This is a genomic window from Saccharopolyspora sp. NPDC000359 (assembly GCF_040300525.1).
Taxonomy (GTDB): domain Bacteria; phylum Actinomycetota; class Actinomycetes; order Mycobacteriales; family Pseudonocardiaceae; genus Saccharopolyspora.
This window is the reverse complement of record NZ_JBEPDU010000010.1, coordinates 1-41,138: the sequence shown is the minus strand read 5'-3', so window position 1 is coordinate 41,138 and position 41,138 is coordinate 1. Positions and strand designations below refer to the sequence as shown.

Here is a 41,138-nt window from a genome sequence, read left to right as displayed (position 1 = left end):
CGGTGTGCGGCGCGAGGGTTTCGTAGGTCGGTTCCTGCGTTGCGGTGTCGTCCCAGGTGCCGTCCGCCAAGGGCGTGTACTCGCCGATGTCGGCGGTCGCAGCGGGCTCGGCCCCGTCCTCCACCGCGTAGTCGGTGGTCTCCGCAGCCGCATCCACCGCACCGGTCGGGTAGACGTCAGGATCGGTGTAGGCGATGTCGGTCGATTCCTCCCCGGTGTAGTCGGTGTCGACCGGACTCTCGATGGTCCCCGCGTCGTCCGCTTCGGTGGCGTAGTCGTCCCCGGCTGAGAGGTCGTCGACGCCGTAGTCGCTTTCGGTCGAGAGGTCCGCTTCAGCGGAGTAGTCGGTCTCAGTCGCGAGATCGGCTTCGGCGGAGTAGTCCTGCTCTGCTGAGAAATCCGTCTCGGCGGAGTAGTCCTGCTCGGCTGAGATGTCGGTCTCGTCGGAGTAGTCGGTCTCGGTCGAGAAGTCTGCTTCGCTGGAGTAGTCCGCCTCGGTCGACACATCATCTTCGGCGGAGTAGTCCGTCATCTCTTCGCTGGCACCCGTGTCAGCGACCATCTCCTCGTCCATGTCTTCCTGCCTCGTGTCGTGGATGGGCGTCCGCGGGCGCCATCACTGGTTGTGGGTGCCCTTGTTCGTGCCGCCGGTTCCGCTGTCGCCGGTCTGCGGAGGGTTCTGGCCGGTGCTGGGCAGCGGTTGGTCGTCGGTCACGGTGCCGCCACCGCTCCCGCCTCCGTAGCCGCCACCGGTCCCTCCAGTGCCACCGGTTCCCCCGGTTCCCCCGGTCCCCCCGGTGCCACCGGTGCCACCGCCGGATCCGCCGGTCCCACCTTCGGTGCCGCCGCCCGTGCCCTGCTCCGTGCCGCCGGTCCCGCCTTCGGTGCCCCCACCGGTCCCGTCCGTGCCGCCGTACCCACCGCTGCCCCCGGGGTCGCCGCCGCCCTGCTCCTCCGGGGCGGGGTGTGGCGCCGGAGCCGACGGGACCACCACGGGTGGCGGAGGTGCACCGGGCGAGCCCGACAGCAGCGTCCAGCCGCCCCACCCCGCACCTGCCAGCAGCAGGACCACCAGGGTGACGAGCGTGACCAGCCGGGCACGCGGCGCCTTCAGCCCCGCGGGAACGTGCAAGGACATCGAGGGTGTCCGCATCGCTGGCAGCGAGGGTTTCTTGATCGCTGGGAGCGGTGGCACCTTGATCGACGGCAGCGACGGCTTCTTGAACGGCTGGCTCGGTGGCGGGCCCGGAGCGGCTTCGGGCACGTAGTCGGACTGTTCCCCGGATGCTTCCGCGACCGGGGCGGGCTCGGGCTCCTCGACCGGTGCCGGTACCTCCTGCGGGACGTCGACCGCTGGACCTGCCGAGGCGGCAGGCGTGCTGGGGCCCGGCGGCGCTGGCGCTGCGTCTGCCGGTGCCGCCTCGGCGGCGGCCACCGAGCTCGCGGTGGCGGTGGGTTCGCTCCGCTCGGCTCGCTCCGGTCGCCCCACCTCGGGAGGTGGAGCCGGGGTGAGCTGGCGTGCAGCCCGGTCGCGCGCGGCGATGGCAGCGCCGGAAGCGATGGCGTACTTGGGGGAGGCGTCGACGGCCACCGGCCTGCGCAGCTCGGCGGAGATCATCTGGGAGACCAGCGGGATGCGCGAGGACCCGCCGACCAGCAGCACCTTCTGCAGCTCCGCGGGGTCGACCTGGGCCGAGCGCAGCGCGCGCCGCAGGTCCCGGATGGTCTCGGCGATGCTCGGCCGGATCATCTCCTCAAATTCCGGCCGGGTCAGCCGCACCTGGGTCTGGACCTGCGGGAGCAGCACCGGCACAACCGTCCAGGTGTCCGCCGACAGGGCTTCCTTGGCGGCTGTGCACTCCGCCCGCAGGCGCAGGATGATCTGCCGGTTGTGCACGTCACGCGGATCAAGCCCCTGCAACGACTTCCCGGTGCTGCGCACGACGTGGACCAGCACCGCCTCGTCGAAGTCGACGCCGCCGAGGTGCTCGATGCCCTGCGAGGTGCCAACCAGGTCGAACCCGTGCTCGCGCTTGGCGAGCACCGCCGCGTCGAACGTGCCGCCACCGAGGTCGTAGACGGCGATGGTGTCACCGGCGTCGACGCGTTCCGCCGAGGCGTAGGCGATGGCCGCGGCCTCCGGTTCGGTCACCGTGGTGGCCTCGGGGAGGTCGGCCAGCTGGAAGCTCTGGGCGAGCCGTTCCTGCTTGTACGGCCCCCAGTTCGCCGGGTGGCACACCGTCACGTGCTCGGGTGGCTCGCCCCGCTCCCGGGAAACGGTGTCGACCGTCCAGCGCAGCAGCCGGGCCATCAGCGCCTCGGCGGAGAACGGTTTCCCACCCAGGATGATCGGGGCCGGGTCGCCGAACCGGCGCTTGAACTCCCGGACCACGCGGCCGGGATCGGTGGCGGCCCTGCGGTGCGCTGCTTCACCGACGAGGAAGTCGTCGGCGTCGGTGAGGAAGAGCACCGAAGGCACCTTCGGCGCGTGTTCGTCCAGTGTGGCGACCTCGACCCGGTCCGCCACGGCGGTGGCCGCCGCGGTGAAGGTCGTGCCGAGATCCACCCCGAGCTGATATCCCATCGAGGCCCGTCTCCTGCTCCAGCCCCCTTGCTACCGCCCTTGCGGTGTTCTGCGGTGCGCCAGGCGCCCGCTGCCCGCCACTGCGGCGTTCCGGTCGAACGTGGATCGGAGTCTCCTCGCGGTGGCGCACCCGAGTGGCGATCGCTGCGAAGTGGTTGCGCACATCTGCGTTCCAGACCTGTCGCGGTCGCGATGCAGTCATGCAAGCACGCCGGGTTCGGCGTCAACAGCGCCAAAAGTCCTGGCTGGCCAAGGGGATCTGCGCACTGCGCCGCACGGGTGCCGGTTCGTGCGGTGGTGCGGAGGCAGGCCCCGGCCGCACCTGGCCGAGCGTGGTGATTACCTTAGTGGTGTTATTCTTAGTCGTCCTTCTTCGATGAGATTCGGGTGGTGAGTGCGGGTGGTTCGGCGCAGCCGGTCCCGGCCGGACGCGGTCGACTTCATGCTGGCGGAGTGGCGGCGCGAGGTGCCCGACGTCGACGCCTCGGGGATGGCGGTGTTCGGGCGGCTGCACCGCGCCTTCTACCGGTACCAGGACCAGCTGAACCGGCTGTTCCACTCCTATGACCTGACCATGGCCGGGTTCAGCATCCTCGCCGCGCTGCGCCGGGCGGGCAGCCCGTACCGGCGTACGGCCGGTGAGCTCGCCGACGCCGCGCTGGTGACCACCGGGGGCATCACCCAGCGCGTCGACAAGCTCGAAGCCGCCGGCCTGGTGCGGCGGGAACGCGACGCCGGGGACCGCCGGGCGGTCCACGTGCAGCTGACCGAGAAGGGCATCGCCTTCGCCGACGAGGTCGCCGCGGCGCACTTCGCCAACGAGCGCGACATGCTCAGCGGGCTGTCCGCAACGGAGCAGGAGCGCCTCGCCGACCTGCTCAGCCGCCTCGAAGCATCGCTCGACCACGCCGACGCCAAGCGCGTGGGGGAGTGAACCTCCCCGGCCTCGAACCGGGGAGGCGCACCCACCCGAGGGTCACCGGGCCCAGGGGAGCGGGGCCTCGTCGAGGCCCCAGTAGAGGCTCTTCTGCCGGGTGTGGCGCAGGATCGCGTCGCGGCCCTTGTCGGTGCCGACACCGCTGGCCTTCATCCCGCTGAACGGCGTGGCGATGCTGAACTGCTTGTAGGTGTTGATCCACACGGTGCCCGCGTCGATGCGGCGGGCCACCCGCCAAGCCCGGCGGTAGTCCCGGGTCCAGATGCCGCAGGCGAGGCCGTAGACCGTGTCGTTGGCCTGGGCGATCAGCTCGTCCTCGTCGCGGTAGGGCAGCACCACGCCCACCGGGCCGAAGATCTCCTCCTGGCAGGTGCGCGCGTCGTTGCCCAGCCCGTCCAGCAGGGTCGGCAGGTAGTACGCGCCCCCGGCCAGCTCCGGGTCGTCGGGGATCCGGCCGCCGCACAGGACGTTCGCGCCCTCCTCCCGCGCCCGGTCCACCATCGCTGCCACCCGGTCCCGGTGCGCGAAGGTGACCAGCGGACCGACCTGGCTGGCCGGGTCGGTGCCCGGGCCGACCCGGAGCCGCTGGGCCCCGGCGACCAGGCGCTCGACGAACTCGCCGTAGATCGCCTCGGGCACGAAGATCCGGGACCCGGCGATGCAGCTCTGCCCGCTGGAGGAGAAGATCCCGAACAGGATCCCGGCGGCGGCCTGCTCCAGGTCGGCGTCGTCGCAGACGATCGTCGGTGACTTCCCACCGAGTTCGCTGGTCAGCGGCATGAACTTGTCCGCGGCTAGGCGTCCGACGGTGCGGCCGGTGCTGGTGCCGCCGGTGAAGGACACCTTGCCGACCGCCGGGTGCCGGACGATCGCGTCCCCGACCACCGACCCCTTGCCGGGCAGGACCGACAGCAGCGCGGGCGGCAGTCCCGCCTCGCCCACCAGCCGGGCGAGGGCGAGGGACACCAGCGGGGTGGCCTCGGCGGGCTTGAGCAGCACCGCGTTCCCGGCGGCGAGCGCGGGCGCGATCTTCTGCGCGTCGCTGGCGATGGGGGAGTTCCACGGGGTGATCGCGCCGACCACGCCGATCGGTTCGGCCACGCTCATCGTCAGGTACGGGCCGCGCTGCGGAGTCAGCGGGGTCTCGGTGGTCTCCAGCGCGGCGGCGTAGAACCGGAAGGTCCCGGCTGCGCTGCGCACCAGCGCGCGGGTCTCGGCCAAGGTCTTGCCGGTGTTGCGGGTCTGCAGCCCGGCCAGCTCGTCGGCGTGCTGGTCGACCAGGTCTCCGATCCGGGTGAGGTACCGGGCGCGTTCGTGCGGCAGCAGGTCCCGCCAGGAGGGCTCCGCCGCGGCGATCGCCCCGGCGCGGGCCGCTTCGTCGACGTCCTCCGGGGAGGCGGCGGTGAGCTTCGCGACCACCTCGCCGCTGGCCGGGTCGATGCTCTCCAGCGGTGCGCCGCGACCGCGTCGCCAGCGTCCCGCGACGGGGATCTCGTCCGGGATCGGAAGGGTTTTCACAATGCACCTCCGGCATCGGGTGGGGGTGGCTGAATACCTTACTGCTAAGTCAACCCCTGTGGGTCGCGCGGCGCTGCGCAGTCGCGGATGCGGCGCCATGACCAGGTAGTTCGAAACTCGGTTCAGGAAAACTTGCCGTCGGGGGTTGCGCCGGTCACAGCCTTGTGTCGATACTGCTCACCACTTAATCGCTTACTGCTAAAAGGAAATCTGGAGGTTGCGCGATGTCCGCCGCACATGCTGAGACCCGCACCGACCTGGACGCCCTCATCGACTCCTGCATCGCCTCGCGGGAGAGCCGCCACGAGGACTGGGACACCCTCGCGTTCCAGACCAAGGCCGGGGACCAGTTCCGCCGGGCGCAGATCCGCTACATCGGTTCCGGCGCCACCGGCAACCACGAGGGCGACAGCCGGGCGCTGCCCTCGGAGCACTTCACCTTCTCCAACATGCGGCTGCCCGCGGACGCGATCGGCCCGGAGCACACCCACCACGACGTGGAGGAGGTGTTCTTCGTGCTGGAGGGTCAGCTGGAGGTCAGCGTCCACGACGTCGAGGACGGCACCAGGACCGCGACCCGCGTGCTCGGCTACCGCGACCTGATCCGGGTGCCCGCCGGGGTGCCCCGCAGCCTGAAGGCGATCGGGGACACCGACGCGCTGTTCTGCGTGGTCATTGGGGCGCAGAAACCGCAGCTGCCGACCTACCCGGCGACCTCGCCGGTGCACGGCGTCACGCGAGACTGAACCGCTTCGACGAAGACCCGGGGTGAGGAGCATGGCGCACGCGGTCCGAGTGCACAGCACGACGTGGCTCGCGTCGGGAGTGGTGCAGGTGGAGCTGCGGGACCCGGCGGGAGCCGACCTCCCGGCGTGGGAACCGGGAGCGCACCTGGCACTGCGGCTGGGCAACGGGATGACGCGGGAGTACTCGTTGTGCGGCGACCCGGCCGACCGGCGCAGCTGGACGGTCGCGGTGCTGCGCGAGCCGAACTCGCGCGGCGGCAGCAGTTGGGTGCACGAGCGGTTGACCGCCGGGACCCAGCTGGCGGTCGAGGGGCCGCGCAACAACTTCCCGCTGGAACCGGCCGAGCGCCACCTCCTCATCGCGGGCGGCATCGGCGTGACCCCGGTCCTGGCGATGGCCCGGCAGCTCGCCGAGCGCGGCGCGGACTGGCGGATGCTCTACTGCGGGCGCTCGCGGGAGGGCATGGCGTTCCTGCCGCAGCTGCAGGAGCTGGGTGACCGCGTCCGGGTGCACGCCGACGACGAGCACGGCGGCCCGCCCGACCTGCGCGCCGTGCTGGGCGCGGTGGCGCCCGGCGAGCTGGTGTACTGCTGCGGTCCGGAACCGCTGATCGACGCGGTGGAATCGGCGTTGCCCGACCCGTCCGCGCTGCGCGTCGAGCGGTTCCGCGCGCCGGAACCCGCGGCATCCACTTCGGACGGTGCGTTCGAGGTGGTGTGCGAGGCCTCCGGCGTCCGCGTCCCGGTCGGTCCCGGGACGTCGGTGCTGGACGCGTTGTTCGAGGCCGGGATCGAGGTGCCGAACTCCTGCCAGGAGGGCGTGTGCGGGACCTGCGAGACCAAGGTGCTCGGTGGTGAGCCGGAGCACCGCGACCACGTGCTCAGCCCGGCCGAGCGCGCGACCGGCGACACCATGATGATCTGCGTTTCCCGTTGCCGCTCGGGCGAACTCGTGCTGGACCTGTGATCGCCGCACCGAGTTGGCGCCCCGGCGCGGGAGCAGTGGAGGAGAGACTGACATGCCGTTGAAACTGGAGCCGGTGCAGAGCCGGTCCCGGCCCACCACGAGCTACGAGGAGGCCTTCGCCGACGAGCTCGAATCGATCTACGGCCGAGGCGTGCACGACCTGGCCGGTGTCGTCGCGGCGCTGAACGAGACCGGGGTCCGGCCCGCCAACGGCGCGGACTGGACCGAGGAGTCGTTCACCCGCGAGATCGCCCGGCTCGGCGCGAAGGAGGACTGACGCGATGACCAACCCGCTGCACACCGAAGACGGTCTGCTCGCCCTGGGCGTGCGCGACCGGTGGTACGCGCTGTGCCCGTCGCGGCAGGTCCGCCCGGGCGAGCTGACACGCATCGACCGCGCCGGTGAGGAACTGCTGCTGTGGAGGGACTCCTCCGGGGTGGTGCACGTGCAGGAGGACCGCTGCCCGCACCGCGCGGCGCGGTTGTCGCTGGGCGTGCACATGGGTGACCGGATCGCCTGCAACTACCACGGGTTGCAGCTGGACGGCGATGGTGTGGTCGCGTCCGTGCCGGGCAGTCCGGGGTGCGCGCTGGAGGGGCGCAAGGCGTTGCGGACCTTCCCCGCCCAGGAGCGCGCGGGCGCCGTCTTCGCGTGGTTCGGGTCCGATGAGGACGCCGCGCCCACCCCGCTCCAGGTGCCGGAGCCGATCGCCGGTGGCGACTGGGACAGCTTCCTCTGCTACGTCGAGTGGGACTGCTCCCACCTGCTGTCGGTGGACAACCTGATGGACCCGATGCACGGGGCCTTCCTGCACCGCAACAGCCACACCATGTTCAGCGGCAAGCGGGAGGCGGTGTTCCAGATCCGCGACACCGACACCGGCTTCGCCTTCGAGAAGACCGACCAGCGGGGCGTGAACTTCGACTGGTCGGAGTGGGTGGACTCCGGCGGCCTGCAGTCGGTCACGCTGGACATCCCGTACCCGGCGACCGCCGGTCCGGGCGGGCCGTTCACCATCGTCGCCTGCGTGACCGCGATCAACGAGCACCAGCACGCCGGGTTCTTCTGGCGTTGCCGGCAGGTCCAGGGCTGGGAGCGGGACAGCTGGCGGTTCCTCTACAAGAACCGGCTGGAGGCCCGGCACTGGCAGGTCCTGGAGCAGGACCGGGCGATGGCCGAGGCGATGCCCGACGACGCCTGGAGCCGGGAGAACCTCTACCAGCACGACATCGCGCTGGTCCGACTGCGCCGGATGCTGCGCGCCGAGGCCAAGCGGCAGGCGGCGTCCCGCGCCGAGCGCCGCCCCGCCCGCGCCGCGGCCCGCTGAAGGGGAGCTGGAACGATGCGATTGCCGGACAACGGGCCAGTGGTGCGGCTCCGGTCGCTGCGGGCGGTCAGCCTGCGCACCGAGCGCTTCACCGAGGCCGCCGAGTTCTACCACGAGGTCTGGGGCCTGACCCCGGTGGAGACCGATCGGGACGCCGCGTGGTTGCGCGGAACCGGGCCCGAGCACCACATCGTCGAGCTGCGGCAGGCCGAGCGCAACGGGCTGGGCAAGATCGCCTTCGCGGTCGGCACGCCCGCCGAGGTCGACGCGGCCGGGAAGCGGTTGGCCGAGCTGGGGGTCCCGGTGCTCGCCGAGCCCGGGCCGCTGGACCAGGTCGGCGGCGGCTACGGGGTGCGGTTCGTCGACCCGGAGGGGCGGTTGGTCGAGCTGTCCTGCGACGTGGAAGCCGTGGTGGCCAAGGACCCCGACGGGCTGCCCGCGGTGCCGCGCAAGGTGGCCCACGTGGTGCTCAACACCGTCGACATCGATGCCGCCTGCGAGTTCTACACCCGGGTGCTCGGGATGCGGATCTCGGACTGGTCCGAGCACCAGATGGCGTTCCTGCGCTGCAACTCCGACCACCACGTGATCGCCTTCAACCAGGCGCAGTGGACCTCGGTCAACCACGTGGCCTACGAGATGCCGTCGATGGACCACTTCATGCGCGGCATCGGGCGGCTCAAGCACAACGGCATCACGCCGCTGTGGGGGCCGGGGCGGCACGGGCCCGGCTCGAACACCTTCTCCTACTTCGCCGACCCGGCCGGGCTGGTCTGCGAGTACACCTCCGACGTCGCGCAGGTGGAGGAGGACGCGTGGCTGTGCCGGGTGTGGCGGCGCACCGCGGAGCTGTCCGACCAGTGGGGGACCGCCGGTCCGCCGTCGAAGGACGCCCGCGCGCACATGGCGGGCATCCCCGACCCCGGCTACCGGGAGCTGGTGCGGCCGTGAAGGTGGTGATCCTCGGGTGCGGCGCGATCGGCGGCGTCGTGGCCCGCGCGGTGCGCGACGGCGAGGTGCCGGGCGCGGAGCTCGTCGGTGTCGTGCACGCCGGGCCGACCGATCCGCCGGACCTGCCGGTGCTGGACTTCGAGGTGGCAGCCGAGCAGGCCGACCTGGTCGTCGAGTGCGCTGGTCAGCGCGCGCTCGCCGAGCTCGGACCGCCGGTCGTCGCCTCCGGCGCGGACCTGCTGGTGGTGTCCGTGGGCGCGCTGGCAGACGAGGCGCTGCTGGCGAAGCTGCGCGACACCGGCCCTGGGGCGCTGCACCTGTGCAGCGGCGCTGTCGGCGGGCTGGACGTGCTGACAGCGGCGGCCCGGTCGGGTGGGTTGTCCTCGGTTCGGATCGCCACCACCAAGAAGGCGCCGACGCTGGTGCAGGGGTGGATGGACGCCGAGCAGCAGGAGCGGATCCGCACCACCACCGAGCCGGTGGAGCTGATGCGCGGCCCGGCGCGCGCGGTCACCGCGGCGTTCCCGGCCTCGGCGAACGTCGCGGCCTCGGTGGCGCTGGCGGTGGGCGACTGGGACCTGGTGGAGGCCACCGTCGTCGCCGACCCGAATGCACCGCTGACCAGCCACGTCATCACCGCCGAAGGTGCTTCGGGCGACTACCGGTTCGAGATCGGCAACCACCCCTCGCCGGGCAACCCGGCCACCAGCGGCGTGGTCCCGCACGCCGTGCTGGCCGCCGTTGCCAGGCTGGCCCGGCCCACCGGGGCGTTCGCGTGATCCGCCACCGGTTGTCCGATGTGGACGTACTGGAAGCGGGGGAGGGCACGCCGCTGGTCCTGTTGCACGGAATCGGCGGGGCGGCCGAGGCGTTCCGCGCGCAGCTGACCGGACTGGCCGACGCGCACCGGGTCATCGCCTGGGACGCCCCGGGCTACGGCGGCTCACCCGACCTGTCGGAGCCGGGGCTGGACGTTTACGCCGATGCGGTGGTGTCCGCCCTGCGCGGGCTGGACGCGGAACCGGCGCACCTGCTCGGCGTGTCGTGGGGCGGGGTGATCGCCACCCGCGTGGCGCTGAAGGCACCCGAGTCGTTGCGGTCGCTGGTCCTGGCCGACTCCTCGCGCGGATCCGGCCGGACCGACCGGGGACGGGCCGCGATGGGCGCGCGGGTCGACGAGCTCCGCGAGCGCGGGCCCGCCGAGTTCGCCGCGCTGCGCGGTCCACGCCTGGTGGCGCCGGGCGCGGACCCGGCGGTCGTCGAGCAGGTGGTGGCACTGATGTCGCGGGTGCGGATGCCCGGCTACGGCCACGCCGCGCGGGCGATGGCCGCGACCGACCACTCCGCCCAGCTGGCGCTGATCACCACCCCGACCCTGGTGGTCGTCGGGGAGCAGGACCAGGTCACCGGGGTGGCCGAGAGCCGCGCGCTGTCCGACGGCATCCCGGGCGCCCGGCTGGTCGAGATCAGCGGGGCCGGGCACGCCGCGAACCAGGAGCGACCGGCCGAGTTCAACGCCGCGGTGCGGGAGTTCCTGACCGAGATCGACACCCGTGGAGGTGTGCTGTGACGCTGACCGGCCGACTGGTGGTGGTCACCGGTGCCGGGCGCGGCCTGGGCCTGGCCATCGCGCACGACCTCGCCACCGCTGGCGCCCACGTCGTGCTGGCCGAGCGCAACCCGGACCTCGCCGCCAACGCCGCCGCCGAACTCGGCGAGCACGGTGTTGCGGTCCACCGGGTGGACACCGACGTGTCCTGCCCGGATTCGGTGCAGCGGCTCGCCGACCGGGTCGCCGAGCTCGGCGGGGCCTACGGCGTGGTCAACAACGCCGCGCTGGCCGACGGGGTCGGCGGCAAGTACTTCTACGACATCGAACCCGACGAGTTCGACCGGATCATGTCGGTCAACCTGCGCGGCACCTGGCTGGTGTCCAGGGCGCTGTACCCGCAGCTGCGCGCCGGGGGAGCTGGTCGCATCCTCAACGTCGCCTCCGACGTCGCGTTCTACGGCCCGCCCCGGCTGATGCACTACGTGGCGTCCAAGGGCGCGATCGTGGCCATGACCAGGGCGATGGCGCGCGATGCCGGGCGCGACGGCATCACCGTCAACGCCGTGGCGCCCGGCATCACCGAGTGCGAGGCGACCCAGGCGGTGCCCGAAGAGCGGCACGAGCTCTACCGGATCAACCGCGCACTGGAACGCGCGCAGCAGCCCGAGGACCTGGTTGGCGCGGTGCGCTTCCTGCTCTCGGACGCCGCGGCCTACATCACCGGCCAGACCTTGCTCGTCGACGGTGGATTCGTGTGCAGATAGGAGGACGAAGACATGGACCTCGGTCTGACCGGTCGCACCGTCGTGGTGACCGGTGCGAGTTCCGGAGTGGGGCTGGAGACGGCGCGGATGCTGCTCGCCGAGGGCGCCAACGTCGCGGCCTGCGCCCGCGACGGCGACCGGCTCGCCCGTGCCCTGGAGGGGCTTCCCGGCCGCCTGTTCACCGGCGCCTGCGACGTGCTCGACGAGGGCGCGGTGCGGCAGTTCGTGGAGCAGGCCGCCGAGGAGTTCGGCGGGGTGGACGGTGTGGTCAACAACGCTGGCCGCTCGCTGATGGCGCGGTTGGACGAGACCGAACCCCAGCAGTGGCGCGACGAGCTCGACCTGAAGATCTTCAGCGTGCTGCACGTGGTTCGCGCCGCGCTGCCGTGGCTGCGGCGCTCGGACGCGGGCGCGGTGGTCAACGTCAACGCGATCCTGGCGCGCCAGCCGGAGGCGCGGCTGGCCGCCACCTCGGCGGCCCGCGCCGCCCTGCTCAACCTCACCAAGACCCTCGCCGGGGAGCTCGCCGCCGACGCGATCCGCGTCAACTCGGTGTGCCTCGGCCTGATCGACACCGGCCAGTGGCGCCGCCGCCACGGAGGATCGGGGTCCACTGCGGACTTCGACCGGTGGAGCGCCGAGCTGGCCGCGGACCGCGGCATCCCGCTGGGGCGGCTGGGCAGCGCGGACGAGGTGGCCTACGCCATCGTCGCCCTGCTGTCCCCACGCGCCTCCTACATCACCGGTTCCGCCCTCGACGTGGGCGGCGGCATCGCCCGCTACGCCTGAGCACCCACCGACCTCGACAAGGACTGCCATGGATCAAGGAACTGGCGGAGACCTGCTCGTGCAGGTCATGCGCGACAACGGCGTGGACACCGCGTTCGGTGTGGTCAGCGTGCACAACCTGCCGCTGGTGGAGGCGGTGAGCCGCGAGCTGCGGTTCGTGCCGGTTCGCCACGAGGCCGCCGCGGTCAACGCCGCCGACGGCTACGCCCGCGCCACCGGCGGCCTCGGCGTCGCGATCACCAGCACCGGCACCGGCGCGGGCAACGCGGCCGGAGCGCTGGTCGAAGCGCTGACCGCGGGCAGCCGGGTGCTGCACGTGACCGGCCAGATCGACTCGTGCTACCTGGGGCAGGGGCGTGGCGTCATCCACGAGACCCGCGACCAGCTCGGCATGCTCACCGCGGTGTCCAAGCACGCCGCGGCGATCACCTCGGTCGACGCAGCGGAGGTGGAACTGCGGCGGGCGGTGCGCAGCGCGCTGAGCCTCCCCAGTGGACCGTCCAGCGTGGAGTGGCCGATCGACTTCCAGCACGCACGGCACCGGTTCGCCCCGGCCGCCGCGGAGCAGGCCGAGGCAGTGCCCCCGGTGGACCAGGACGCGATCCGGCGTGCAGCTGAGCTGATCCGCTCCGCGCGGCGGCCACTGCTGTGGGTCGGGGGCGGCGGCACGCAGGCCGGCGCGGAGCTGCGCGGGCTCGCCGAGCGCCTGCAGGCCGGGGTGCTGACCAGCAACTCCGGACGCGGCAGCCTGCCGGAGGACCACGAGCTCGTCATCGGCAACTTCGCCGCGAACCCGAAGGCGGTACCGGTGCTGGCGGAGGCCGACCTGCTGATCTCCGTCGGAACCCACTTCCGCTCGAACGAGACCAAGCACTACGGGCTGGAACTGCCCGGCGCGCACGTGCAGGTCGACGTCGACCCGGCCGCGATCGGGCGCGTCCACCCCGCCACCGTCGGGCTCGTCGGCGCGGCCGACGAGGTGCTCCGGCAGCTCAACGCCGAGCTCGGCGGTGTCCAGACCGACCGCTGCTGGCGATCCCGGGTGGAGCACGCCCGGGTCGAGGTGCGCAACCACCTGCGGGACGCGATCGGGCCCTACGCGCAGATCTGCGACGCGCTGCGCCGGGCGCTCCCGGCGGACTCCGTGATCGCGCGGGACGTGACGATCCCGTCCAGCCAGTGGGGCAACCGGCTGCTGGAGATCCACCACCCGCACACCAACATCTTCCCGGTCGGCGGCGGCATCGGCCAGGGGCTGGCGCACGGCATCGGCGCCTCGATCGGCACCGCCGACGCGCCTACCGCGGTGCTCGTCGGCGACGGCGGGCTGGCGGTCCACCTGGGCGAACTGGCGACCCTGGCGCAGGAGCGGCCCTGGCTGGTGCTGGTCGTGTTCAACGACGGCGGCTACGGCGTGCTGCGCAACATGCAGGACAAGCACGTCGGGAGGCGCAGCGGGGTCGACCTGCACACCCCCGACTTCGGGCGGCTCGCCGATGCCCTGGACCTGCCGCACGCGCTGGTCAACAAGGCCCAGGCGTTCGCCGAGGTGTTCACCGAAGCGGTCGACCACCACGGGCCCTGCGTGGTGGAGGTCGACGTCACCGCGCTGGAACCCGCCCCGGAACCGTTCGTGCCCCCGGTGCACGTGCCGAGCTGAGGAGCCGCCGCGATGTCCACCGAACTGATCACCGAACACCACCACGCGCACGGACCGGCCAACCGCGGCCGCCGCGTGCTGCGCACGTCAGCGCCGCTGTTCGTGTGCTTCCCGGACACCGCGCCCCGCGCGGCCGCGGTCGTGCTGCACGACATCTACGGGCTGACCGAGCCGGTCGAGGACCTGTGCCGGAAGCTGGCGCGCTGCGGGTACGTCGCCGTCGCGCCGTTGCTGTACTACGAGAACGGCGGTCGCGAGTTCCGACCAGAGAACACCGGGACCGCGGAGGCGGCGATGGCGCTGCTGCGGGCCGAGGACCTCGCCGCCGACGTCGCCGGGGCCCTGTCCCACCTGCGCGACCGGGTCGGCGTGCCGGCGCGGTCCACCGGAGTGCTCGGCATCGGGATGGGTGGCCACCTGGCCACGTGGGCCGCCGCCGAGCACGAGTTCGCCGCCGCCGTCGCCTTCGAACCGAGGGGACTGGCCGAAGCGCCGTGGGGAGGTGCGCCCGCCGTGGGCCAGGCGCTGGAACGCCTGCGCACCCCCTGGTTGGGCTTCGCCGGACCCGAGGACCCGCTGTTCGGCCTCCGCGACCGGGCGGGGGAGTTCGGTGACGTGGTCGCACCACCGCGCGGCGGCGAGCTCGGGTGGTGGGACGAAGCTGTGCGGTTCGTCGACGCGCGCGTCGGCTGAGCCGACCGCGACGGGGATCTCCGCAGTTCCTCCCCCGAACCCAGGGGGAACGAGCCGGTAGGGGCGACACCTCGACCGGAACCACCCGGCAATTGTCCTCCCATGCCACCGCGCGACGTGGCATGACCGTCCCAGAAGGAGGGACGCATGACGACGGCGGCCCCATCCGACCACGCCGTGCAGCAGCAGATCGCCGCACGGCTCGAACGCCTCCCGATGTCCCGGTGGCACGTCATGGTGCGCCTGGTCATCGGGGTGGTGACCTTCTTCGAAGCGTTCGACCAACTGCTCATCGCCTTCTCGATGCCCCAGATCACCAAGGAGTGGGGCCTGTCCGCGGCCGGGGTGACCGCCACGCTGACCGTCGGGTCGATCGGCATGCTGCTCGGGGCGCTGGCCTCCGGGTGGCTCGCCGACCGGATCGGCCGGGTGCGGGTGATCGCGCTGTGCGTGGCGGTCACCGCGCTGGGCAGTCTCGGCATGGCGCTGTGCACCTCGCTCCTGCCGTTCCTCGTCCTGCGGTTCGTCCAGGGCTTCGCCATCGGCGGCGAGGTGCCCACGGCGGCCTCCTACATCAGCGAGCTCAGCCGGGCCAAGCGGCGCGGCCGGTTCGTGCTGATGTACGAGATCGTCTTCCCGGCCGGGCTGGCCATCGGCGCCCTGGCCTCGGCCTGGATCATCCCGCACTGGGGCTGGCGCACGCTGTTCGTGATCGCCGCGGTCCCCGGGATCGCCGCGGTGGCCGTGCAGCGCCGGGTGCCGGAGTCCCCGCGCTGGCTCGCCGCGCGAGGCCGCACCGCGGAGGCGGTGCGGACGATGGAGGAGATCGAGCGCCAGGTCGAGAAGGCCACCGGGCAGCCGCTGCCCGCACCGGCCCCGGTGCGGGCAGCGGTGCAGACCGAACCCCAGCGCCGGAACAGCTCGCTGCGCGACCTGTTCGCCGGGCGTTACCGCAAGCGCACCCTGGTGGTCTGGGCGATCTGGTTCGTCGGCTACCTGGCCAACTACGGGGTCACCTCGTGGCTGCCCACGCTGTACCGGACGACCTACCACCTGCCCATGGACACCGCCCTCTGGTACAGCACCGCCGCGTCGGTGGCCGGGTTGTTCGGGTGCCTGATCGCCGCGCTGGCGGTGGACCTGGTCGGTCGCCGGGTGGTCTTCAGCGTCGGGCTCGGGGCGACTGCGGTGCCGCTGCTCGTGCTCGCCGCGCTGGGCGCCACGACCGCCGTCCAGCTGGTGGTGTGGTCGGCCATCGCCGCGATGTTCAACTTCGCCGTCAACGTCAGCCTCTACCTCTACACCCCGGAGCTCTATCCGACCCGCAGCCGCGCGCTCGGGTGCAGCATGGGCGGCACGATGAACCGGCTCGGCCTGATCGTCGGCCCGGTGCTGGTGGGCACGCTGTACGCGGGCGGGTCGAACCTGTCGGCGGTGTTCTTCGCGATCGGCGGGATCACGCTGCTCGGTGCGCTCGTGGCCGCGCTGTTCGTGGAGGAGACCAAGGGGCGCACCCTGGAGGAGCTGTCGCCGTGAGCGCACTGTGCACCGACCCGTTCGGCCTGGGGAGCCCCGCAGGCGTTGTGCCCGACGCGGTGCAGCTCACCGGCGACCTGGGCGAGGGGCCGCTCCGGGTGGTACTGCTGGGCACGGCCGCCGGGCCGTACCCAGCGCCCGGGCGCCAGGGCGCGGCGACCGCGGTGGTCGTCGGCGACCGCACCTACCTGGTCGACGCCGGGTACGGCGCGCTGCGCAAGTACGCGCAGGCCGGGTTGGCGCTGCGCGACCTGGGTGGGGTGTTCGTGACGCACCTGCACTCGGACCACGTGGCGGACCTGCTCACCCTGTTCCTGCTGGGGTGGGGGCCGGCCAACCGGGGTGTCGACCACCAGGTCCGCGTCGTGGGCCCGGGCCCGGACCCCCGCGATGCCAGCGCCGGGACGGCAGGTCTGGTCGAGCACGGCCTGCGCGCGTTCGGCCAGGACATCGGGGTGCGCACCCGGACCAGTCCGCGCACCCACCTGGCGGAGCTGGTGCGGGCCGAGGACGTGTCGGTCGACCCGGTGCCGACGCCGGTGTTCGAGGACGACCGGATCCGGGTGCTCGCGGCAGCGGTCCCGCACCCGCCGCTGCACCTCGCCCTGGGCTTGCGCATCGAGACCGAGCACGGTGTGGTCGCGTTCTCCGGGGACACGGCCCGCAGCCGCGTCGTGGCCGAGCTCGCCGCCGGTGCCGACGTCCTGGTGCACGAGGTCATGGACCCGGCCTACTACCGGGGCCTCGGCTACTCGCCGGAACTGCTCGACTTCCTGGCCGCCTCGCACACCTCGCCGCAGGAGGTCGGGGAGGTCGCCGCGGAGGCGGAGGTCGGGTGCGTGGCGCTGAGCCACATCGGCCCACCGGACCCCCGCGCGGTCACCGACGACGAGTGGGAACGCCCGGTCCGAGCCGGGTTCCGGGGCCGGATCGTGGTCGGCCACGACCTGACCCAGGTTCTGCCGTCCCGGAGCTGAGCGAGGGGCGGCCCCGGGTGCCGGAGCCGCCCCTCAGGCGACGGTGTCGGCGAGCCGGGAGACCTCGTCGAGGTCGTCCGTGGCGGGGACGAAGATGATCTCGTCGACACCCAGGTCGGTGTAGTCGGCGATGGACTGCTCGATCTCCCCGGAAGAGGTGTGGAGCACCGCGTTGGCGGCGATCTCGGCGGGGGCGAGCCGGTAGAAGTTCTGGATGTTCGCCCGCCCGGCCTGGGTGTCGCCCAGTGCGAAGTAGTTGAGCACGACGAGCCTCGGGGTGCCTCGGCGGCCCGCCTCCTGCCAGGCCCGCCGCGCCGCCGCGAAGGTGGGGCCGGTCATGGTCGTCGGCAGCGAACCGCCGATGTACCCCTCGCCCCAGCGCACCATCCGGTCCAGCGCGGCGGGGGAGTACCCGCCGAACAGGAGGGGGACCTGCCGGGTTCCTCGCGGTACGGCCGGGTTCGGTCCGCCGCCGACCGGCTCGCCGCCCCACACGTCGCGGTAGGTCGCCAGGTCGGACTCCAGCCGCGCGCCGCGACCGCGGAGACCGAGCCCGGGCACGGTGAACTCGTCCTCGCGCGACCCGACGCCGAGGCCGAGCGTGAGGCGCCCGCCCGATGTGCCGTCGATGCCCGCGACCTCCTTGGCCAGCAGGGCCCCGGGCCACGTCGGAGCCAGCAGCACCGCGCTGAGCAGGCCGATGGTGCTGGTCGCCCCTGCCGCGGCGGCGAGCGCGACGGTGTCGCTCACCCCCGGGTAGGCGTAGCGCCCGGTGGTGGCGAGGGTGTGGAACCCGGCTTGCTCGGCCTGGGCCGCCCAGCGCGGGAGGACCGAGGGGGTGACGTTGCGGACCTGGTTGGGCAGTCCGATGCCGATCTGCACAGCGATTCCTCTCCGAGGGGGAAACCGGGGTAGGGCCCTGGACGTCGGTGGGGTGGACGAGTGTCCGGGGGTGGTCGCGGTGCTCACCCAGCGGGTTCGCCGACGCGCGGCGTTGCCCACCGACGCGGGATGTGACAGCATTCTGTCAATGTCGGACAACGTAACCATACGACAGCTTGCTGTCAAGAATGGCGGCCAGGCCTGCGATGCCTACAGTGCGCTGGTGGACCAGGTCGTCAGGCTTGCCGATGTGGTGGAGGTGCTGGGCAACGGCATCGCCAGGCCTGCCGGGCAGAGCTTGGCGCGCTGGCAGGTCCTCGCTGAGGTGGAGGCTGAAGCCGCCCCCGTCGCGGCCATCGCCAGCAGGCTCGGGCACACGCGCCAAAGCGTTCAGCGCGTCGCGGACCTCCTCGTCGACGAGGGGCTTGCGCGCTACCGGCCCAATCCAGCGCACCAGCGGGCCAAGCTGCTCGAAATGACCCGTACCGGCGGTGCCGCGCTGCGCAGGATGCAAACCGCCTTCAGGCAGCTCGCGCTCCGCACCACTGAAGGCCTCGACCCGGAGAGGCTGGAGCTCGCGCGAGAGACCCTCGGGGAGCTGCAGCGCCGCCTCGAATCGGAACTCCCGTGAACTGCGGGTGATTCGCCCGCCAGGGCTCCGGTCTGGCAATGTTCCGAAGTTGACAGCATACTGTCGTGTTGGCTAGCTTGGCGACTGTGACAGCATCCTGTCACAGTCGCCAAGCCGCAGTTCGTCGGAATGCTGCGTCTTCCGAACCGTGCCGGAATTTCCAAGTTGCCTGGCGGCCGTCCGCCGATTCGCAGGAGTACCTCGATGCACCTCGCCACCTCATCCGGTCGCGCCCAGCCGGGCTTGGACGCCGTCCGCGAGGTCAGCCTCGCCGTCAACGCGGCCCACCTGTTCATCTACTTCGTCCACGAGGTCCGGGCGGAAGCCGCCGAGCTCGGCGTGGCGGACCGGGCGGCCTACTTCGCCTTCCGGGCGGCGCCGATGGGCGCCGTCCCGTGGCAGGTCGTGCTCGCCACCTTCTACGGCTTCAACCCACGGGCGGTGTGCGCGATGGCCGGGGTGTGGGGCGCCGCAACCCCGGCGCAGTGGCAGGCCGCGCGCTTCGCTGCGGCCGGTCGCGCGATGCGGCGCGTTGGCGCCGAACCCACCGCCGAGCAGCTCGCGGAGGCCCGGTCGCTGATCGACCCGGTCGTGGCTGGTGCCGACTACGCCGGGAAGGCGTTGGCCGCCGCGAACGCCGCTGTCCCGCTCCCCGCGGACCCGCTCGTCGCGCTGTGGCAGCAGATCACGGTGCTGCGCGAGTGGCGCGGCGACGCGCACCTCGTCGTGCTCGCCAGCAACGGCCTCGGGCCGTGCGACAGCAATGTCCTGCAGACCGCGACAGGCCGCTTCCCCGAGGCGGTCGCGCGAGCGACGCGCCTGTGGAACGACGAGGAAGTGGCCGCTGCGACCGAACGGCTCGTCGCGCGTGGCTGGCTCGACGACGACGGCACCGTGACAGATGTCGGGATGGCGGCGCGCGAGCAGATCGAGGTCGAGACCGATGAGCACTGCGCCGCGCTGTGGACGCCGATCGGCGAGGAGGGCGCCCGTCGCCTCGCCTCGCTCATCATGCCGATCCACCAGGCGTTCGCCGCGGTTGGCACGTTCCCATTTCCCATGGCGGGCACCGGGACGCCTGAGCACTCGCGCTAGTGCCGCGGTGGGTTCGGCCGTTGCCGCCTCGTGCGCAGCTCGTAGCGGCGTTCCGCGTAGGCGAGGTCGTCCTTCCACAAGCGGGTGGCCGCCCGGCGCATGGGCGGGCGGAGGAGCGGCGCGGCTGCCCTGGCGACGCCGAACCCGGGACGCTGCGAATGCGCGACGACGGCCTCGACGACCGCGGTGCGCGGGCGTCCCTCATCGCCGAACCCCAGTGGTGTGGCGTGGGTTTCGACGACGCTGCCCACGCCCTCCCCGTCGGTGATCCGCATGACGACGGTGCGCGGCTCCGGGCAGCTGAACTCCGCTCGCACGGGCACACCGAGCCCCGGCGCCACGACGAACGTCACCGACACGACGAACCGGTCGTCGGTCCCGTCCTCCGGGGTGCTCAGGACTTCGAGGCGGGTGAACGAGTACGGGTGGAACCAGGAACCGTGCCAGGGGTCGAGCCGGTTCGCGATGATGTCCCGGGGCTCGCACGTGCCGACCAGGGTGGTGACCGCGTGGACGCTCGTGGCCAGCGCTGGGCGCTCCGGCACGACCGGTGCGGCGGTGGGTTCCTCGCCGCCGACCCGGTCCAGCCGCACCCACGCCAGGACGCCGTCGTCGTGGCTGGGCAGGACCCGCCAGCCGCAGTCGCTGGTCTCCCCGAGGCGCAGCCCGTGCCACCGGCAGAGCAGGTCGTCGCCGGACACGCGCGCCTGGGCCAGCGGGGCGCCCAGGTGCGGGCAGGCGCCGGGCCCGACCAACAGCTTGCCCGCCTCGTTGCGCCACGCCACCAGCTCGACCCCGGCCACGGTGCACCCGCGCGGCCGGGCGCGGAGGACGTCCCGGCTGGCGGCGAAGGCGAACCAGTTGCCGGACGGCCGGGCCTGCGCACGCCGGAGCGCGGCGGTGATCAGCTCCGGCCGGGCGTCCTTGTACGTCGGGTCCTGCCGCGCCCACGGCGTGCGGGGGACCGCCTGCAGCGGCCAGGCGCGCGGCCACCACTTGCGCAGCCAGTTCTCCGTCCTCATCACCTTCACCTTCCTCGAGCGGCCCACGCGCGCAGCGGTGCGAGCCGACCGCGCGTCGGCACGCTGGTGAGTTCGTGCCCGGCGAGGCCCCACCGGGCGAGCAGTCCGTTGGCGGCGTGCCACCCGGTGGCGGCAGCTCGTTCCATCAGCGCCACTGGCAGGTCGATGCGGATCGCGTCACCGCAGAGGACCAGCCCGTCGAACGGCGTCCGGACCCGGGGCCGCCGCGCGAAGTCGCCGAGTCCCGGCAGGGGGCAGTCCTGCCGCCACTGCGAGAGCTCCGCGACGATCCGCGCGCCGGCGGTCTCCGGGTAGGTCTCGTGCAAGCGCTCGAGGAGGCGGCGGCGCAGCACTTGGCTCGGGGCTGCTCCGTCGGACTTCACGGCGTAGGCGTGCAGTTCCACGACCGCGCCCCGGTGGCGGTCGGCCCACGAGCGGGCTTCGCACTCGTACCGGTCCAGCACGCTGATGTTGTCCAGCGGTGGCCGACCGCTCGTCGCGAGGAACGCGGGCCGCCCAGGTGCGACGGGGCGGTCCAGCCACAGGCGGCGCACCAGGAACGGCGGCGCGGTGCGCAAACCCAGCACCCGTTCGCGCCACTCCGGGTCTCGAAGGTCCGGTGATGCCGTGACGACCGAGCGCAGCCCCGCGACGTCCAGGGCCAGGACCACGCCGTCGGCGGGCAGCACCTCGCCCGCTGCGGTGCGCACCCGGAAGCCGGTGTCGGCGCGGTCGACGCGGGTGACCGCCACCCCGGTGCGGAACTGCACCCGCCGGGCTCGCAGGTAGGCCCGCAGCGGCTCCCACAGCGCGGTGTCGAACGCCGCGTCGGGGACGTCGAACACCAGGCCCTCGGTCGACCCGAGGAAGTAGAGGTGGAACATGGTGGCCAGCTCCGCGGCGGACATCTCGCGAGGCGGGGCGAAGAAGCTCCGGGAGAAGACCTCGAACGCCAGGTGCCGCGCCGGGGGCGGGAAGTTGATGCGCCGCAACAGCGTCTCGGCGTCGGTGTGGTCGAGCCGCTCGTAGACCTCCGGCACGGAGACCGCGGCGAGCGGGGCGGCCGCGCGCGGGTCGAGCCCCAGCAGGTCCCGCAACCGGAAGGTCGGGCTGCGCAGCGCGAAGAGCAGCGCGTTCCACGGTGGGGTGCGCGGCAGCCCGCGGAAGGTGTCGCGCCGGCCGTCGGCGTCCAGGAGCGGGTAGTCACCGACCGACCGCAGCCGGGCCAGCGCGGGATCGGCGCGCCGCAGCAGCGCGCGGAGGTTGTAGTACTGGCGGAAGAAGGCGTGGAAGCCCCGGCTCATCGACAGCGGAGTCCCGTCCGCAGCGGGTTCGGCCCACGCGCCGACCCGGCCGCCGAGGTACTGCTCGCGTTCGACGACGGTGACGTCGACGCCGCGCTCGGCGAGACCCGTGGCTGCCGCCAGCCCGGCGATCCCAGCGCCCACCACGACGGCGCGGGGACGCCGGTGGAGCAGGTCGGCGTGCGCGGCCCCTCGCGGCGCGAGGTGCCGGACCGCGCGCGGGTCGCGGGGGTGGGTTGCCGTCACGCGTCCTCCCGCAGCGGGTTCGTCCCCAGGAAGGTGTGCACCACGCCGCGCTGCCACCCGGTCATCGTTTCGCTGTGCACCCCGGTGAACCCGGCGTCGACCAGGCGCTGGCGGAACCTCCGCGCCCCGTCGAAGCTGGTGACGCTGCGCCAGAGGTGGCGGTAGAGCGCGCTGCTGCCCGTCAGCACGGTCCCGGCGGGGATGATGACCGACCAGCACACCGCGTGCCAGACGACGGTGGCCCCCAGCGAGTCGCGGACCGAGTACTCGTGCGCGGCGAAGGTCCCGCCGGGCCGCAGCAAGGCCCGCAGCTGCCGCAGCTGCCCGTTCGGGTCGGCGAGGTTGCGCACCAGGTAGGCGGCGAAGATCCCGTCGAACGGGCCGGCCACCCCCGACTCGCCCAGGTCCTCGACGCGGGCCCGGACGAAGCGCACCGAGCCGGGCCAGGGCTTCGCCGCGGCCCGCGCGAGCATCTCCGGCGAGGCGTCGACCCCGACGATCTCCGCGTGCGGCGCGGCGACCAGCAGGGCCGCGGTGGAGGCGCCGGTGCCGCAGCCCGCATCGAGCAGGCGGAGGCCCCGACCGCCGTCCGGGATGCGCATCCGCCGCGCCGACAGCCGCAGGTGGGCGTGGTAGCCCGGGTTGGCGCCGACGAGCCGGTCGTAGGCGGCGGCACCGGCGTCGAAGGCGTCGGGGACGGCGCTGCGGGCCATCCCGTCGCGTTCGACCCTCATGCCGACTCCTCGAACCGCTCCATCACGCCCACCTTCGGGTCACCGCGGTGACGTCCGCACCACCCCGCACCTTCCGGCGCGACCGCAGCGCCCGCACCAGGCCGGTGGACGCCAGGTGCGCGCGGCGGAGGTTCCCGACCCGGGCGCGCTGCGCGAACACCGCGAAGTCGGCGTCCTCGATCCGGTCCAGGATCTCCGAGTACAGCACCAGCGCGGTGCCGATGCAGGGTCGGGAAACCGGGTGCAGCAGCGCGACGCCCTCGCGGGCGAAGCGGTAGACCGCCCTGGTCGTGGCGTGCTGGTCGGCCAGGGCGGCCCGGACCCGAGGGTCGGTGCGCTGGTGCTGGCGGCACCAGCGCAGCAGGTCTCGGTCCACGCCGAACGCGGCGAGCTCGTCGGCGGGCAGGTAGACGCGGCCGCGGTCGAGGTCCTCGGCGACGTCGCGCAGGAAGTTGGTGAGTTGGAACGCCTTGCCCAGCGCGGCTGCGTGGGGAGCGGCCTCCGCCTCGTCGCACACGGTGCCCAGCACCGGCAGCATCTGCAGGCCGATCGCCTCCGCCGAACCGCGGACGTAGACCTCCAGCGCCTGCCGGTCGGGGTAGTCGGACACCGTGAGGTCCATCCGCATCGACCGCATGAAGTCGGCGAACAGGTTCCGGTGGATGCCGTGGCGGTGCGCGGTGTCGACGACCGCGGCCAGCACCGGGTCGTCGCTGCGCCCGCTGTCCAGCCCGGCGAACAGCGCCCGCGACACTGCGTCCAGCCGCGCCGCCCGGTCGTCGGGGCCCGCGTCGGCGGGGAGGTTGTCCACGACGTCGTCGGCCCAGCGGGCGAAGCCGTAGAGCGCGTGCACCGCGGGGCGCTGGGCGGGGGTGAGCAGCCGGGTCGCGAGGTAGTAGGTCTTGCCGTGCTGGGCGTTGATCCGGCGGCAGCTGAGGTACGCCGCCCGCAGCGTCGGGTCGGTGATCCCGGCGGCGTCCAGGCAGCCGGTCATGGCTCCGCCGCGTGGTCGGTGAGCTCCGGCTCGGCGTCGTCCGGGGCGTCCAGCGGATCAGCGCACCCGCCGGGCGGCGCGTGGTGGTGCCCGCCGCTCACCAGGCGTGGTGCGGCCAGCCCGGTGACCACCGGTGCAACTCGGTTCGCAGGAGCCCCCAGCGCTCGCATCCCCGGCCCCCCCTTCCCCGGTAGCGCGCGTCCTCCGACACTAAGCCAGCACTGCGGGGTGCGCATCCGATCACGGTCTGCGGGGGCCGTCAGCTGCGGTGCTCCCCGGTCCGCTGGCCGAGGCGGTAGGAACCGGCCGCGCTGACGTGGTCGATCATGATTCGCTCCGCGGTCGCGCCGTCGCCCGCCTCGAGCGCGTCGAGGATCTTCTCGTGCGCGTCCAGGTGGTGCTGGGTGTGCTCGGCGTCGAGCCAGAGCGAGGCGTCGGTGGGCACCGGGTAGCTGTTGCGGACCGCACGGGCGTGGCGCCCGAGGAAGGCCGGGCCGCCGATGTCGGCGATCGCCAGGTGGAGCTGCTGGCTCTGCTCGCCGAGCTGGTCGCGGTGGCCCGCGGCGGCGTCGCGGACCATCGCTTCGTGCTGCTCGCGGAGCCGGGCGAGCTGCTGCGGGCTGATCCGGCTGGCGGCCAACCGGGCGCCGAGGCCCTCGACCACGGCGCGGACGTTGTAGTACTCGAACAGCGCGTCGTCACCGAGGTCGATCACGGTGGCGCCGTGGTGGCTCTGGTAGCTGACCAGCCGGTCGTTCTCCAGGCGGCGCAGGGCCTCGCGGACCGGGGTGATCGACACGCCCAGCCGCTTGGCGAGCGGGGCGGCCTTCAGCTGGGTGCCGCCGGGGATCTGCGCGCTGCGGATCTCCTCCAGCAGCACGCTGTAGACGTAGTCCGCCTTGCTCATCGGCGGGCGGTTCGGTCCTGGCATTCCCGTCCTTCGACTAGTCGATCTGGATCGAGTATCCCGCACCGCCCGGGCGGCCGAGGACCGGCCGAACCCTTGACTTACAAGTTACATCTTATAAGTTACCTCGCCATGACCAGTCTGACCGGACTCCGGGTGATCGATGCCGCCACCCTGTTCGCCGGTCCGTCGGCGGCGATGCTGCTGGGGGACTTCGGCGCCGACGTGATCAAGGTCGAGCACCCGGAGCGGGGTGATCCCGCGCGGGGCCACGGGGCGGCCAAGGACGGCGTGGGGCTCTGGTGGAAGACCCTGTCGCGGAACAAGCGCGCCGCCGCCATCGACCTGTCCCGGCCCGAGGGGCAGGCCCTGCTGCGGCGGCTGGTGAAGTCCTCGGACGTGCTGGTGGAGAACTTCCGACCCGGCACGCTCGAGCGCTGGGACCTGGCGCCGACGGACCTGCTGGAGATCAACCCGCGGCTGGTCGTGGCCCGGATGACGGGTTTCGGGCAGTTCGGCCCGATGGCGCGGCAACCCGGGTTCGGCACCCTCGCCGAGGCCATGAGCGGGTTCGCCGCCAGCACCGGCGAACCGGACGGGCCGCCGGTCCTGCCGCCGCTGGCGCTGGCCGACGGCATCGCCGGGCTGGCCATGGCCTACGCGATCATGGTCGCCGTGCGGGCCCGGGAGAGCACCGGGCGCGGCCAGGTCATCGACATGGCCATCATCGAGCCGATCATGGGCCTGCTGGGCCCGCAGATGACCGCCTACCGGGCGCTGGGCAAGGTCCCGCAGCGCACCGGCAACCGCTCGAACAGCAACGCGCCGCGCAACACCTACCGCACCCGCGACGGCCGCTGGTTGGCGATCTCCACCAGCGCCCAGTCCATCGCGGAACGCGTCATGACCCTGGTCGGGCGGCCCGAGCTGGCCGCCGAACCGTGGTTCGCCACCGGCGCCGGGCGGGTGGCGCACGTCGACGAGCTCGACGAGGCGGTCGCCAGCTGGATCGCCGAGCGCGACGCGGACGAGGTGGTCGCCGCGTTCACCGAGGCGCAGGCCGCGATCGCGCCGATCTACGACGTCGCGGACATCGCGGCGGACCCGCAGTACGCCGCGCTGGGCACCTTCGTCGACCTGCCCGACGAGGAGCTCGGCAGCGTGACCCTGCAGAACGTGCCGTTCCGGCTGTCCGACACCCCCGGCGAGGTCCGCTGGCCCGGCCCACCGCTGGGGCGGCACACCGACGAGGTGCTGGCCGAAGCCGGTTGCGACGCCGAGCAGATCGCCGAGCTGCGCCGCGCCGGGGTGATCGCATGACGACGCCGGTCAGCTGGCTGTACGTGCCGGGGGACCGGCCGGACCGCTTCGCCAAGGCCGCCGCCAGCGGCGCCGACGTGGTGATCATCGACCTGGAGGACGCCGTCGACGCCAGCCGCAAGGACCAGGCTCGGGCGAACGCGGTCGCGCACCTGGCGCAGGTCCGCGGGGGGCCGCGGTGGCACGTGCGGATCAACGACCTCGCGACCGGTCGCGGCCGCGAGGACCTGGCCGCCTTCGCCGACGTGCCGGGGTTGGACGCGCTGCGGTTGCCGAAGGTGGAGTCGGCGGCCGACCTGGACCTGCTCGACGAGGTCTGCGGCGACCGGCCGGTCCCGGCCTTCGCGCTGCTGGAGTCCGCGCGGGGCATCGCCCACGCGCACACCATCGCCGCGCACCCGCGCACCGCGGGGATCGCGTTGGGCGAGCAGGACCTCGTCGCCGAGCTGTCCATCGACGAGGCGGCCCTGGACCAGCTGCGGTTGCAGGTCGTGCTCGCCGCCGCGGCGGCGAGCCTCGGCCCGGTGCCCATGTCGGTGTTCGCCAACGTGCGCGACGAGGAAGGGCTGGTCGAGTCGTGCCGACGCGGCCGCAACCTCGGCATGTTCGGCCGCACCGCCATCCATCCGGCGCAGGTCCCGGCGATCCGCCGGGCCTTCCGGCCGACCGAGGCCGAGGTCGCCCGCGCCCGCGCCGTGGTCGACGCCGCGGCGCAGGCCGAGGCCGACGGTGTCGGCGCGCTCGTCCTGCCGGACGGGCGCTTCGTCGACGCCCCCATCGTCGCCAAGGCGCGCCGGGTCCTCGCGCTGGCCGAGGAGCTCGACTGAGGCAGGGCTGCGCCGACCGCCCCGCGCGGCCCGGTGCTCGCCGTCCCGAAGACCCACGATCAAAGGAGATCTCGTTGTGGGCTTAGCTATCTGGGCGCTGCTGTGCTACATCGGTGTGATCGTCGTCTGGAACGCGGTCCTCAAGCGCAACATCGGTGAGGCGATGCTCGTCGGGTTCGCGGTGATCTGCCTCTTCGGCGGCACCGACGCGCTGGACCTGGCCTGGGCCGGGCTCGCCGACGCGCTGACCGAGGAGGTCGTGTTCGCCGCGCTGGCCTTCGTCTTCATGGGCTACCTGATGACCCGGCTTGGCCTCATCGACCGCCAGGTCGCGCTGCTGAACTCGGTGTTCGGCAGGCTGCGTGGTGGCTCGGCGTACGTGTCGACCGCCACCGCGGCGCTGCTCGGCAGTTCCGCCGGGTCGGGCTCGGGCATCGCCGCATCGGTCGGCTCGGTGACCATCCCGTGGATGGTCCGGTCCCACTGGCGCCCGGACGTGGCGGCGTCGCTGGTGGCCGGCAACGCCGGGCTCGGCATCTCGATCCCGCCCAGCTCCTCGCTGTTCCTGCTGCTCGGTTCCGCCGCCGTCGCACCGGTGCTCACCGCGGACGAGCTGCTCGTCGCTGCCTTCGCGGGTGGCATGTGGACGGTGCTGTACCGGTTCGTGGTCGTGTTCATCTGGGTGCGCCGGTACCGGGTGGCGGCGATCGACCGGTCGGAGATCGCGCCGTTGCGCGTGGCGCTGCGGCAGGGCGCGACTTCGCTGTTGGTGTACCTGGGCATCGCGATCCCGGTGCTGATGACCGTCGAGGTGGGCGCGCGGCTGCTGGAGGCGCGCCTCGGTGGGGCGGCGGACGACATCAGCATCGTGGTGTGGATCCCGGTGCTGACCATCCTCGCCACGCTGCTGGTCGGCTGGAAGCGGTTGCCGCGCACGGCGCGCGGTTGGAACGAGGTGCTCGGCGACATGGCGCCGCGGTACGCCATCATCGGCGCCACCCTGCTGTTCGCCTTCGCCGCCGCGGCCAGCCTCGGCGAGCTCGGTTTGGTCGAGCAGCTGACCGCGATCATGGAGCGCATCGACGCCCCGGTCTGGGTGATCGCGTCGCTGGTGGGTGTGCTGATCGTGGTCATCGCCGCGCCGCTGACCGGCACCGCCACCATCGCGGCCGTCGGTGGCGTCGCGTTCAGCGCCCTGACCAGCGCTGGCGTGGCCCCGGCCGCGGCCGCGACGGTGATCCTGGTCTTCGCCTCGACCGAGGGCGCTTCACCTCCCGGTGCCGCGCCGATCTACATCGCCAGCGGGATCGCCGGTGTCGACCCGGCGCGGACGTTCCTCCGGCTGATCTGCTGGTTCGTGATCCCGACCCTGGCCATCGGTGTCCTCATCGCCACCGGTGTGCTCCCGCTGCCCGTCTGAGGAGTTCCCATGTCCAACGCGTCCCGTTCCCCCGGCCCGGTGGCCCGGAAGGTTCCCATGGTGCTGTTCAAGGTCGGCCTGGCAGTCTTCCTGCTGCTCGGTGCAGCGGTCGTCGGTGCCCAAGCCGTGGGTGTGCTCACCGCGAACGCCGAGTTGGTGTCCGGTGCTGCCAACAGCTTGGGCAAGGTGATGACCGTGGTCGCCGGCATCACCGGTCTGCTCGGCTTCGCCATGTCGTACCTGTTCCGCTGGGACAGCACGGGCGAGGACTGAGCGATCAGGCCCGCATCTCCCAGGCGCACCGGAAGCCGACGGTCGCCCCGCGGGCGAGGCCGAGGCCCGGCAGCAGCAGCTTGACGCTGTAGCCGGGTTCCCGGCGGCCGCCTTCGAGGTACCAGTCGGCGCCTTCGGCCTGGTGGTCGGAACCGCCCTTGAGCATGACGAACCGGGTTCGTCCGTCGGAGTGCTCGCTCTCGGTCCAGTTCCACACCGCTGGTTCGCCGCGCCGCAGGCGGCCGGTCTCGCCCGCCAGCTGCCACTCGTCCTCAGTGGGCAGTCGGCCACCGCGCCACGCGCAGTACGCGCGGGCGTCGTCGAGGTCCACGAAGGTCACCGGGGAGTCCTCGGTACCGGGTGCCGGGCGGCCTGCGGTCCAGTGGGCGAGGAAGCGGTTCGGTTCGGCTGGCTGGTAACCGGTCGCGGTGAGGAACTCCGCGAACTGCCGGTTCGTGACCTCGCCCGCGCCGACCGCGACGGGGGTGGTCAGCTCGCCGTCGCGCTGGAGCGTGCGAGCGTCGTGCAGCCTCGGGGGCAGCGGCTTCCACTCGTCCACGTACGGCGCGCCCTGGTACATCCCGGTCTCGCGGACGCGGTAGCGGACGGTCAGCACGTACGGCCCGGCTGGTACGACGACGGCGTCCTGGTCGGGTTCACCGGCGGTGGCTGGTGGGCGCTCCCGGGTGGCGAGCCGGTGCGGGAAGCTGGCGTCCGGATCGTGCGGCATGTCCTGCAGGGCCGCCCGCAGGCCGGGCAACCACGCGGGTTCCGGCGCACCGGGAGCGATGTGGAGCAGCGCGGCGATCCCTCGTGCTGGCACCACGCCGTCGCCGAACAGGTCGATCACCGGCCCGCCGACGAGCGGGCCGGAGTAGTCCTGCTCGCCCCGGTTCACCACTGTCCACAGCGTCCACCCGTCGAGCTCCCAGCGCGACGCGTGGACCCCGGCGGCCTCGGCTTCCGGCGCCAGCTCGACCAGCGGTGTCCACGTGCCGTCGAGCAGGAGGTCGCCCGCTGCGCGTTGCACGGTGACCATGCGGCGCACCGTCGCCGCGTCCCGGCGCGACCAGCCGACCCACACGCCGAAGACGACCTCCCACACCATGACGCCCACGCCGTTGAGCCATGCCGACTGCAGCTCCCCGGTGTGGTCGCGGTGCCACCTGCGCACGTGGTGCTGCATGTGGCGGCGCTCGTACCAGTGCGCCCGCAGCACACCGGGCACCGGGGAGTCGGCGAAGAACTGCGCCCACGAGCTCGCGTGGTCCTCGATGCGCTCGACCGGCAGCTTGGACTCGCCCTCCAGCACGATCCCGGGGCGGGCGCGTTCCAGCTGGTCGACCAGTTCGGGCTCGGCCTTCTTGAGGGTGTCCAGGAAGACGCCGTCCGCGCCGAGCTCGGCGACGACGCTGGCGAGTTCGGCCACGTCGTCCCCGGACCGCCGGGTGCCGACGTCCCACGGGTTGTAGTCGACGAACACGTGCAGCCCCGCTTCGTGCAGGGCTGCGACCAGCTCGGCCAGGCCGGGGACGTCGCGGTAGAAGTCCCACTGGTTGCGGTCGTCGATGCCGATCACCGGGTACGCGTGCCACAGCACCACCGCGTCCAGACCGCCGAACCGCTCACGCGCGTCGGCGAGGAAGCGCTCAGGGGTGAAGCGACCGTCCTCGAAGGAGTACAGCAGTTCGTCCCACAGCCACACCTGTGCGACCGAGTGGCACCGCGCTGCCCACGCCGCCCCTGGGCGGTCGTAGGCCGCGCCCGTGTACGCGTGGCGCTTCCGGGCATCGTCGCGCCACTGGTGCAGGCGCTCGCGCCACGCGGGTCGGTCCGCCGGGTTGGCCGGGCCGGAGAAGATCTTCGCCTCGTCGAGAGCGACGAGCTGCTCGGCCGAGAGCGCCCCGTCCACCGGCACCTCGGTGGGGCGGTCGATCGGGCGGGGGACGAGCGGGTCGAACGCGTAGGTCATCGTGCCTCTCCTCCCTGCCGGGGGTCTGGAACGCCGGGCGGCTCCAGGTCTCCGGAGTGCGTGTCGGTCACCGGGGCTCCTCGACGGTGAGGGCCAGCGTGCGGGCGGCGAGGTCGGTGATGCGCTGCGGCCCGCCGGGCAGCGAGGTCGCGATGCGGTCGTCCAGCGGCGCGGTCCACTGCTCGCCGATGCCCGCAACCCCTCGCAGGGCGCCGACGACACCGCCGACGGTCGCTGCGGCGGAGTCGGTGTCCCAGCCCGCGGTCACCGCGATCGACACGCTGGGGCCGAACTCCCCGCCTCCGCCCGCGAGCGCGTGGGCGATGACCGCGGCGTTGTTGAGCACGTGCACCCAGTGCAGGTCGCCGTACTCGGCGTGCAGGTGGTCGAGACCGCTGCGCACGTCACCCAGAGCGGCAGCGTCCCGCCCCACGCGCACGGCACAGGCGAGGCGACTGCGCGGCGGGACCACGGCGTCGGCGGCGTCCAACACCTCCTCGACGGTGTCGCACACCATGGCCGCGGACGCCAGCGCCGCCGCCCACATCGCGCCGTAGACCCCGTTGCGCGTGTGGCTGAGCCGGGCGTCGGTCCAGGCCAACCGCGCGGCGGTGCGCACGTCGCCCGGGCTGACCCAGCCGAACACGTCGGTGCGGATGAGCGCGCCGATCCACTCGCGGAACGGGTTGTGGTGCGTGGCGGTCGCGGGCACGGGCCGCGCGTCGAGCAGGTTGCGGTAGGCCGCGCGCTCGGCGGTGAACACCCGTCCCGCGGGGAGGTTCTCCAGCCACAGCTGCGCGACGTCGTCGGTGGTGAAGCCGCGCCCGTGCCGCTCCAGTAGGTCCAGCGCGAGCATCGGGTAGTTGAGGTCGTCGTCCTCGGGCATCCCGCTGATGTTCTCCTCCAGCGAGGTGGGGGCCGACCGCCGGTTCCAGGGCCAGCGCGCCGCGACGTCCGCAGGCAGGCCGACCGCGGTGAAGTATCGGTCCAGCGGCCAGCGCCCGGTGGCGCGCAGGACCTCCTCGATGCCTTCGCGCGGGATCTTCTCGACCGGCTTGCCGAGCAGGCACCCGGCCGCCCGGCCGGTCCACGCCCCGAGCGCGCGGTCCCGGCTCCGGCGCGGCAGGTCCGGGGCGGGCGGGAGCAGCGCGGCGATGGCGTCCCACTCGTCCGGCTCGTCCGGTGCGGGGGCGGCGGGGAACGCGTCGAGCTCGTCGAGCAGCGTCCGGGCGAGCGCGCGCAGTTCCGGTGGTGCGGGTCGCGCACCGGCGCCGCTGACCGCGGGTTCCGGGTTGCCACCAGCGGCGGTCCAGCGCTCCCGGACCGGGCCGACGTCCTTGCCCTCCACAGTGGACTGCACGAGTTCGTGCGCGAGCAGGTCCTCGGGTTGTGCCCAGGTCAACCTCATGCCCGCCCCTCGCCCGGCTCGGCGACCCCGAGGGATTCGAGCGCGGCCAGGCGCGCGCGGGCGCGCTCCCGGTCCGCGCGCAGGATGTCGGTCGCGGCCGACGCCATGAGCAGGCCGGTTTCGCGCAGGTCCATCCGGCTGGCCTCGCCGACCGCCTCGACCCACTCCGCCGGGACCGCGTCGGTCCCGCCGAGCCCGGCGCAGATCGCTCCCGCCATGGTGGCGATCGAGTCGGCGTCCCGCCCGTAGTTGACGGCGGCGAGCACGGCACGGCGGTAGTCGCCCTGGTGCCCGAGGACGAACCCTAGCGCGGCGGGCAGCTCCTCGATCGACTTCGTGCGGGACGGGCGCCGGGCGTCGAGCGACATCTGCCGGTATTCGGGCCCGACCGAGTCGAACGGTGCCACGACCTCCCGGATGTGGCGGGCCAGCGCGCGTTCCTCGTCGTCGGTGGTCGGCGGCGAGGTCCACCCGTCGAAGGCGCCGACCACGGCGCGCAGCGCCGCGGCAGTGCCGTCGTGCGCGACGTCGAGTGCCGCGCGCACCACGTCACCGAGCGCGGCCCCTGGGGCGATCGCCGCCGCGATCACCGCTGCCAGCACCCCGGCCGCTTCCCGGCCGTAGCTCGACTGGTGCGCGCCGGTGAGGTCGATCGCCTCGGCGTACGCGCCACGCGGATCGCCCGCGTTGGCGATCCCGACCGGCGCGATGTACATCGCCGCGCCGCAGTTGACGATGTTGCCCACGCCCGCCTCGCGCGGATCCGCGTGCCCGTAGTGCAGCTTGGTGACGATCCACTTCTCCGCCAGGAAGACCCGCTGCAGCAGCAGCGCGGTGGACTCCAGCTCGGGCACCCAGCGGGGCTCCCCGATCATGAGCGGCACCAGGTCCTCGGCCATGGCGTAGGCGTCGAGGTGCGCGCGGCGCTTCGCGTACACCTCGACCAGCGCCCGCGTCATGAGCGTGTCGTCGGTGACGTGCCCGTCGCCCTTGTGGTACGGCGAGATCGGGCGGGCATCCCGCCAGTTCGGGTACCAGGGGCCGACGATGCCGGTCACCCGGCCGCCGTGCCGCTGCTCGATCTGCTCGGGCGTCCAGCCCTCGGTCGCGCCGCCGAGCGCGTCCCCCACCGCCGCACCGGTGATCACGGCCACCGCGCGGTCCTCGATCCAGGTCACTGGCCTGCGTTCCCTTCTGTCGTCCCGAGCGGTCCGCCCGCCGTACTGTCCTGTGTGGACACCGGTGTTGCTAGTCGTTGATGCTCTGCCAGCCGTCCCGCAGCTGCTGAGCCAACCCGGCCGCGTCGATCTCGCGGGCGAGGAAGCGCTGGTAGGCAGGCGTGGCGACGGTGTCCTTCCACTGCGCGTACTTGCTGACGAACAGGTACGGCGCGGAGGTCACGTGCTCACCGGAGGCCAGGATGACGTCCCAGCCGTTCTGTGTGCCGAGCTCGGCCGCCAGCGCCTCCCGGGCCGACGTGGTCGCCGGGATCAGCGCGTCCGCGCGGTTGAGCGCGACCAGGTTCTCCGTGCTGGTGAAGAAGTTGATGAACTCGGCGGCCTCCTCGACGTGCTCGGAGTCCGCGCTGACCGACAGGGTCTGCGGGTTCGCCGCCTGCGCGGGTCCTGCCGGTCCGGCCAGCGGCGGCAGCGCGATCCAGTCGAAGCCTTCGGGGGCGTCCTCGGCGATGTTGGCCGCCTGGTACGAGCCCTGCACGGTCATCGCGACCTGTCCCGCGTAGAACGGCGCCAGCGCCTTCGACCCCGACTGGGTCAGCGTGACCGGGAGGATCGAGCGGTCCTCGTAGGCCATCGCGCTCACCAGCTCCGGCAGCGCCATCTCGCCCGGACCGGCGGTGAGCGTGGTGTCCTCGCCGCTGCCCTGGAAGTACTGCCCGCCGAACCCGGGAGCCATCGCCACGAACGCCGAGGTCGGGCTGGACAACCCCCAGCTCAGGCCGTGCACGCCGTCCTTCGTGGTGGCCCGGGCGAGCTGGCGCAGCTCGTCCCAGGACATCGTCGGCCCGGTGGGGGTGGTGACCCCCGCGCGCTCCAGCAGGTCCCGGTTGGCGAACACCACGTAGGTCTGCAGCTCGGTCGGGTAGGCCACCACCTGCCCGTCGACCGTGACCGAGTCGAGCACCCCCTCCGGGATGTCCGCGCGGGTCTGCGGCGGCATGTGCGGCGAGAGGTCCGCGAGGTAGCCGTCCGCCGCGAAGGGGAGGATCCCGGCGGCCTCGTAGTGCACGACATCGGGGGCGCTGCCCGCGTTGAACTGGGTGATGAGCTTGTCGTAGATGCCGTCCCAGCCCGCTGGCACGACTTCGACCTGGACGTCCGGGTGGGTTTGGTTCCACGAGTCGACGATCGCGTTCGTGGCCTCGATCGCGGCTGGCTGGTCGGACAGGGACTGGAAGGTCAGCGTGACCGGCCCCGAGCCGTCATCGCCGCTGCCGCCACAGCCGGCGAGCAGCGCGCCGGTGAGCAGGAGGCTGGTCGCCTGTAACGCGCGTGGTGACTTCATCGTCGCCCTTTCGTCGTCGCGGGAACTCATCCCTTCACCGCACCGGCCATCAGGCCGCTGGTGAGCTTGCGCCGCAGGAGGGAGAAGAAGGCGATGCTGGGGATCGCGGCGAGCACCGCCCCCGCGGCGAGCGGTCCGAGCGCGACCTTGCCCTCACCTCCGATGAACATCTTCAGCGTGATCGGCAGCGTGTAGTTCTCCGGCGACTGCAGCAGCACCAGCGCGAAGAAGAACTCGTTCCACGACGACACGAAGCTGAACATCGCCGTCGCGATGATCCCGGGCGCCAGCAGCGGGAACACGATCGAGCGAAGCACCGTCAGCCGTCCCGCGCCGTCCACCGCCCCGGCCTCCTCCAGCTCGACCGGAACCGCCGCCACGTAGCCCTGCAGCATCCACAGGGCGAAGGGCAGCATGTACGTCATGTGCACCAGCGTCAGCCCGACGAGGCTGTCGGCCAGTCCGAGGGTGCGCAGGACCAGGAACAGCGGCAGGATGATCAGCACGACCGGGAACACCTGGCTCACCAGGATCCACGCCACACCCGCCACCCGGACCTTGCCCTTGATGCGGGCGAGCACGTAGGACGCGGGCAGCGCGATCACGATCACCAGCGCGGTTGACACCAGCGCCACCACGAGGCTGTTGAACGCGGAGCGGAGCAGCCCCTGCCGCTCGAAGGCCTGCGCGTAGTTGTCCCAGTGCCACTCCTGCGGCAGCAGGCTCACCGACAGCGAGTTGAGCTCGGCCGAGGACTTCACCGAGGCGGAGATGAGCCACACCAGCGGGAACCCGAGGAACACCAGGTAGACCGCGAGCGCCAGGTACTGCGCCGGGCGGATGAGGGAACGCATGGCTCACCGGCCTTTCTCGGTGTCGTGCCGGAACTGCGAGCGCAGGTACAGGGCCAGCCCGGCGACGATGACGATGACGAGCACCAGGCCCATCGCCGCGGCGCTGCCGATCTCGCGGTTCTTGAACGCCTCCAGGTAGACGAACAGCACCGGCACCATCGTCCGGCCGCCGGGGCCGCCTTCGGTGAGCACGTAGACCAGGGCGAAGGAGTTGAAGTTCCAGATGAAGTTCAGCGAGGTGATGGAGGTGACGATCGGGCGCAGGCTGGGCCAGGTGACGGCGGTGAACCGCCGCCAGGCGCGCGCCCCGTCCACCGCCGCGGCCTCGTGCAGCTCCGGCGGGACCTGCTGCAACCCGGCCAGCAGGGTGACGGTCGTCTGCGGCATGCCGACCCAGACGCCGACCAGGACCACGGCGGGCAGCGCGGTGGCGAAGTCCCCGAGCCAGTTGATGTCGCTGGGCAGGCCCACGCTGCCCAGCAGCGCGTTGACCGGGCCGCTGTTGGCCGAGTAGATCATCTGCCACATGATCGCCACGACCACCGGCGGCATCGCCCACGGGACCAGCGCCAGCACCCGGGTCAGGCCCTGCAGTCGCAGCCCTGAGTCGAGCAGCAGCGCCAGGCCCATCGCCGCCGCCAGCTGGAGGACCGTCACGCTGACCGTCCAGACGAGACCGACCCGCAGCGAGTCCCAGAACAGCGCGTTGTCGGCCAGGTCGACGAAGTTGTCCAGGCCGGTGAAGTCGTAGTCGGGTCGGCGTGTCAGCCGGGCGTCGGTGAAGGCGAGCGCGACGCCGATCAGCAGCGGTGCCACGGACAGCACCAGGATCGGGATGAGCGAGGGCATCACCAGCGCGACCGCCTCGCGGCGCCGGGTCCGGGCCACCGCGCCCCTCGAACCGCGCCGCGGTGGGGGAGTGGAGCGCCGGGTTCGCACAGCCGTCGTGGTCATCGCGCACCACCATCCACAGTGGACTCGCGAACGATCAGCTCGGGTTCGAACACGACCTGCTGCGCCGGGGCGTCCGGGGCGTCGGCCAGCTCCAGCACGAGCCGTGCCGCCGTGCGACCCCGCTCGGCGGAGCCGAGGGACACGCTGGTCAGGCGGGGTAGGTAGACCTGGCCCAGCTCGGTGTCGTCCATCCCGGTCACGACCAGGTCCCGCGGTGTGCTCAGCCCGAGTTCGCGCGCTGCGCGGAGCACCCCGATGGCCAGCAGGTCGTTGGCCGCGACGACCGCGTCCGGGCGGTCTGCCCCGGCGAGTAGCCGCCGCCCCGCTTCGAACCCCGCGGCCACGGTGAAGTCGTCGGCGACCTCGACCGCCACCCGCTCGGCGGAGAAGTCCCGAGCGCCGACCGCCGCGTCGAAACCGCGTTGGCGGGACGAGCCCGGGGTCGTGTCGAGCGGTCCGTTGAGGAAGCCGATGCGCTGGCGGCCGAGGGAGTGGACGTGCCGGACCGCTTCACCGATGCCAGCGCTGGAATCGACCGAGACCGAGCTGATCCCGCGGTCGCTCATCGCGCGCCCGATCACCACCACCGGTACCGGTGCCTGCCGCAACTCGTCGATGAGCTCGTCGTCGGTGCGCAGCGGGACGACGACCACCCCGTCGACGAAACCGCCGCTGAGGCTCCGGACCAGCTCGGCGGTGGAGGCCGCGGTGTCCCCGGTCGTCATGACCACGACCCGGTAGCCGTGCGGGGCGAGCACCTCGTGGATGCCGCGCATCATCTCCACGTAGACCGGGTTGCCGATGTCGGCGACGGCGAACGCGATCTGCGAGGTCTTGCCCATCCGCAGCGAGCGCCCGATGGCGTCCACGTTGTACCCGAGCTCCGCCGCGGCCGCGCGGACGCGCTCGACCATCGCCTTGCTCGCGCCGCTGCCGTGCAGGGCGCGGGAAGTGGAGGCCAGCGACACCCCCGCGCGCTCGGCCACCTGCTGCAGCGTGGCGCGTGTTGACGTCATCCGTTCCTCCGTGATCAGCGGCGCGGTGCCGACCGGGGTGCTGGAAACGTTTCCAACACCGGCCGGACCGGCGCTGGGAACGTTTCCAGGAGTGCTCGGCATGCTGTCACCCGGAAGATTGAGTTGTCAATCACGAGTCCTGGGTGCCGCCGAGCGGCGGAGGACCTCCAGCGGAGGGGTCGCGCGCCGAGGTGGTCACCGCCGCAGCGGTGGGATGGTGGGCACCTCGGAGGCGTTGGCGATGGCTTCCGGGGTGAGCCGGAACTGCTCGGGGTAGTGCTCGCGGGTGGTGCGGCGAGCGGGTTCGGTGGTGCGCCACATGTACAGGCAGCGCGGGCACTGCAGCACCTCCCAGGCACCGGGCACCGGCGAGGTCGTCACGGTGCGGATCTCCGGGGCGGTGCAGCGGGGGCAGGTCGTCGGCATCGGATTTCCCTCCAGCGCAACGGGGTTCAGCGGTGGGCCAGCATCGAGCGCAGGCGGTCCGCCCACTCGGCGGACTCGGGTAGGTCCTTGGTCGGGGTCCCGAAGTTGCCGCGGACGTCGGGCGGCACCGGGGTGGTCGCATCGATGATCATCTTGCTGGTGACGCCCGCGGGCTGCGCGGCCGGAGCCAGCTCCACCACCGACAGGTTCGGGATCACCACCACGTCCTCGGCCGGGTTGACCTTCGCCGACTGCGCCCACATCACCTGCGGCAGGTCGAACGGGTCCACGTCCTCGTCGACCAGCACCACCTGGCTGACGTAGCCCAGCCCGTGCGGCGTGGTCATCGCCCGCATGCCCACCGCCTTGGCGAACCCGCCGTAGCGCCTGGCGGTCGAGATGATCACCAGCAGGCCGTGGGTGTACATCGCGTTGACCGCCTTGACCTCAGGGAACTCCGCCCGCAACTGCTTGAGCAGCGGCACGCAGGTGTTCGGCCCCACCAGGTAGTCGCACTCGGTCCACGGCATGCCCAGGTACAGCGACTCGAAGATCGGCCTGGTGCGGTGGGAGATCCGCTCGACGCGGACCACCGGCATCCGCCGACCGCCGGAGTAGTGCCCGGTGAACTCGCCGAACGGGCCCTCGATCTGCCGCACCCGCGACTCGATGCGGCCCTCGATGACCACCTCCGAACCCCACGGCACGTCGAAGCCGGTCAGCGGGGCGGTGGTGATCGGCATCGGTTCGCCGCGCAGCGCACCGGCCATCTCGTACTCCGACTGGTCGTAGGCCATCGGCATGCCCGCCACGATCGGGACCACCGGGTCGTTGCCGAGGGTGATCGCCACCGGCAGGTCCTCGCCGCGCTCCTCGGCCTTGCGCAGGTGCTGGGCGATGTCGTGCATCGGCACCGGCTGCAGCGCGAGCCGGTCCGCGCCGATCACCTGGATCCGGTAGACGCCGAGGTTCTGCCTGTCGAAGTCCTCCGGCGCGTCCGGATCGCGGGAGACCACCGCGGCCTTGTCCAGGTAGAAGCCGCCGTCGCCGTCGTTGAGCCGGAACAGCGGCAGCACGTCGAACAGGTCGACGTCGGCGCCGGAGGTGCTGTTCTCCCGCCACGGCGCGTCCTCCCGACGGACCGGGGGGACCGGGAAGTCGTCCCAGCGCCGGGCGAACTCCTCGACCTGCTCGCGGGTGGAGGTCTCCTTCGGCAGGCCCAGCGCCATCGCGTGGTTGCGCCACGAACCGTGCACGTTCATCGCGATCCGGGCGTCGGTGAAGCCCGTGACGTTGTCGAACCACAGGGCGGGGGCGCCTTCCCCGATCCGACCGGCCGCGTTCGCCGCCGCGGCCAGGTCCGGTTCCGGGGACACCTCCTCGCTGATCCGCAGCAGCTGCCCCGCCTCGTCGAGTGCGTGCAGGAACGACCGGAGGTCGTCGTGGGCCATCGTGTCCTCCTCCGCGGGTTCAGGGTTCCTCGTGCTTGGCCGCGCGCATCCCCGCCCAGCGCTGGGCGGCCCGGGCGGGCAGGTCCAGCTGGTCGAGCACCCGGGCGGTGATGTGCTCGACGAAGTCGTCGATCGAGGTCGGGTTGTTGTAGAACGCGGGCATGGGCGGGACGATGCGCACGCCCATCCGCGCCAGCGCGAGCATGTTCTCCAGGTGGATCTCGCTCAGCGGTGTCTCGCGCGGCACGACCACCAGCGGACGGCGTTCCTTGATGGTCACGTCCGCCGCCCGCGCCACCAGGCCGTCGGCGTACCCGGCGCGGATGCCGGCGAGGGTCTTCATCGAGCACGGCACGATCACCATGCCGTCGGTGTGGTAGGAGCCGGACGAGATGCTCGCGCCCTGGTCGTCGGGGTGGTGGACGACGTCGGCGAGCTTGCCGATCGCCTTGGTGCCCAGCCCGGTCTCCAGCTCCGCGGTGGCCCGCGCCCAGCGGCTCAGCACCAGGTGGGTCTCCACCTCGGGCATCTCGCGCAACCGCTCCAGCAGTCGCACACCCAGCGGCGCCCCGGTCGCGCCGGTCATCCCCACGACGAGTCGCACACTTCTCCTTTTCGGTCACCTTGCGCGGTCATGTCCACGCTAAGCGCCGACCGTGCAGGTCAGCGGGTACGCTGGCGACAAGTGATGGGAAGAATCGGACAGCAGTGAGATGACCGAGATCACCGACGTCGCCTACCGGCCGGGCTCGAACGCGCCGATCGGGATGGACGCCATCGACTTCGCCGAGTTGTGCTCGCGCGCCGAGCGCCGGGCGATCGACCTGGCCGAACCGCAGCGCCCGGACTTCCACCACCTGATCCACGTCCACGCCGACGCGGCGGCGCTCCCGCACGTTGTCGACTTCACCGAGCACGTCATCCCGGCCGGTGGCTGGCTGTGGGTCCGCCCCGGCCAGGTGCACCAGTACGGCACGCTGACGCGGTCGCGCGGGACGATCGTCTTCTGGCGGCCCGGTTTCGTCACCGTCGACCCGCCGCTGCCGCGAACCCCGGTCCTGCCCAGCGGCTCGATGCGCGGTGCGGTCGACCTGGCGCTGCGGCACCTGCTCGCCGAGTACGCCGACCTGGGCGCGATGACGTTGGAGGCGCACAACAGGGCGCTGCGCATGCTGCTCGCGGTGCTGCTGCTCCGGCTCGCGCACGCGGGACCAGCGCAGCCGCCCATCCCCGCCGACGGCCCGTTCGCGCGCTTCGAGGAAGCGGTGGAACGCGACTTCACGCGGGTGCACCGGGTGGCCGACTACGCCGCAGCGCTCGGCTACAGCACCCGAACCCTCACCCGCGCAACGCTTTCCGCGACCGGCCGCTCGGCGAAGTCCTACCTGGACGCCCGGATCGTCCTGGAGGCCAAGCGCCTGCTCATCCACACCGACCGCGGCTCGGCGGACATCGCCCGCCACCTCGGCTTCACCACCCCCGGCGACTTCAGCAAGTTCTTCCGCAAGCACGACGGGCGGACCCCGCTGGCCTTCCGCGCCGAAGCCCGCGGCACCCAGGGCTGACCCCCACCCGCACGGGGGTTCCTGGTGCGGGAAGGCATAGGTGCGGTGGGGTGCGGGTACGTCGAGTGCCATGACACCGAGTGCGCTGCTGCATGCCGCAGAGTCCGTTCGATGGGTGGAGCGACCGGCCACTGCCGTGGCTCGCGCAATCCGGCGCAGGGTCAGCGGTACGCGCGTCGACCGGATCCTGGGCGGCGCCTGGCTCGGGCACCCGACCCATCCGCTGCTGGTCACCGTGCCCATCGGTGCGCTGGTCTGCGCGCCGGTCCTGGAACGCGCCGGGCAGCCCGTCGCCGCGCGGCGGCTGACCGC

General features: G+C 72.6%; 41 protein-coding genes. 21 read left to right on the top strand and 20 right to left on the bottom strand.

Annotated elements, in window-relative coordinates; genetic code table 11:
- Nucleotides 1-574 (bottom strand): hypothetical protein (locus ABT324_RS09280; RefSeq protein WP_351174257.1); only part of this gene is annotated, 574 nt, incomplete at its 3' end.
- A 42-nt stretch (nt 575-616) separates the two neighbouring features.
- Nucleotides 617-2,584: an Hsp70 family protein gene (locus tag ABT324_RS09275; protein ID WP_351174254.1), complete on the bottom strand. Its 1,968-nt coding sequence runs from the start codon at nt 2,582-2,584 to the stop codon at nt 617-619.
- 400 nt (nt 2,585-2,984) lie between these two features.
- Here ABT324_RS09275 and ABT324_RS09270 point away from each other — a divergent pair, with 400 nt between their 5' ends.
- The gene (locus ABT324_RS09270; RefSeq protein WP_351174251.1) at nt 2,985-3,518 is read left to right on the top strand and encodes a MarR family winged helix-turn-helix transcriptional regulator; all 534 of its coding nucleotides are present in this window, start codon (nt 2,985-2,987) and stop codon (nt 3,516-3,518) included.
- Between the two features lie 42 nt (nt 3,519-3,560).
- Here the strand turns inward: ABT324_RS09270 and ABT324_RS09265 are convergent, their stop codons facing one another.
- Nucleotides 3,561-5,039 carry an aldehyde dehydrogenase gene (locus ABT324_RS09265; RefSeq protein ID WP_351174248.1) on the bottom strand — a complete coding sequence of 493 codons (1,479 nt, stop codon included), beginning with the start codon at nt 5,037-5,039 and terminating at the stop codon, nt 3,561-3,563.
- A 224-nt stretch (nt 5,040-5,263) separates the two neighbouring features.
- Between ABT324_RS09265 and ABT324_RS09260 the strand changes: the two genes are divergently transcribed.
- The 13 genes from ABT324_RS09260 to ABT324_RS09200 all read left to right on the top strand — a co-directional run bounded on the left by ABT324_RS09260 (nt 5,264) and on the right by ABT324_RS09200 (nt 17,002).
- Nucleotides 5,264-5,785: a cupin domain-containing protein gene (locus tag ABT324_RS09260; RefSeq protein WP_351174245.1), complete on the top strand. Its 522-nt coding sequence runs from the start codon at nt 5,264-5,266 to the stop codon at nt 5,783-5,785.
- 31 nt (nt 5,786-5,816) lie between these two features.
- Nucleotides 5,817-6,752 carry a PDR/VanB family oxidoreductase gene (locus ABT324_RS09255; RefSeq protein WP_351174242.1) on the top strand — a complete coding sequence of 312 codons (936 nt, stop codon included), beginning with the start codon at nt 5,817-5,819 and terminating at the stop codon, nt 6,750-6,752.
- A 52-nt stretch (nt 6,753-6,804) separates the two neighbouring features.
- Nucleotides 6,805-7,029 carry a recombinase-like helix-turn-helix domain-containing protein gene (locus ABT324_RS09250; RefSeq protein WP_351174239.1) on the top strand — a complete coding sequence of 75 codons (225 nt, stop codon included), beginning with the start codon at nt 6,805-6,807 and terminating at the stop codon, nt 7,027-7,029.
- A 4-nt stretch (nt 7,030-7,033) separates the two neighbouring features.
- Nucleotides 7,034-8,080: a Rieske 2Fe-2S domain-containing protein gene (locus ABT324_RS09245; protein ID WP_351174236.1), complete on the top strand. Its 1,047-nt coding sequence runs from the start codon at nt 7,034-7,036 to the stop codon at nt 8,078-8,080.
- A 15-nt stretch (nt 8,081-8,095) separates the two neighbouring features.
- Nucleotides 8,096-9,031, top strand: coding sequence for a VOC family protein (locus ABT324_RS09240; RefSeq protein ID WP_351174233.1), 936 nt, complete (start codon nt 8,096-8,098; stop codon nt 9,029-9,031).
- Nucleotides 9,028-9,810, top strand: coding sequence for an aspartate dehydrogenase domain-containing protein (locus ABT324_RS09235; RefSeq protein ID WP_351174230.1), 783 nt, complete (start codon nt 9,028-9,030; stop codon nt 9,808-9,810). Before ABT324_RS09240 ends, ABT324_RS09235 begins: the two co-directional genes overlap by 4 nt.
- Nucleotides 9,807-10,601, top strand: a complete 795-nt coding sequence (locus ABT324_RS09230; RefSeq protein WP_351174227.1) for an alpha/beta fold hydrolase — start codon at nt 9,807-9,809, stop codon at nt 10,599-10,601. Before ABT324_RS09235 ends, ABT324_RS09230 begins: the two co-directional genes overlap by 4 nt.
- Complete coding sequence (locus ABT324_RS09225; RefSeq protein WP_351174224.1) at nt 10,598-11,347, top strand: 3-oxoacyl-ACP reductase family protein; 750 nt, start codon at nt 10,598-10,600, stop codon at nt 11,345-11,347. The genes ABT324_RS09230 and ABT324_RS09225 overlap by 4 nt, the downstream gene beginning before the upstream one ends.
- A 12-nt stretch (nt 11,348-11,359) precedes the next feature.
- Complete coding sequence (locus ABT324_RS09220; protein WP_351174221.1) at nt 11,360-12,136, top strand: SDR family oxidoreductase; 777 nt, start codon at nt 11,360-11,362, stop codon at nt 12,134-12,136.
- 28 nt (nt 12,137-12,164) lie between these two features.
- Entirely contained in the window at nt 12,165-13,796 is a 1,632-nt protein-coding gene (locus ABT324_RS09215) for a thiamine pyrophosphate-binding protein (RefSeq protein ID WP_351174218.1), read from the top strand.
- A 12-nt stretch (nt 13,797-13,808) separates the two neighbouring features.
- Nucleotides 13,809-14,489: a dienelactone hydrolase family protein gene (locus tag ABT324_RS09210; RefSeq protein ID WP_351174215.1), complete on the top strand. Its 681-nt coding sequence runs from the start codon at nt 13,809-13,811 to the stop codon at nt 14,487-14,489.
- Between the two features lie 147 nt (nt 14,490-14,636).
- Nucleotides 14,637-16,025 carry an MFS transporter gene (locus ABT324_RS09205; protein ID WP_351174212.1) on the top strand — a complete coding sequence of 463 codons (1,389 nt, stop codon included), beginning with the start codon at nt 14,637-14,639 and terminating at the stop codon, nt 16,023-16,025.
- A complete protein-coding gene (locus ABT324_RS09200) occupies nt 16,022-17,002 on the top strand; it encodes an MBL fold metallo-hydrolase (protein WP_351174209.1) in 981 nt (326 codons plus the stop codon). Before ABT324_RS09205 ends, ABT324_RS09200 begins: the two co-directional genes overlap by 4 nt.
- Before the next feature lie 33 nt (nt 17,003-17,035).
- Here the strand turns inward: ABT324_RS09200 and ABT324_RS09195 are convergent, their stop codons facing one another.
- Nucleotides 17,036-17,884, bottom strand: coding sequence for an LLM class flavin-dependent oxidoreductase (locus ABT324_RS09195; protein WP_351174206.1), 849 nt, complete (start codon nt 17,882-17,884; stop codon nt 17,036-17,038).
- 148 nt (nt 17,885-18,032) lie between these two features.
- On the opposite strand from ABT324_RS09195, the gene ABT324_RS09190 reads away from it, so the two are divergent.
- The gene (locus ABT324_RS09190; protein ID WP_351174203.1) at nt 18,033-18,515 is read left to right on the top strand and encodes a MarR family winged helix-turn-helix transcriptional regulator; all 483 of its coding nucleotides are present in this window, start codon (nt 18,033-18,035) and stop codon (nt 18,513-18,515) included.
- Nucleotides 18,516-18,719: 204 nt separating this feature from the next.
- The gene (locus ABT324_RS09185) at nt 18,720-19,610 is read left to right on the top strand and encodes an SCO6745 family protein (RefSeq protein ID WP_351174200.1); all 891 of its coding nucleotides are present in this window, start codon (nt 18,720-18,722) and stop codon (nt 19,608-19,610) included.
- Here the strand turns inward: ABT324_RS09185 and ABT324_RS09180 are convergent.
- The 6 genes from ABT324_RS09180 to ABT324_RS09155 form a co-directional block, all read right to left on the bottom strand.
- Complete coding sequence (locus ABT324_RS09180) at nt 19,607-20,632, bottom strand: Rieske (2Fe-2S) protein (protein WP_351174197.1); 1,026 nt, start codon at nt 20,630-20,632, stop codon at nt 19,607-19,609. The two genes, ABT324_RS09185 and ABT324_RS09180, sit on opposite strands and share 4 nt — an antisense overlap.
- Before the next feature lie 5 nt (nt 20,633-20,637).
- Complete coding sequence (locus tag ABT324_RS09175; protein WP_351174194.1) at nt 20,638-22,182, bottom strand: FAD-dependent oxidoreductase; 1,545 nt, start codon at nt 22,180-22,182, stop codon at nt 20,638-20,640.
- Nucleotides 22,179-22,916 (bottom strand): class I SAM-dependent methyltransferase, encoded by a 738-nt coding sequence (locus ABT324_RS09170; RefSeq protein WP_351174191.1) that lies wholly within the window; start codon nt 22,914-22,916, stop codon nt 22,179-22,181. The genes ABT324_RS09175 and ABT324_RS09170 overlap by 4 nt, the downstream gene beginning before the upstream one ends.
- Nucleotides 22,917-22,938: 22 nt before the next feature.
- The gene (locus tag ABT324_RS09165; protein ID WP_351174188.1) at nt 22,939-23,910 is read right to left on the bottom strand and encodes a phytoene/squalene synthase family protein; all 972 of its coding nucleotides are present in this window, start codon (nt 23,908-23,910) and stop codon (nt 22,939-22,941) included.
- Complete coding sequence (locus ABT324_RS09160; RefSeq protein WP_351174185.1) at nt 23,907-24,041, bottom strand: hypothetical protein; 135 nt, start codon at nt 24,039-24,041, stop codon at nt 23,907-23,909. Before ABT324_RS09160 ends, ABT324_RS09165 begins: the two co-directional genes overlap by 4 nt.
- Before the next feature lie 128 nt (nt 24,042-24,169).
- Nucleotides 24,170-24,817, bottom strand: a complete 648-nt coding sequence (locus tag ABT324_RS09155) for a GntR family transcriptional regulator (protein ID WP_351174182.1) — start codon at nt 24,815-24,817, stop codon at nt 24,170-24,172.
- A gap of 132 nt (nt 24,818-24,949) precedes the next feature.
- Between ABT324_RS09155 and ABT324_RS09150 the strand changes: the two genes are divergently transcribed.
- The 4 genes from ABT324_RS09150 to ABT324_RS09135 all read left to right on the top strand — a co-directional run bounded on the left by ABT324_RS09150 (nt 24,950) and on the right by ABT324_RS09135 (nt 28,657).
- Complete coding sequence (locus ABT324_RS09150; RefSeq protein ID WP_351174179.1) at nt 24,950-26,137, top strand: CaiB/BaiF CoA transferase family protein; 1,188 nt, start codon at nt 24,950-24,952, stop codon at nt 26,135-26,137.
- Nucleotides 26,134-26,964 carry an HpcH/HpaI aldolase/citrate lyase family protein gene (locus ABT324_RS09145; RefSeq protein ID WP_351174176.1) on the top strand — a complete coding sequence of 277 codons (831 nt, stop codon included), beginning with the start codon at nt 26,134-26,136 and terminating at the stop codon, nt 26,962-26,964. The genes ABT324_RS09150 and ABT324_RS09145 overlap by 4 nt, the downstream gene beginning before the upstream one ends.
- Before the next feature lie 76 nt (nt 26,965-27,040).
- Nucleotides 27,041-28,384, top strand: coding sequence for a TRAP transporter large permease subunit (locus tag ABT324_RS09140; protein WP_351174173.1), 1,344 nt, complete (start codon nt 27,041-27,043; stop codon nt 28,382-28,384).
- 9 nt (nt 28,385-28,393) lie between these two features.
- On the top strand, nt 28,394-28,657 hold the full coding sequence (locus ABT324_RS09135; RefSeq protein WP_351174170.1) for a hypothetical protein: 264 nt from the start codon (nt 28,394-28,396) through the stop codon (nt 28,655-28,657).
- A gap of 4 nt (nt 28,658-28,661) precedes the next feature.
- On the opposite strand, the gene ABT324_RS09130 is transcribed toward ABT324_RS09135, so the two are convergent.
- The 10 genes from ABT324_RS09130 to ABT324_RS09085 all read right to left on the bottom strand — a co-directional run bounded on the left by ABT324_RS09130 (nt 28,662) and on the right by ABT324_RS09085 (nt 39,865).
- On the bottom strand, nt 28,662-30,629 hold the full coding sequence (locus tag ABT324_RS09130) for an SUMF1/EgtB/PvdO family nonheme iron enzyme (RefSeq protein WP_351174167.1): 1,968 nt from the start codon (nt 30,627-30,629) through the stop codon (nt 28,662-28,664).
- Nucleotides 30,630-30,696: 67 nt separating this feature from the next.
- Nucleotides 30,697-32,037, bottom strand: a complete 1,341-nt coding sequence (locus ABT324_RS09125; RefSeq protein ID WP_351174164.1) for an ADP-ribosylglycohydrolase family protein — start codon at nt 32,035-32,037, stop codon at nt 30,697-30,699.
- Nucleotides 32,034-33,215, bottom strand: coding sequence for an ADP-ribosylglycohydrolase family protein (locus tag ABT324_RS09120; RefSeq protein ID WP_351174161.1), 1,182 nt, complete (start codon nt 33,213-33,215; stop codon nt 32,034-32,036). Before ABT324_RS09120 ends, ABT324_RS09125 begins: the two co-directional genes overlap by 4 nt.
- 70 nt (nt 33,216-33,285) lie before the next feature.
- Nucleotides 33,286-34,590: an ABC transporter substrate-binding protein gene (locus ABT324_RS09115; protein ID WP_351174158.1), complete on the bottom strand. Its 1,305-nt coding sequence runs from the start codon at nt 34,588-34,590 to the stop codon at nt 33,286-33,288.
- Complete coding sequence (locus tag ABT324_RS09110; RefSeq protein ID WP_351174155.1) at nt 34,587-35,414, bottom strand: carbohydrate ABC transporter permease; 828 nt, start codon at nt 35,412-35,414, stop codon at nt 34,587-34,589. The genes ABT324_RS09115 and ABT324_RS09110 overlap by 4 nt, the downstream gene beginning before the upstream one ends.
- Nucleotides 35,415-35,417: 3 nt before the next feature.
- Nucleotides 35,418-36,368, bottom strand: a complete 951-nt coding sequence (locus ABT324_RS09105; protein ID WP_351174152.1) for a carbohydrate ABC transporter permease — start codon at nt 36,366-36,368, stop codon at nt 35,418-35,420.
- Complete coding sequence (locus tag ABT324_RS09100; protein ID WP_351174149.1) at nt 36,365-37,384, bottom strand: LacI family DNA-binding transcriptional regulator; 1,020 nt, start codon at nt 37,382-37,384, stop codon at nt 36,365-36,367. Before ABT324_RS09100 ends, ABT324_RS09105 begins: the two co-directional genes overlap by 4 nt.
- 195 nt (nt 37,385-37,579) lie before the next feature.
- A complete protein-coding gene (locus ABT324_RS09095) occupies nt 37,580-37,810 on the bottom strand; it encodes a non-oxidative hydroxyarylic acid decarboxylases subunit D (RefSeq protein ID WP_351174146.1) in 231 nt (76 codons plus the stop codon).
- Between the two features lie 26 nt (nt 37,811-37,836).
- The gene (locus tag ABT324_RS09090; protein ID WP_351174143.1) at nt 37,837-39,261 is read right to left on the bottom strand and encodes a non-oxidative hydroxyarylic acid decarboxylases subunit C; all 1,425 of its coding nucleotides are present in this window, start codon (nt 39,259-39,261) and stop codon (nt 37,837-37,839) included.
- A gap of 19 nt (nt 39,262-39,280) precedes the next feature.
- Nucleotides 39,281-39,865, bottom strand: a complete 585-nt coding sequence (locus ABT324_RS09085; RefSeq protein WP_351174140.1) for a non-oxidative hydroxyarylic acid decarboxylases subunit B — start codon at nt 39,863-39,865, stop codon at nt 39,281-39,283.
- Nucleotides 39,866-39,974: 109 nt separating this feature from the next.
- On the opposite strand from ABT324_RS09085, the gene ABT324_RS09080 reads away from it, so the two are divergent.
- Complete coding sequence (locus ABT324_RS09080) at nt 39,975-40,826, top strand: helix-turn-helix domain-containing protein (RefSeq protein ID WP_351174137.1); 852 nt, start codon at nt 39,975-39,977, stop codon at nt 40,824-40,826.
- Nucleotides 40,827-41,138: the final 312 nt, after the last annotated feature.

Coding starts and splice junctions, on each gene's coding strand:
- ABT324_RS09275 (WP_351174254.1), bottom strand. CDS start 2,584: ATGGGATATCAGCTCGGGGTGGATCTCGGCACGACCTTCACCGCGGCG.
- ABT324_RS09260 (WP_351174245.1), top strand. CDS start 5,264: ATGTCCGCCGCACATGCTGAGACCCGCACCGACCTGGACGCCCTCATC.
- ABT324_RS09255 (WP_351174242.1), top strand. CDS start 5,817: ATGGCGCACGCGGTCCGAGTGCACAGCACGACGTGGCTCGCGTCGGGA.
- ABT324_RS09250 (WP_351174239.1), top strand. CDS start 6,805: ATGCCGTTGAAACTGGAGCCGGTGCAGAGCCGGTCCCGGCCCACCACG.
- ABT324_RS09245 (WP_351174236.1), top strand. CDS start 7,034: ATGACCAACCCGCTGCACACCGAAGACGGTCTGCTCGCCCTGGGCGTG.
- ABT324_RS09240 (WP_351174233.1), top strand. CDS start 8,096: ATGCGATTGCCGGACAACGGGCCAGTGGTGCGGCTCCGGTCGCTGCGG.
- ABT324_RS09220 (WP_351174221.1), top strand. CDS start 11,360: ATGGACCTCGGTCTGACCGGTCGCACCGTCGTGGTGACCGGTGCGAGT.
- ABT324_RS09215 (WP_351174218.1), top strand. CDS start 12,165: ATGGATCAAGGAACTGGCGGAGACCTGCTCGTGCAGGTCATGCGCGAC.
- ABT324_RS09210 (WP_351174215.1), top strand. CDS start 13,809: ATGTCCACCGAACTGATCACCGAACACCACCACGCGCACGGACCGGCC.
- ABT324_RS09205 (WP_351174212.1), top strand. CDS start 14,637: ATGACGACGGCGGCCCCATCCGACCACGCCGTGCAGCAGCAGATCGCC.
- ABT324_RS09190 (WP_351174203.1), top strand. CDS start 18,033: ATGTCGGACAACGTAACCATACGACAGCTTGCTGTCAAGAATGGCGGC.
- ABT324_RS09185 (WP_351174200.1), top strand. CDS start 18,720: ATGCACCTCGCCACCTCATCCGGTCGCGCCCAGCCGGGCTTGGACGCC.
- ABT324_RS09180 (WP_351174197.1), bottom strand. CDS start 20,632: ATGAGGACGGAGAACTGGCTGCGCAAGTGGTGGCCGCGCGCCTGGCCG.
- ABT324_RS09170 (WP_351174191.1), bottom strand. CDS start 22,916: ATGAGGGTCGAACGCGACGGGATGGCCCGCAGCGCCGTCCCCGACGCC.
- ABT324_RS09165 (WP_351174188.1), bottom strand. CDS start 23,910: ATGACCGGCTGCCTGGACGCCGCCGGGATCACCGACCCGACGCTGCGG.
- ABT324_RS09155 (WP_351174182.1), bottom strand. CDS start 24,817: ATGAGCAAGGCGGACTACGTCTACAGCGTGCTGCTGGAGGAGATCCGC.
- ABT324_RS09150 (WP_351174179.1), top strand. CDS start 24,950: ATGACCAGTCTGACCGGACTCCGGGTGATCGATGCCGCCACCCTGTTC.
- ABT324_RS09145 (WP_351174176.1), top strand. CDS start 26,134: ATGACGACGCCGGTCAGCTGGCTGTACGTGCCGGGGGACCGGCCGGAC.
- ABT324_RS09135 (WP_351174170.1), top strand. CDS start 28,394: ATGTCCAACGCGTCCCGTTCCCCCGGCCCGGTGGCCCGGAAGGTTCCC.
- ABT324_RS09130 (WP_351174167.1), bottom strand. CDS start 30,629: ATGACCTACGCGTTCGACCCGCTCGTCCCCCGCCCGATCGACCGCCCC.
- ABT324_RS09125 (WP_351174164.1), bottom strand. CDS start 32,037: ATGAGGTTGACCTGGGCACAACCCGAGGACCTGCTCGCGCACGAACTC.
- ABT324_RS09115 (WP_351174158.1), bottom strand. CDS start 34,590: ATGAGTTCCCGCGACGACGAAAGGGCGACGATGAAGTCACCACGCGCG.
- ABT324_RS09110 (WP_351174155.1), bottom strand. CDS start 35,414: ATGCGTTCCCTCATCCGCCCGGCGCAGTACCTGGCGCTCGCGGTCTAC.
- ABT324_RS09105 (WP_351174152.1), bottom strand. CDS start 36,368: ATGACCACGACGGCTGTGCGAACCCGGCGCTCCACTCCCCCACCGCGG.
- ABT324_RS09100 (WP_351174149.1), bottom strand. CDS start 37,384: ATGACGTCAACACGCGCCACGCTGCAGCAGGTGGCCGAGCGCGCGGGG.
- ABT324_RS09095 (WP_351174146.1), bottom strand. CDS start 37,810: ATGCCGACGACCTGCCCCCGCTGCACCGCCCCGGAGATCCGCACCGTG.
- ABT324_RS09090 (WP_351174143.1), bottom strand. CDS start 39,261: ATGGCCCACGACGACCTCCGGTCGTTCCTGCACGCACTCGACGAGGCG.
- ABT324_RS09080 (WP_351174137.1), top strand. CDS start 39,975: ATGACCGAGATCACCGACGTCGCCTACCGGCCGGGCTCGAACGCGCCG.